Origin of the sequence: Bradyrhizobium sp. NBAIM14 (assembly GCF_020193895.1) — a bacterium.
GTDB lineage: Bacteria > Pseudomonadota > Alphaproteobacteria > Rhizobiales > Xanthobacteraceae > Bradyrhizobium > Bradyrhizobium yuanmingense.
Genome location: NZ_JADYVQ010000004.1, coordinates 1 through 55,614 on the forward strand (window position 1 = coordinate 1; position 55,614 = coordinate 55,614).

At 65.2% G+C, this 55,614-nt stretch carries 52 protein-coding genes, 1 tRNA gene and 1 pseudogene; 30 read left to right on the plus strand and 24 right to left on the minus strand.

Annotated features, from left to right (window positions below; all coding sequences use genetic code 11):
• Nucleotides 1-130, minus strand: a pseudogene (locus tag I6F28_RS11760) (invasion associated locus B family protein); the annotation flags it as partial.
• 258 nt (nucleotides 131-388) lie between these two features.
• Here I6F28_RS11760 and I6F28_RS11765 point away from each other — a divergent pair.
• The 3 genes from I6F28_RS11765 to I6F28_RS11775 all read left to right on the plus strand — a co-directional run bounded on the left by I6F28_RS11765 (nucleotide 389) and on the right by I6F28_RS11775 (nucleotide 5,051).
• Nucleotides 389-2,233, plus strand: a complete 1,845-nt coding sequence (locus I6F28_RS11765) for an extracellular solute-binding protein (protein ID WP_225140151.1) — start codon at nucleotides 389-391, stop codon at nucleotides 2,231-2,233.
• A gap of 4 nt (nucleotides 2,234-2,237) precedes the next feature.
• Nucleotides 2,238-3,740: a class I adenylate-forming enzyme family protein gene (locus I6F28_RS11770; RefSeq protein ID WP_074447962.1), complete on the plus strand. Its 1,503-nt coding sequence runs from the start codon at nucleotides 2,238-2,240 to the stop codon at nucleotides 3,738-3,740.
• An 87-nt stretch (nucleotides 3,741-3,827) separates the two neighbouring features.
• On the plus strand, nucleotides 3,828-5,051 hold the full coding sequence (locus I6F28_RS11775) for a GGDEF domain-containing protein (protein WP_225139958.1): 1,224 nt from the start codon (nucleotides 3,828-3,830) through the stop codon (nucleotides 5,049-5,051).
• 132 nt (nucleotides 5,052-5,183) lie between these two features.
• Here the strand turns inward: I6F28_RS11775 and mfd are convergent, their stop codons facing one another.
• Together mfd and I6F28_RS11785 are read right to left on the minus strand one after the other, a co-directional pair.
• A complete protein-coding gene (gene mfd / locus I6F28_RS11780; protein WP_225139959.1) occupies nucleotides 5,184-8,702 on the minus strand; it encodes a transcription-repair coupling factor in 3,519 nt (1,172 codons plus the stop codon).
• Entirely contained in the window at nucleotides 8,699-8,989 is a 291-nt protein-coding gene (locus tag I6F28_RS11785; RefSeq protein WP_057029242.1) for an FAD assembly factor SdhE, read from the minus strand. The genes mfd and I6F28_RS11785 overlap by 4 nt, the downstream gene beginning before the upstream one ends.
• 253 nt (nucleotides 8,990-9,242) lie before the next feature.
• On the opposite strand from I6F28_RS11785, the gene recG reads away from it, so the two are divergent.
• Complete coding sequence (gene recG, locus I6F28_RS11790; protein ID WP_225139960.1) at nucleotides 9,243-11,351, plus strand: ATP-dependent DNA helicase RecG; 2,109 nt, start codon at nucleotides 9,243-9,245, stop codon at nucleotides 11,349-11,351.
• Nucleotides 11,352-11,511: 160 nt separating this feature from the next.
• Here the strand turns inward: recG and I6F28_RS11795 are convergent, their stop codons facing one another.
• The 3 genes from I6F28_RS11795 to glmS form a co-directional block, all read right to left on the minus strand.
• The gene (locus tag I6F28_RS11795; protein WP_225139961.1) at nucleotides 11,512-12,369 is read right to left on the minus strand and encodes an NAD(P)-dependent oxidoreductase; all 858 of its coding nucleotides are present in this window, start codon (nucleotides 12,367-12,369) and stop codon (nucleotides 11,512-11,514) included.
• A 103-nt stretch (nucleotides 12,370-12,472) separates the two neighbouring features.
• Entirely contained in the window at nucleotides 12,473-13,243 is a 771-nt protein-coding gene (locus I6F28_RS11800; RefSeq protein ID WP_036012517.1) for a DUF502 domain-containing protein, read from the minus strand.
• Nucleotides 13,244-13,326: 83 nt separating this feature from the next.
• Nucleotides 13,327-15,153 (minus strand): glutamine--fructose-6-phosphate transaminase (isomerizing), encoded by a 1,827-nt coding sequence (gene glmS, locus I6F28_RS11805; protein ID WP_225139962.1) that lies wholly within the window; start codon nucleotides 15,151-15,153, stop codon nucleotides 13,327-13,329.
• A gap of 220 nt (nucleotides 15,154-15,373) precedes the next feature.
• Between glmS and I6F28_RS11810 the strand changes: the two genes are divergently transcribed.
• Nucleotides 15,374-15,592, plus strand: a complete 219-nt coding sequence (locus I6F28_RS11810) for a hypothetical protein (RefSeq protein WP_036012532.1) — start codon at nucleotides 15,374-15,376, stop codon at nucleotides 15,590-15,592.
• A 6-nt stretch (nucleotides 15,593-15,598) separates the two neighbouring features.
• Here I6F28_RS11810 and glmU read toward each other — a convergent pair whose 3' ends face one another.
• Nucleotides 15,599-16,954: a bifunctional UDP-N-acetylglucosamine diphosphorylase/glucosamine-1-phosphate N-acetyltransferase GlmU gene (gene glmU, locus I6F28_RS11815; RefSeq protein ID WP_225139963.1), complete on the minus strand. Its 1,356-nt coding sequence runs from the start codon at nucleotides 16,952-16,954 to the stop codon at nucleotides 15,599-15,601.
• A gap of 174 nt (nucleotides 16,955-17,128) precedes the next feature.
• On the opposite strand from glmU, the gene I6F28_RS11820 reads away from it, so the two are divergent.
• The 3 genes from I6F28_RS11820 to I6F28_RS11830 all read left to right on the plus strand — a co-directional run bounded on the left by I6F28_RS11820 (nucleotide 17,129) and on the right by I6F28_RS11830 (nucleotide 19,355).
• Nucleotides 17,129-18,508, plus strand: coding sequence for a hypothetical protein (locus I6F28_RS11820; RefSeq protein ID WP_225139964.1), 1,380 nt, complete (start codon nucleotides 17,129-17,131; stop codon nucleotides 18,506-18,508).
• Between the two features lie 133 nt (nucleotides 18,509-18,641).
• Entirely contained in the window at nucleotides 18,642-19,082 is a 441-nt protein-coding gene (locus I6F28_RS11825; protein ID WP_036012541.1) for an MgtC/SapB family protein, read from the plus strand.
• A 117-nt stretch (nucleotides 19,083-19,199) separates the two neighbouring features.
• Complete coding sequence (locus I6F28_RS11830) at nucleotides 19,200-19,355, plus strand: hypothetical protein (RefSeq protein WP_157786023.1); 156 nt, start codon at nucleotides 19,200-19,202, stop codon at nucleotides 19,353-19,355.
• Nucleotides 19,356-19,411: 56 nt separating this feature from the next.
• Here I6F28_RS11830 and I6F28_RS37475 read toward each other — a convergent pair whose 3' ends face one another.
• Complete coding sequence (locus tag I6F28_RS37475) at nucleotides 19,412-19,534, minus strand: hypothetical protein (protein ID WP_276573423.1); 123 nt, start codon at nucleotides 19,532-19,534, stop codon at nucleotides 19,412-19,414.
• Between the two features lie 141 nt (nucleotides 19,535-19,675).
• On the opposite strand from I6F28_RS37475, the gene I6F28_RS11835 reads away from it, so the two are divergent.
• Complete coding sequence (locus tag I6F28_RS11835; RefSeq protein WP_036012544.1) at nucleotides 19,676-20,056, plus strand: hypothetical protein; 381 nt, start codon at nucleotides 19,676-19,678, stop codon at nucleotides 20,054-20,056.
• On the opposite strand, the gene I6F28_RS11840 is transcribed toward I6F28_RS11835, so the two are convergent.
• Entirely contained in the window at nucleotides 20,016-21,575 is a 1,560-nt protein-coding gene (locus tag I6F28_RS11840; RefSeq protein ID WP_225139965.1) for a glycoside hydrolase family 17 protein, read from the minus strand. The two genes, I6F28_RS11835 and I6F28_RS11840, sit on opposite strands and share 41 nt — an antisense overlap.
• A gap of 327 nt (nucleotides 21,576-21,902) precedes the next feature.
• On the opposite strand from I6F28_RS11840, the gene I6F28_RS11845 reads away from it, so the two are divergent.
• The 8 genes from I6F28_RS11845 to I6F28_RS11880 all read left to right on the plus strand — a co-directional run bounded on the left by I6F28_RS11845 (nucleotide 21,903) and on the right by I6F28_RS11880 (nucleotide 30,124).
• Nucleotides 21,903-22,490 carry a hypothetical protein gene (locus tag I6F28_RS11845; protein WP_036012549.1) on the plus strand — a complete coding sequence of 196 codons (588 nt, stop codon included), beginning with the start codon at nucleotides 21,903-21,905 and terminating at the stop codon, nucleotides 22,488-22,490.
• Nucleotides 22,491-22,721: 231 nt separating this feature from the next.
• Nucleotides 22,722-25,385 (plus strand): glycosyltransferase, encoded by a 2,664-nt coding sequence (locus I6F28_RS11850; protein WP_109143693.1) that lies wholly within the window; start codon nucleotides 22,722-22,724, stop codon nucleotides 25,383-25,385.
• Between the two features lie 315 nt (nucleotides 25,386-25,700).
• Nucleotides 25,701-25,776, plus strand: a tRNA-Lys gene (locus I6F28_RS11855).
• A gap of 1,189 nt (nucleotides 25,777-26,965) precedes the next feature.
• Nucleotides 26,966-27,313, plus strand: a complete 348-nt coding sequence (locus I6F28_RS11860; RefSeq protein WP_036012559.1) for a response regulator — start codon at nucleotides 26,966-26,968, stop codon at nucleotides 27,311-27,313.
• A gap of 116 nt (nucleotides 27,314-27,429) precedes the next feature.
• Nucleotides 27,430-27,621: a hypothetical protein gene (locus I6F28_RS11865; RefSeq protein WP_225112455.1), complete on the plus strand. Its 192-nt coding sequence runs from the start codon at nucleotides 27,430-27,432 to the stop codon at nucleotides 27,619-27,621.
• Nucleotides 27,622-29,068: 1,447 nt separating this feature from the next.
• Entirely contained in the window at nucleotides 29,069-29,263 is a 195-nt protein-coding gene (locus tag I6F28_RS11870; protein ID WP_225139966.1) for a hypothetical protein, read from the plus strand.
• Nucleotides 29,264-29,470: 207 nt separating this feature from the next.
• Nucleotides 29,471-29,629, plus strand: a complete 159-nt coding sequence (locus tag I6F28_RS11875) for a hypothetical protein (protein ID WP_164936882.1) — start codon at nucleotides 29,471-29,473, stop codon at nucleotides 29,627-29,629.
• 324 nt (nucleotides 29,630-29,953) lie between these two features.
• Nucleotides 29,954-30,124, plus strand: a complete 171-nt coding sequence (locus tag I6F28_RS11880; protein ID WP_225139967.1) for a hypothetical protein — start codon at nucleotides 29,954-29,956, stop codon at nucleotides 30,122-30,124.
• Between the two features lie 13 nt (nucleotides 30,125-30,137).
• Here I6F28_RS11880 and I6F28_RS11885 read toward each other — a convergent pair whose 3' ends face one another.
• Together I6F28_RS11885 and I6F28_RS11890 are read right to left on the minus strand one after the other, a co-directional pair.
• Entirely contained in the window at nucleotides 30,138-30,809 is a 672-nt protein-coding gene (locus I6F28_RS11885; RefSeq protein WP_036012564.1) for a hypothetical protein, read from the minus strand.
• A gap of 1,275 nt (nucleotides 30,810-32,084) precedes the next feature.
• The gene (locus I6F28_RS11890; RefSeq protein WP_225140152.1) at nucleotides 32,085-35,183 is read right to left on the minus strand and encodes a DEAD/DEAH box helicase; all 3,099 of its coding nucleotides are present in this window, start codon (nucleotides 35,181-35,183) and stop codon (nucleotides 32,085-32,087) included.
• A 539-nt stretch (nucleotides 35,184-35,722) separates the two neighbouring features.
• Between I6F28_RS11890 and I6F28_RS11895 the strand changes: the two genes are divergently transcribed.
• Nucleotides 35,723-35,968, plus strand: coding sequence for a hypothetical protein (locus I6F28_RS11895; protein ID WP_420887872.1), 246 nt, complete (start codon nucleotides 35,723-35,725; stop codon nucleotides 35,966-35,968).
• 4 nt (nucleotides 35,969-35,972) lie between these two features.
• On the opposite strand, the gene I6F28_RS11900 is transcribed toward I6F28_RS11895, so the two are convergent.
• Nucleotides 35,973-36,365, minus strand: coding sequence for an NUDIX hydrolase (locus I6F28_RS11900; RefSeq protein WP_157286040.1), 393 nt, complete (start codon nucleotides 36,363-36,365; stop codon nucleotides 35,973-35,975).
• A 145-nt stretch (nucleotides 36,366-36,510) separates the two neighbouring features.
• On the minus strand, nucleotides 36,511-37,590 hold the full coding sequence (locus I6F28_RS11905; protein ID WP_370141315.1) for an AI-2E family transporter: 1,080 nt from the start codon (nucleotides 37,588-37,590) through the stop codon (nucleotides 36,511-36,513).
• 226 nt (nucleotides 37,591-37,816) lie between these two features.
• Here I6F28_RS11905 and I6F28_RS11910 point away from each other — a divergent pair, with 226 nt between their 5' ends.
• Together I6F28_RS11910 and I6F28_RS11915 are read left to right on the plus strand one after the other, a co-directional pair.
• On the plus strand, nucleotides 37,817-38,044 hold the full coding sequence (locus I6F28_RS11910) for a hypothetical protein (RefSeq protein WP_225139968.1): 228 nt from the start codon (nucleotides 37,817-37,819) through the stop codon (nucleotides 38,042-38,044).
• A gap of 102 nt (nucleotides 38,045-38,146) precedes the next feature.
• Nucleotides 38,147-38,449 (plus strand): hypothetical protein, encoded by a 303-nt coding sequence (locus I6F28_RS11915; protein ID WP_027575377.1) that lies wholly within the window; start codon nucleotides 38,147-38,149, stop codon nucleotides 38,447-38,449.
• A 24-nt stretch (nucleotides 38,450-38,473) separates the two neighbouring features.
• On the opposite strand, the gene I6F28_RS11920 is transcribed toward I6F28_RS11915, so the two are convergent.
• On the minus strand, nucleotides 38,474-38,920 hold the full coding sequence (locus tag I6F28_RS11920) for a hypothetical protein (protein ID WP_225139969.1): 447 nt from the start codon (nucleotides 38,918-38,920) through the stop codon (nucleotides 38,474-38,476).
• Nucleotides 38,921-39,046: 126 nt separating this feature from the next.
• Nucleotides 39,047-39,262, minus strand: coding sequence for a hypothetical protein (locus tag I6F28_RS11925; RefSeq protein WP_036012594.1), 216 nt, complete (start codon nucleotides 39,260-39,262; stop codon nucleotides 39,047-39,049).
• A 657-nt stretch (nucleotides 39,263-39,919) separates the two neighbouring features.
• On the opposite strand from I6F28_RS11925, the gene I6F28_RS11930 reads away from it, so the two are divergent.
• The 3 genes from I6F28_RS11930 (at nucleotide 39,920) to I6F28_RS11940 (ending at nucleotide 41,575) form a co-directional block, all read left to right on the plus strand.
• Nucleotides 39,920-40,507, plus strand: a complete 588-nt coding sequence (locus tag I6F28_RS11930; RefSeq protein WP_036012580.1) for a formyltransferase family protein — start codon at nucleotides 39,920-39,922, stop codon at nucleotides 40,505-40,507.
• A 227-nt stretch (nucleotides 40,508-40,734) separates the two neighbouring features.
• The gene (locus I6F28_RS11935; protein WP_036012597.1) at nucleotides 40,735-41,085 is read left to right on the plus strand and encodes a hypothetical protein; all 351 of its coding nucleotides are present in this window, start codon (nucleotides 40,735-40,737) and stop codon (nucleotides 41,083-41,085) included.
• Entirely contained in the window at nucleotides 41,030-41,575 is a 546-nt protein-coding gene (locus I6F28_RS11940) for a hypothetical protein (protein ID WP_036012583.1), read from the plus strand. Before I6F28_RS11935 ends, I6F28_RS11940 begins: the two co-directional genes overlap by 56 nt.
• 51 nt (nucleotides 41,576-41,626) lie before the next feature.
• On the opposite strand, the gene I6F28_RS11945 is transcribed toward I6F28_RS11940, so the two are convergent.
• Nucleotides 41,627-42,025: a RidA family protein gene (locus tag I6F28_RS11945; protein WP_225139970.1), complete on the minus strand. Its 399-nt coding sequence runs from the start codon at nucleotides 42,023-42,025 to the stop codon at nucleotides 41,627-41,629.
• Between the two features lie 153 nt (nucleotides 42,026-42,178).
• Here I6F28_RS11945 and I6F28_RS11950 point away from each other — a divergent pair, with 153 nt between their 5' ends.
• Nucleotides 42,179-43,054 (plus strand): DMT family transporter, encoded by an 876-nt coding sequence (locus I6F28_RS11950; protein ID WP_225140153.1) that lies wholly within the window; start codon nucleotides 42,179-42,181, stop codon nucleotides 43,052-43,054.
• Between the two features lie 201 nt (nucleotides 43,055-43,255).
• Nucleotides 43,256-44,689 (plus strand): caspase family protein, encoded by a 1,434-nt coding sequence (locus I6F28_RS11955; RefSeq protein WP_057029251.1) that lies wholly within the window; start codon nucleotides 43,256-43,258, stop codon nucleotides 44,687-44,689.
• A gap of 191 nt (nucleotides 44,690-44,880) precedes the next feature.
• On the opposite strand, the gene I6F28_RS11960 is transcribed toward I6F28_RS11955, so the two are convergent.
• Both I6F28_RS11960 and cysK read right to left on the minus strand, forming a co-directional pair.
• Nucleotides 44,881-45,120 (minus strand): BrnA antitoxin family protein, encoded by a 240-nt coding sequence (locus I6F28_RS11960; protein ID WP_036012607.1) that lies wholly within the window; start codon nucleotides 45,118-45,120, stop codon nucleotides 44,881-44,883.
• 3 nt (nucleotides 45,121-45,123) lie between these two features.
• Entirely contained in the window at nucleotides 45,124-46,101 is a 978-nt protein-coding gene (gene cysK, locus I6F28_RS11965) for a cysteine synthase A (protein ID WP_036012610.1), read from the minus strand.
• A 222-nt stretch (nucleotides 46,102-46,323) separates the two neighbouring features.
• Here cysK and I6F28_RS11970 point away from each other — a divergent pair, with 222 nt between their 5' ends.
• Nucleotides 46,324-46,542 carry a hypothetical protein gene (locus I6F28_RS11970; protein ID WP_036028144.1) on the plus strand — a complete coding sequence of 73 codons (219 nt, stop codon included), beginning with the start codon at nucleotides 46,324-46,326 and terminating at the stop codon, nucleotides 46,540-46,542.
• Nucleotides 46,543-46,557: 15 nt separating this feature from the next.
• On the opposite strand, the gene tgt is transcribed toward I6F28_RS11970, so the two are convergent.
• Complete coding sequence (tgt, locus tag I6F28_RS11975; protein ID WP_225139971.1) at nucleotides 46,558-47,703, minus strand: tRNA guanosine(34) transglycosylase Tgt; 1,146 nt, start codon at nucleotides 47,701-47,703, stop codon at nucleotides 46,558-46,560.
• A gap of 191 nt (nucleotides 47,704-47,894) precedes the next feature.
• On the opposite strand from tgt, the gene I6F28_RS11980 reads away from it, so the two are divergent.
• The 4 genes from I6F28_RS11980 (at nucleotide 47,895) to I6F28_RS11995 (ending at nucleotide 52,125) form a co-directional block, all read left to right on the plus strand.
• On the plus strand, nucleotides 47,895-49,103 hold the full coding sequence (locus I6F28_RS11980) for a patatin-like phospholipase family protein (RefSeq protein ID WP_051057135.1): 1,209 nt from the start codon (nucleotides 47,895-47,897) through the stop codon (nucleotides 49,101-49,103).
• Nucleotides 49,104-49,238: 135 nt separating this feature from the next.
• The gene (locus I6F28_RS11985) at nucleotides 49,239-49,985 is read left to right on the plus strand and encodes a TetR/AcrR family transcriptional regulator (RefSeq protein WP_036012628.1); all 747 of its coding nucleotides are present in this window, start codon (nucleotides 49,239-49,241) and stop codon (nucleotides 49,983-49,985) included.
• 253 nt (nucleotides 49,986-50,238) lie between these two features.
• Nucleotides 50,239-50,841, plus strand: a complete 603-nt coding sequence (locus tag I6F28_RS11990; protein ID WP_036012631.1) for a PepSY domain-containing protein — start codon at nucleotides 50,239-50,241, stop codon at nucleotides 50,839-50,841.
• 258 nt (nucleotides 50,842-51,099) lie between these two features.
• Entirely contained in the window at nucleotides 51,100-52,125 is a 1,026-nt protein-coding gene (locus I6F28_RS11995; RefSeq protein ID WP_225139972.1) for an aspartate-semialdehyde dehydrogenase, read from the plus strand.
• Nucleotides 52,126-52,246: 121 nt separating this feature from the next.
• On the opposite strand, the gene queA is transcribed toward I6F28_RS11995, so the two are convergent.
• From queA to coaD, 5 genes are all read right to left on the minus strand, one after another.
• Nucleotides 52,247-53,320: a tRNA preQ1(34) S-adenosylmethionine ribosyltransferase-isomerase QueA gene (gene queA, locus I6F28_RS12000; RefSeq protein ID WP_225139973.1), complete on the minus strand. Its 1,074-nt coding sequence runs from the start codon at nucleotides 53,318-53,320 to the stop codon at nucleotides 52,247-52,249.
• A gap of 144 nt (nucleotides 53,321-53,464) precedes the next feature.
• Entirely contained in the window at nucleotides 53,465-53,929 is a 465-nt protein-coding gene (locus tag I6F28_RS12005) for a peptidylprolyl isomerase (protein WP_225112460.1), read from the minus strand.
• Complete coding sequence (locus I6F28_RS12010) at nucleotides 53,926-54,351, minus strand: UCP034077 family protein (protein ID WP_225112461.1); 426 nt, start codon at nucleotides 54,349-54,351, stop codon at nucleotides 53,926-53,928. Before I6F28_RS12010 ends, I6F28_RS12005 begins: the two co-directional genes overlap by 4 nt.
• 8 nt (nucleotides 54,352-54,359) lie before the next feature.
• On the minus strand, nucleotides 54,360-54,923 hold the full coding sequence (locus I6F28_RS12015; protein ID WP_036012644.1) for a peptidylprolyl isomerase: 564 nt from the start codon (nucleotides 54,921-54,923) through the stop codon (nucleotides 54,360-54,362).
• Nucleotides 54,924-54,962: 39 nt separating this feature from the next.
• Nucleotides 54,963-55,457: a pantetheine-phosphate adenylyltransferase gene (coaD, locus tag I6F28_RS12020; protein ID WP_036012646.1), complete on the minus strand. Its 495-nt coding sequence runs from the start codon at nucleotides 55,455-55,457 to the stop codon at nucleotides 54,963-54,965.
• Nucleotides 55,458-55,614: the final 157 nt, after the last annotated feature.

Here is a 55,614-nt window from a genome sequence, read left to right on the forward strand (position 1 = left end):
CCCCTGCGCCGGGGGCCGGCGCAGGGGTCTGGGCCTCGGCGGCAAACGGAACGGCCAACGCCGTCGCCGTCAACAGGGCGAGAAGTCGCCCGCGCGGCCGGACGGACGCGGCCAAGTAACGGAAATTCATTGCGGAAAACCCTTTCTGAACGGGAAGTGCCCGAACCGCTCCGAAGCGCCGAACCTGGCCGCCTTGGGCGCGGCTCTCTCCCCGTCAATTGAGGCGGATAAGTGACGGGCTCGACGCTCTTGCGCGATTGGGTGCCTTCTTAACGTGGCCGACGAAAAGATCAATGCCGACAAGCGTCTTTGGCCGGTCTGGCGCGAAAGCCCCATCAAATTCCCTGTGATAAGATTCGCCCGACGGTCCTCGAATCACCTTGTGCCGATGTTCATGTTCCAGCGCCTCTTCGAGGGCCCCGGTCTCCGCCCCTATACGCTTGCCCTTGCACTTGCCGGGATGCTGTCAGCGGGCACCGCCGCGGCCGAGGAGGCCCATGCGATCGCCATGCACGGCAAGCCGGCGATGCCCGCCGGCTTCAGCCACATGCCTTACGCCGACCCCGATGCCCCCAAGGGCGGGCGCCTGACCTGGGGCATTCTCGGCACCTTCGACAGCCTCAATCCCTTCATCGTGAGGGGATTGGCGGTGCAGCCGGTCCGCAACTACGTGGTCGAGAGCCTGCTGGCGCGCGGGCAGGACGAGCCGTTCACGCTTTATGGCCTGCTCGCCAGGACCGTCGAAACCAATGACGAGCGAAGCTTCGTCACCTTCCGTCTCGATCCTCGCGCCCGCTTCTCCGACGGCAAGCCGGTCACGGCAGAGGACGTGCTGTTCTCCTGGCAGCTGCTGCGCGACCGCGGCCGCCCCAATCACCGGCAATACTACGGCAAGGTCGCCAAGGTCGAAGCGCCCGACCCCCTCACCGTCCGATTCGACCTGACAGGCGCCAACGACCGCGAGCTGCCGCTGATTCTCGGCCTGATGCCGATCCTGCCGAAGCACGCCATCGACGTCGCGACCTTCGAGGAAACGACGCTGACCGCGCCGATTGGCTCGGGCCCCTATCGCGTCACCGCGGTGAAGCCCGGCGCCAGCATGACACTCACGCGCAATCCCGATTATTGGGGCCGCAACCTCGCCATCAATCGCGGGCTCTACAATTTCGACGAGATCCGGCTCGACTATTTTCGCGAGGCCAACGGGCAGTTCGAGGCGTTCAAGCGCGGCCTCTACGATTTCCGCGTTGAGCACGAGCCGCTGCGCTGGCACGACGGCTACGATTTTCCAGCCGCCAAAAGCGGCGAGGTGATCCGCGACACCGTCAAGCCCGGCCTGCCGCAGCCGTCCGAATTCCTGGTGTTCAACACCCGCCGTCCTGTCTTCGCCGACATCCGCGTGCGGCAGGCTCTGACGCTGCTGCTCGATTTCGAGCTGGTGAACCGCAGCTATTTCTTCGGGCTCTATTCGCGCGTGGCCGGCTATTTCGCCGGCTCGGAGCTATCAGCCTATGGCAAGCCTGCGGATGCGCGCGAGCGTGAGCTGCTCAAACCGTTCGCCGCACGGATTCCGCCCGACATCCTGGACGGCAGCTACCGCCTGCCGGTCACTGACGGATCAGGCCGCGACCGCACCACGCTGCGCGCCGCGCTGAAGCTGCTGTCGCAGGCCGGCTACGATCTCGACGGCACCGTGCTGCGCAATCGCGCGACCAAGAGCCCCTTCACCTTCGAGATCATGGTCACGACGCGCGACCAGGAGCGCATCGCGCTCGCCTTCCAGCGCGACCTCAGACGCGCCGGCATCGAGGCCAGCGTGCGCTCGGTCGATCCCGTGCAATTCGACCAGCGCCGGCTCGCCTACGAGTTCGACATGATCCAGAACCGCTGGGACCAGTCGCTGTCGCCCGGCAACGAGCAGTACTTCTATTGGGGCAGTGCGGCCGCGGACAATCCGGGCACCCGCAACTACATGGGCGCCAGGGATCCCGCCGTCGATGCCATGATCGCCACCCTGCTCGAGGCCCGTGAACATACGGATTTCGTTGCGGCGGTGCGCGCGCTCGACCGCGCTCTGATCGCGGGCTTCTACACAATCCCGCTGTTTAACGTATCGGAGCAATGGATCGCGCGCTGGAATCGGATAGAACGGCCCAAGACCACCTCGCTCTCGGGCTATTTGCCGGAGACCTGGTGGTCGAAGGGGCAGCCGCAAGCTCATCAAGCGAAGTGACGCCGTGAACCAGCCAGCAATATCGCCGACGCTCGACACATTGTTTCAGCGCACGCTGATGCGGCAGCCGCACGCGACCGCCCTGCTCGATCCGCTCAACAAGGCACGCATCACCGGGCACCAGCCGCGGCGGATGAGCTATACCGAGGCCGATACCGCCATCGAGGCGCTGTCGGCGCATTTCGTCGAATCCGGCCTGCCCGCCAATTCCGTGATCGCGATCCAGTTGCCCAACACGGTCGAGTTCGTGCTGACCGTGCTCGCCGCCCATCGCGCCGGCCTCGTCGTCGCCGTGCTGCCGCTGCTCTGGCGCCATGCGGAACTGACCGCAGCGCTCAACCGCACCGCCGCGCGCGCCATCGTTACCATGAGCACGGTCGACGGCGTCAGCTATGCTGATCTCGCCATGCACGCCGCGGCCGAGGCGTTCTCGATCCGGCACGTCTACGGCTTCGGAAGCGACCTGCCCGAAGGCATGGCTTCGCTCGACGACGTCCTGGCACGCCCGCCCGGCACCACGCGCGCCGTGATCCAGGACGGCCGCAAGGCGGCCATGATCTCCTTCGACGTCACGGCGGAGGGCTTCCGTCCGGTGCCGCGGCCGCATTTCAGCCTGATCGCGGGCGGCCTTGCGATGTCGCTCGAAGCCGACATCAAGCAGGGCGCGACCGTGATGGCGGCGTTCACGCCGATGTCGTTCGCAGGGCTCGCCTCCTCGCTCGCGGTGTGGCTGCTCTCGGGCGGCACGATGGCGCTGCATCATCCGTTCGAGAACGATGTGCTGGAGCAGCAGATCAACGAGCACGAATGCGAGGTGCTGATCGCGCCGGCGCAGCTCGCGCTGCGGCTCGGCGATGCCGACCTCGCGGCGCGGATGCCGACTTTGCGCAACGTCATCGGCCTGTGGCGCGCGCCCGAGCAGGTCGCGGCGAGCGATGCCTGGATTGCGCCGCATGCGCCGCTGACCGACGTCTACCTGTTCGGCGAGGCCGGATTGTTCGGCGCCCGCCGCGGCGAGGACGGCATGCCGGTGCCGGTGATGCCGGGGCCGCACGGCGCTCCGCGCGAGCAGTCCGGCTCCTCCATCGCCGGCGAGATCCTGCTGACGCCGAAGGGCACGCTTGGCCTGCGCGGCGCGATGGTGCCGATCGCGGCCTACGCCCCGCCGCAGCCGGTCGGCGAGACGCTGACGGCGCAGCCGCCGCGCGACTATGTCGACACCGGCTATGCCGCGCGGCTCGATCGCCCGAGCGGCGCGATCTGCATCACAGCGCCGCCCTCCGGCATCATGGCGGTCGGCGGCTATCGCTTCCTCTCAAACGACCTGCAGGAATGGGCGCGCCGGCTCGGCCAGGGCGCGCTGCTCACGGCGCTGCCCGACCGCCTCTCCGGCCACCGGCTCGCCGGGCGCGCCCAGGACAATGCCCGCGCCCGCGAGGCGCTCAGCGAGCTCGGGCTTAACCCCCTGATGGTCGAGGCTTTTCGCGACCGCTCCGGGCCTGTCTAGGCGCGGTTTCAGCGCCTGCGTTGACGCAGCATTAAGGCGGCCAAACTAGATTGCGGCGGCAAATTGTTGCGCGATCAGAGTTTTTACATGTCCCAGGCGGGCCCGATCCTGTTTGTGTCCGATGCCGAACGCCCCGCCTTCGTGGCGGCGCTGGACGAGGCCCGGCTCTTTCCCGTCGTCGACACCGACTGGACCAGCGCGCCGCGCGCGGTCGAAGAGGTGCAGCCGGCCGCGGTTCTCGCTGCGGTCCATGCCGGACACGAGCCGCATGTGACGCGGCTTGCTCAGAAGATCGCCGCTCAATCGCCTTACCTGCCCTTCGTGGCGCTGGATGCGGCGGGCACGCTGCCGCACAACGCCCTGCCCTTCTCCTCGCGCGGCGGCAATCCCGACCGGCTGATCGCGCGGCTCCGGGCGGCGCTGCGCGTGCGCACATTGCACGCAACGGTTCTGCGCCGGCTGCCCGAAGTGAAAATCGCGCTGCCGCAGGGCGATCCCGCACGCGATGCCACCGTGCTCCTGATCGGCCGCGGCGCGGCTTACCCTGCGCTCTCCGTCGCGTTCGGCGAGCGCGTCGGCGTGGTCGGTGCGCTCTCGATCGAGGCGGCCGCGAAACACCTCAACACCCGCGATCTCGACGGCGTCGTGCTCGCTGAAGGTTTTACCGCGCGCGTGACCGATGCGTTTCTGACCGTGCTCGCCGAGGACACCCGCTTCCGCAGCCTGCCCGTGGTCGTCACCGCCCACCAGCTCACCCAGAGCTACGACCTGCCCAATCTCGAGCTGATCGCGGGCGAGCCGGCGAGGATCGCGGCCAACGCATTGCCCTTGATCCGCCAGCACGCCATGGAAGCGCAGCTGAGCCGCACCTTGCGCTCGATCGATGCCGGCGGCTGGCTCGATCCGCGCAGCGGCCTGCTCACGGTGGAAGCCTTCGCCCGCGATTTCGCCAAGGCGGTCGAGCAGACGCTGGCGCGCGGCGGCGGCCTTTCGGTCGCCCGCTTCGCCTTCGATCCCAACAATCCCCGCGCCCAGCTCGACGCCGCGCGTATCTTGAGCCGCCTGATGCGGCAGATGGATTTCGGCGCCGCGCAGAAGGACGGCTCAGTCATCGTCGTGTTCGCCGAGACCGACTTTCGCACCGCGCACATGATTGCGCGCCGCCTGTCGGCGGTGATGCGCCACACCTCCAATGGCAAGCACGAGATGCGCAGCGATCCCGTGGTCAGCGTGGACTCGCTGTCGCCGTCGGATACGGCAAGGTCCTTGCTGGCGCGGCTGTCGGCGGACGCGTCAAGGGCGGCGTCTTAGCTTTCTCGCGGGCTGTCGCAATAACCACCGTCATTGCGAGCGCAGCGAAGCAATCCAGAATCCCTCCGAGGAAAGACTCTGGATTGCTTCGTCGCAAGGGCTCCTCGCAATGACGCGGTGAGGCCGGTGCCTCTACGCCGCCTTCTTGCTCTCGGCGAGCTGCGCCAGCTGCCGCATGATCTCCGTGGTGCCGGCAAGACGCTCTTCCGGGGTCTCCCAGTCCTGCAGGAACACAACCTTCATGTCGGGCCGCACCTTGGCGGCCTGGCCGTAGCTGCGGATGAAGCTCACGAGGCGCTCGGGATGGGCGAAGGAATTGTCGCGGAAGACGATGACGGCGCCCTTCGGGCCGGCGTCGATCTTCTCGACATTGGCCCGGCGGCAGAACGCCTTGATCGCGGCGACCTTGAACAGATAGCGCACCTCGTCCGGCAGCACGCCGAAGCGGTCGCGCATCTCGGCGCCGAAATTCTCGATCTCCTCCTCGGTGTCGAGATCGGCCAGGCGCCGGTACAGCGACAGCCGCACCGAGAGGTCGCTGACATAGTCCTCCGGAATCAGCACGGGCATGCCGATGGTGATCTGGGGCGACCAGCGATCGGCGGCGGGCTCGGAGACGCCGGCCTTGAGGTTGACGATCGCCTCCTCCAGCATCGACTGATAGAGCTCGAAGCCGACCTCCTTGATGTGGCCGGACTGCTCCTCGCCGAGCAAATTGCCGGCGCCGCGGATGTCGAGGTCGTGGGAGGCGAGCTGGAAGCCGGCGCCCAGCGTCTCCAGCGACTGCAGCACGGTGAGCCGGCGCTCGGCCTGCGCCGTGATCTTCTGCTGCGCCGGCAGCGTGAACAGCGCATAGGCCCGCAGCTTGGAGCGGCCGACGCGGCCGCGCAGCTGGTAGAGCTGGGCAAGGCCGAACATATCGGCGCGATGCACGATCAACGTGTTGGCGTTGGGGATGTCGAGGCCGGACTCGACTATGGTGGTCGACAACAGAACGTCGAACTTGCCGTCGTAGAACGCGGTCATGATGTCCTCGATCACGGCCGGCGGCATCTGGCCATGCGCGACCGCGACCTTCATCTCGGGCACGTTCTTGTCGAGGAAGTCCTTGACCTCGGCGAGATCGTCGATGCGCGGCACCACGTAGAACGCCTGGCCGCCACGATAGCGCTCGCGCAGGAGCGCTTCGCGGATCATCAGGGGATCGTGCGGGGCGACGAAGGTTCGCACCGCGAGACGGTCGACCGGGGGCGATGCGATGATCGAGAGCTCGCGGACGCCGGTCAGTGCCAATTGGAGCGTGCGCGGGATCGGGGTCGCCGACAGCGTCAGCACGTGCACCTCGGCGCGCAGCGCCTTCAACCGCTCCTTGTGGCTGACGCCGAAATGCTGCTCCTCGTCGACGATGAGCAGGCCAAGGTCGCGGAATTTGATCGCCTTGCCGAGCAACGCGTGGGTGCCGACGACGATGTCGACCGAGCCGTCGGCGATACCCTTCTTGACCTCGTTGAGCTGCTTGGTCGGGATCAGGCGCGAGGCCTGCGCGACATTGACCGGGAAGCCTTTGAAGCGCTCGCTGAAGGTCCGGTAGTGCTGACGCGCCAACAGCGTGGTCGGCACCACGACCGCGACCTGCTTGCCGTCGAGCGCCACGGCGAAGGCGGCGCGCAGCGCCACCTCGGTCTTGCCGAAGCCGACGTCGCCGCAGATCAGGCGATCCATCGGGCGGCCCTTTTCGAGATCCTTCAGCGTGGACTCGATCGCGCCCAGCTGGTCCTCGGTCTCGTCATAGGGGAAGCGTGCGCAGAACTCGTCGTAGACGCCCTGCTGCACCGGCAGCTTCGGCGCTTCGTGCAGCATGCGTTCGGCCGCGATCTTGATCAGCTCGCCCGCGATCTCGCGGATGCGGTTCTTCAGTTTTGCTTTTCGGGTCTGCCAGCCCGAGCCACCAAGGCGGTCGAGCTCGACCGTGGTTTGATCAGAGCCGTAACGCGATAAGAGCTCGATGTTCTCGACCGGCAGGAACAGCTTGGTCTCGGCGGCATAATGCAGCTCGAGGCAGTCATGCGGCGCGCCGGCGACGTCCAGCGTCTGCAGGCCGATGAACCGGCCGATGCCGTGATCGACGTGGACGACGATGTCGCCGGCGGTGAGGCTCGTCACCTCCGAGATGAAATTGTCTAGCTTGCGACTGGCCTTGCGCGGCCGCACCAGGCGATCGCCGAGGATGTCCTGCTCGCTGATGACGGCGATCTCGTCGGTCTCGAAGCCGCTCTCGAGGCCGAGCACGGCGAGCATAGTCTCGTTGCGCGGCGTCGCCTGCACCGTCCGCCATGAGTTGACGCTGGTGGTGTGGGCGAGCTTGTGGTCGCGCAGCATCGAGGTCATGCGGTCGCGCGAGCCCTCCGTCCACAGCGCGATCACGACCTTCTTGCGCTGCGCCTGCAGCGCCATGACGTGGCTGACCACGGACTCGAACACGTTGACATTGCTGTCGTTGCGCTCCGGCGCGAAGTCGCGGCCCTTGCGCGCGTCGGCATCGACTACGCCGGTGCCATCGGTCGGCACCGAGAACGGCGTCAGCCGCGCCAGCGGGATCGCGCCGAGGCGCTTGGTCCATTCCTCCTCGGTCAGGTACAGCCGGTCGGGCGGCAGCGGCTTGTAGATCGCGCCGCCGCCGGGATGCTCCATCGCCTCGCGGCGGGCCTCGTAATAGTCGAGGATCTGCTTGAAGCGCTCGCGCACGGCGTCCTCGGCCTGCGGCTCGATCGCGATCGGAGCGCCTTGCAGATAGTCGAACAGCGTATCCATCCGGTCCTGGAACAACGGCAGCCAGTGCTCCATGCCGGGATGGCGGCGGCCCTCGCTGACGGCCTCGTACAGCGCATCGTCGCGCTCGGGCGCGCCGAACTCGGCGACATAGCCCATGCGGAATCTGCGGATGGTGTCGGTGACGAGCTGAAACTCGGAGACCGGCACGAGGTCGAGCGAACGCATGTCGAGCAGCGTGCGCTGGGTCTCCGCGTCGAAGGAGCGGATCGATTCCAGGCTGTCCCCGAAGAAGTCGAACCGCACCGGCTGCTCGAGGCCGGCCGGAAACAGATCCAAAATGCCGCCGCGCACGGCGTATTCGCCGGGCTCGCGCACGGTGGAGGAGCGGTTGTAGCCGTTGTGCTCGAGCCAGGCGACGACGGTGTCCATCGGCACGACGTTGCCCGGCGCGACCGACAGCGCCTGCGCCGCGACCAGCTCGCGCGCGGGCACGCGCTGCACCACCGCGTTCACCGTGGTCAGCACGATCAGCGGCTTGTCGCTGCCGGTGAGCGAGGCCAGCCGCGCCAGCGTGGTCAGGCGCTGGGCGAGAACGCCGCCATGCGGCGAGACGCGGTCATAGGGTTGGCAGTCCCAGGCCGGGAAGGTCAGCACCGGCAGATCGGGCGCGAAGAACCTAAGTGCGCGTTCGAGCGACTGCATGCGCCCGCCATCGCGGCAGACCACGGCGAGGCTGACCGCCGGCTTCTTCGGCCGCGCCGCGATGGCACGGGCGAGATCGGAGACGACGAGGCCTTCGGCACCTTCCGCGACATTGGCGAGCGTCAGCGCGCGGCCGGGCGCGAGCAGCTCGGCCGGAGATTTCATCCCCTGCTTCATGCGTTGTCGTCCGCGATCGGGAACGCCTTGATGCGGGCAAACAGCGCGCCGGTGACGTCGGCCGGCAGCACCTTGTCACCGGTGATGGCGGCATAGAGATCGGGATCGTTGACCTCGAGCAAGGTCTCGAGCTGGCTCAGCTCGTCGTCGGACAGATTGCCGATCTCGGCATCCGCGAAGCGGCCGAGGATCAGGTCCATCTCGCGCGTGCCGCGGTGCCAGCAGCGGAACAGAAGCCGCTTGCGGCGGTCATCCAGCCCGCTGCTCGATCGTGTCGTTCCCGTCATGTCTCAAATCCAGTCAAACGCAGAAAGCCCGGACGTGCCGGGCGGGGGTGATATAGCCACTTGGACCCCCGGTGTCAGCCCTTTGTTGCGGGAGGTCGTCCCTCCAATCCGTCATGGCCGGGCATAGCCGTCTGAAGGACGGCGTCGCTTCCGCTCGCCTATGTCCCGGCCATCCACGTCGCGCGGAAAAAAAGCCGTGGATGCCCGGCATAAAGCCGGGCATGACGGCGAGGAACGATCTTAGATTCCCCGAATGCGCCCCAGCCTGCTCAATCCACTGTTTGCTCCCGTGACCAGCCTGTCCGGCGTCGGTCCGAAGCAGGACAAGCTGTTGCAGTACCTGCTCAGCCGCAGCGAGACGCCGCGGCTAATCGATCTGCTCTTGCATCTGCCGAGCCAGGTGATCGACCGCCGGGCCCGGCCGAAGATCCGCGACGCGGCAATTGGAACCATGGTGACGCTGGAGGTCACCGTCGATCGTCACCGCCCGCCGCCGCCGCGCAGTTCGCGCGCGCCGTATCTGGTCTACGCCAGCGACGATACCGGCGACGTGGTGCTGACCTTCTTCCGCGCCAAGCCGGGCTTTGTCGAGAAGCTCTTGCCGGTCGGCGAGAAGCGCTTCGTCTCCGGCACGCTGCAAATGTACGACGGCATCCCGCAGATCGTGCATCCCGATCGCGTGCTCGACGAGGAGGCGATCTCGAAGCTGTCAGGGATCGACCCGGTCTATCCGCTGACGGAAGGGCTCGCGCTCGGCTCGCTCCGCCGCGCGATCGCGCAGGCGCTGCAAAAGCTTCCCGCGCTGCCGGAATGGATCAGCCCGGAGGTGCTGCGCCGATGTGACTTCCCGCCGATCGCGGAGGCGCTCAATCGCGTGCACCAGCCGGTCGAGCTGACCGACATCTTGCCCGACCGGCCGTTCTGGTCGCGCCTCGCCTTCGACGAGCTCTTGGCCGGCCAGCTCGCGCTCGCCCTGATCCGCGCGCAGCTGCGCCGTCCTGCGGGCGTGCGCAATGCCGGCGACGGGCATCTGCGCAACAAGATCATCGATGCCCTTCCTTACGCGCTCACACCGTCACAGCGCAACGCTGCGGCGGCGATTGCCGAAGACCTCAAGCAGCCGCTGCGCATGCTGCGCCTGCTGCAAGGTGACGTCGGCTCCGGCAAGACCGTGGTGGCGCTGCTCGCGGCCGCCGCGGTCGCCGAGGTCGGCAAGCAGGCCGCGTTGATGGCCCCGACCGAGATCCTGGCGCGCCAGCACATCAAGACCATCGCTCCGCTCGCCGAGCGCGCGGGATTGCGGGTCGCGATCCTCACCGGCCGCGAGAAGGGCAAGGAGCGGCGCGAGATCATCACTGAGCTCGCCGAGGGCGGGATCGACCTGCTCGTCGGCACCCATGCGCTGATCCAGGACGATGTCGTGTTCAGGGATCTCGCGCTCGCCATCGTCGACGAGCAGCACCGTTTCGGCGTGCGCGAGCGCCTCGCGCTGACGTCCAAGGGCGAGGCTGTCGACGTGCTGGTGCTGAGCGCAACGCCGATCCCGCGCACGCTGGTGCTGACCTATTTCGGCGATATGGACATCTCCGAGCTGCGCGAAAAGCCGGCCGGCCGCCAGCCCATCGATACCCGCGCCGTGCCGATGAGCCGCATCGGCGAGGTCATGGAAGGCGTCGGCCGTGCGCTCGAAGCCGGCAAGCTGGTCTACTGGATCTGCCCGCTGGTCGAGGAGTCCGAGGCTGAGGGCACCGAGCATCTCACCAACGCCACCAAGCGTTTCGAGACCCTGCAAAAGCGCTTCGGCGATCGCGTCGGCCTCGTCCACGGCCAGATGAAGGGCACCGAGAAGGACCGCGTCATGGCCCAGTTCGCCGCGCACGACATCGGCCTGCTGGTCGCGACCACCGTGGTCGAGGTCGGCGTCGACGTTCCGGCCGCCACCATCATGGTGATCGAGAACGCCGAGCGTTTCGGTCTTGCCCAGCTCCACCAGCTCCGCGGCCGCATCGGGCGCGGCTCCGAAGCATCGACCTGCATCCTGCTCTATGGCGAGCCGCTCGGCGAGATGTCGAAGGCGCGGCTGAAAGTGATCCGCGAGACCACCGACGGCTTCCGCATCGCCGAGGAAGACCTGAAGCTGCGCGGCGAAGGCGACGTGCTGGGCGTGCGCCAGAGCGGCCTGCCCGGCTACCGCATCGCGCGCCCGGAGGTGCATGGCCAGTTGATCGCCCAGGCAAGAGACGAGGCGCTGCGAATCCTCAAGGAGGATCCGAAGCTGAAGGGCGAACGCGGCGAAGCGCTGCGGTGCCTGCTGTATCTCTATGAGCGCGACGAGGCGATTCCGCTGATCGGAGCGGGCTAACTTTGAGGCAGTGCCGCAAGATTCGTGACAGACGCAAAGGCACCGGAACCTCCACGTCATTGCGAGCGCAGCGAAGCAATCCAGAATCTTCCCGCGGAGGCAGCCTGGATTGCTTCGCTGCGCTCGCAATGACGTGTTGAGAGAGCGAGAATGCGCGCGATCAGGCCTTCTTCCGCGCGATGCTCGCCGCGAAGGTCTTCATCAATCCCGCATCCACAGCCTCCCCCTTCGCATCCTCCGCCAGATGCTCGAACCACCGCGCAAAGCCCTCGTAGATCTGGCTGGCCGGATGATCGGGCCCGAGGAATCCTGAAATCTCCCGCATCTCGGCGACCCAGCGATAGGCCTTCGGGATCATGTCGGGCAGCGCGACTTCGAGCCGCGCCAAGATGGCGGGCTGGCTCAGCGCGAGCTCGTCGCGCAGTGCATCGGCCGCGCCCGCCTTCGTGGCTGCGATCACCATCGCCGATCCGATGCCGGCGAGGCCCTTGACGATGCCGGCATAGGACATTTTCAACGCCGAGGCCGCGCCGACCGGGCCTTCGACGATCCGCACGTCGAGGCCGAGATCCCCAAGCACGGCAACGTCCTTGGCATGCTCGCCCGACATGTAGAAGGCCGGGCTCTTGCCACCTGGCTGCGGCGGAAAGCCGATGATGCCGGCATCGACGAACGGCGCCTGCGCCGACCCGATGATCTCCTCAATTCTTTGCACGGTATCGACATTGACGGCGTTGCAATCGACCACGACCGGCTTCTTCTCGCGCCTGACGATCAGCGCGGCCAGCCGTTCGGCCAGCGCGACGGCTTCGCCCGGCGGCACGATCGAGAGGATGATGTCGGCGTCCGCGATCGCATCGTCCTCGGCGCCGACCATTCCGGCGTCCGCGGCGCGTTTGCGCGTCGCCTCGCTCCGCCCCTTGAGCGACGTCAGCACGCGCGCACCGTTCTCGCTGAGGCGCCGGGCCACGGCGCTGCCCATGGCGCCGGGGGCGAGGATCGCAATGGTTTTGGACATCGTGCACTCCAGGTCGAATTCCGAGCGGCAGGTTCGGTCGACCTGAGACTAACAGAGGACGAATGCGCCCGCGTGAACGCGACCATCCCGCGGCGGAATGGCCCTACTCCGCCTTCGCAGGCTCGGGCCGGAGCGTGGAGGCATTGGCAATCCGCGCAGCATTCGCCATGCCCGCAAGCGCGGCCGCCTTCTTCGGATCGGGCGACGAGCCCGGCTGCACCACGCCGGCCGACATGATCAGCGTCGCGGCGTCCTCGGCGGTGAGATCGACCTCGATGATCTTGCTTTTGGGGACATAGAAGAAGAAGCCCGTGGTCGGGTTCGGCGAGCACGGCAGGAACACCGACACGTGCTCCTCCTGCCCCGGCAGGCTGCGCGAGATGTCCTCGTTCGGCGACTGCGAGATCAGCACGATCGACCACATGCCCGGCGAAGGAAACTCGACCAGGCCCACTTTCCGGAAGCTCGAGCCCTTGCCCGAGAACAGCGTCTCGAACACCTGCTTCAGGCCGCGATAGATCGCGCGCACCGCCGGGATCCGGCCGAGAAAGGTCTCGCCGACATCGACCAGCGTGCGGCCGATCAGATTGGCCGCGAGGAAGCCGACCAGCGTCAGCGTGAAGAATGCGACAATCAGTCCCCAGCCGGGAATGACGTAGGGAAGATAGGTTTCCGGCCGGTAGGCCAGCGGCACGAACGGCCGCACCACGCCGTCGACCCAGGTAACGAACCACCAGACCAGATAGAGGGTGATCGCGATCGGCCCCGTCACCACGAGGCCGGTCAGGAAATAATTGCGGAAACGGCCCATCAGGCCGGTATGCGGTTCCGGAACGGGATCAAGAGGCGCAGGCGCGTCGTCGCGGGGGGTCATTCGGGTTCCAGGTCGGTCGCTACCACAAGCTAGGGTCTTCTAGCAGGTTTTGGAAGAGAGCGGCCGATCGATATCCAGATTGCCTATTCCACGGTCACCGATTTTGCGAGGTTGCGCGGCTGGTCGACGTCGGTCCCCATCACGACGGCCGTGTGATAGGCGAGCAGCTGCACCGGGACAGCATAGACCATCGGCGTGAAGGCTGCTGCCATATCGGGCATGACGATGGTGACGAGGGACTCGACCGTCGCCTCCGCCGCGCCCTTGGCATCGGTCATCAGAATGATGTTGCCGCCGCGCGCGGCGACCTCCTGCATGTTGGAGACGGTCTTCTCGAACACGCGGTCGTGGGGTGCGATGACGACGACCGGCATGGTCTCGTCGATCAGCGCGATGGGGCCGTGCTTGAGCTCGCCGGCGGCATAGCCCTCGGCGTGGATGTAGGAGATCTCCTTCAGCTTGAGCGCGCCTTCGAGCGCCAGCGGGAAGCTGGTGCCGCGGCCGAGATAGAGCACGTCGCGCGACTTGGCGATCCGGTGCGCCAGCTTCTCGATCTGGAGCTCGCTCGTGAGCGCATCGGCCATCAGGCGCGGAACCTCGACGAGCCCGTGGACCAGCTTGGTCTCGTCCTCGTCCGACAATTCGCCGCGCGCCTTGCCGGCCGCGATCGCAAGGTTTGCCAGCACCATGAGCTGGCAGGTGAACGCCTTGGTCGAGGCGACGCCGATCTCGGGTCCCGCCAGCGTCTGCAGCACCGTCTCGCTCTCGCGCGCGATCGTCGAGGTCGGCACGTTGACGACCGCGATCGTGTGCACGCCCTCGGCCTTGGCATAGCGCAGCGCCGCCAGCGTGTCGGCGGTCTCGCCCGACTGCGAGATGAAGATGGCGAGGTCGCCCTTGCGCAAGGGGGCCTCGCGGTAGCGGAATTCGGAGGCGACGTCGACCTCGACCGGCAGGCGCGCAAAGCGCTCGAACCAGTATTTGGCGACGAACCCGGCATAGCTCGCTGTGCCGCAAGCGGTGATGTTGATGCGCTGGATGTTCTTGAAATCGAACGGCAGCTTGACCGGTAGCGCGACGCGCTCGGTCGCCATATCGACGTAGCGCGCCAGCGTGTGGCCGACCACCTCGGGCTGCTCATGGATCTCCTTGGCCATGAAGTGACGGTAATTGGCCTTGTCGACCAGCGAGGTCGAGGCGGCGTGCCTGATCTTGTCGCGCTGGACGGCATGGCCGTCCTTGTCGAAGATCGCGGCGCTCTTGCGGGTCAGCACCGCCCAGTCGCCGTCCTCGAGATAGCTGATCGTGTCGGTGAACGGGCCGAGCGCAATGGCGTCCGAGCCGAGATACATCTCGCCGTCGCCGTAGCCGATCGCCAGCGGCGGGCCGTTGCGGGCGCCGATCATGAGGTCGTTGTCGCCGGCGAAGATGAAGCCGAGCGCGAAGGCGCCGCGCAGGCGCGCCAGCGTCAGCTTCACCGCTTCCACGGGCTTATTGCCGCGCGTGAGCAAATCGTCGACGAGATGCAGCACGATCTCGGTGTCGGTCTCGGTGTGGAACACCGTGCCCTTCTTTTCGAGCTCCTCGCGCAGCTCGCGGAAATTCTCGATGATGCCGTTGTGGACCACGGCGACGCGCTCGGTCGCGTGCGGGTGGGCGTTGTTGACGGTCGGCTTGCCGTGGGTGGCCCAGCGCGTGTGACCGATGCCGGTGGTACCCTTGAGCGGCTCAGCCTCCAGCCGCTTCTCCAGATTGTTCAGCTTTCCCTCGGCGCGGCGGCGCTCCAGGTGCTTGCCTTCGAGCGTGGCCACGCCCGCGGAATCGTAGCCGCGATATTCGAGGCGTTTGAGCGAATCCACCAATTGCTCTGCAACCGGCTCGCGCCCGAGAATGCCGACAATCCCGCACATGCGGATCACTATCCCCCAAATCGTCGAAAATCGCCTAAACGACACGCCCGGTTTTTAGCGAAAATCGCAGGGAACCAGATACTCAATAATTATTGCTGATTGAGTCAGCACGGGCCCGCGACCGCTGCGTCGTCTGCGTCGAATTGGCCGGCCTTAAACCGCGCCAGTTAACTCATTGTCAATACATTTGGCCAACGATTCGGGTCAGGAGAACCAGGCCATGAAAGGCTCATCCGACCGCAAGGGTCTGTCGTCGATGTATCTGCGCGCCAGCGAGACCACGGGCACGCACCTTGCGCATTGGCCGCCGCCGCTGCGCGGCAAAGAGAACAAGCCCCTCTTCATCAAGCATCCCGAAGGCGAGCCGGTGAAGCGCGCCAAGCCGCGCGGCTGGCGCCTGACCCGCGCGATCTTCTCCGAATTCGCCGACGAAGAATAGCGCCGCTCACGTCTCCGGCTTCTTGCCGCCGGTCTTCATCTCGCGATAGCGCGCCGCGCCGCCTTCCCGGATGGTCTGCGGGCTCCGCTCCAGCGCCATCGCGTCGTCGGGTACGTCCTTCGTGATCACCGAGCCCGAGCCGATATAGGCACCATTGCCGATCGTCACCGGGGCGACCAGCGAGGAGTTGGTGCCGACGAAGGCGCCCTTTCCGATCACCGTCTTGTGCTTCTTGAAGCCATCGTAGTTGCAGGTGATGGTGCCGGCGCCGATGTTGGAATTCGCGCCGACCGTGGCGTCGCCGATATAGGAGAGATGGTTGACCTTGACGCCGGCCTCCAGCGTCGCCGCCTTGGTCTCCACGAAATTGCCGATGCGCGCGCCGTCGCCGAGCGAGGTGCCGGGACGCAGCCGCGCATAGGGTCCGATCGAGACCTTCTTGCCGAGCGTCGTCTCGACGATGTGCGAGAACGAGTGGATCACCGCGCCGTCCGCGATCGACACGCCGGGGCCGATCACCACGAACGGCTCGATCGTCACGTCCTTGCCGAACACGGTGTCAGTGGACAGATACACCGTCTCCGGCGCGATCAGCGTGACGCCGGCCTCCATCGCCGCCTTGCGCAAACGCGCCTGCATTACGGCTTCGGCCTCGGCGAGCTGCGCCTTGGTGTTGATGCCGCGCACCTCGTCTTCGCTGGTTTCGATCACCACCGACTCCCATCCCTGCCTGCGGACGATTTCGACCGCATCCGTCAGATAATATTCGCCCTTGGAATTGGCATTGCCGATCTGCCCGAGAATGTCGAGCGCACGGCGGCCGTCGATCGCCATCACGCCGGCGTTGCACAGATCGATCTTGCGCTCGTCCGCGCTGGCATCGGCCTGCTCGCGGATCGCAACCAGGCGGTCGCCCTCGACGATGAAGCGGCCGTAGCCGGTCGGGTCGGCGGCGCGAAAGCCGAGCGCGGCAATGGCTGCGCCGCGGGCGAGCGGCGCGCGCAGCCGCGCAAAGGTCTCGGCCGAGATCAGCGGCGTGTCGCCGAACGCGATGAGGAGATCGTCGGCGCCGCTCGCGATCGCCTCGCGCGCCGCCAGTACCGCATGCGCGGTGCCGAGCCGCTCGGCCTGCACGAAGGTCAGCGCGTCGGGGCGGATGCGCTTGGCTTCATCCGCGACTGCCTGATGATCGGGGCCGATCACCACCGCGAGCGAGGTGCCGGTTCCCTTGGGTGCGGCGGCGAGCACGTGCGCGAGCAGACTCCGGTGCGCGACCGGATGCAGCACCTTCGGCAGGCTCGATCGCATGCGCGTGCCTTCGCCGGCGGCGAGCACGATCGTGAGGCTGGAACGGGCGGTCATCGAAATCCTGACAGCTATGGCCGAATCAAGTTGGCGCGGACGGGCGGCAACGCCCTCGGAAGCTATCGCCTTGCTACCCCCGCAAACGCCCGGAATTCAAGTGCGGCGCGCTTTTCCTGTTAATGTTCCCTGATTGATTCGGGGAAGCCGGACGGGGCTGGGCGCTTAACATTCATGGCAAAGGATTCCGACCCACTGGCGGACGCTTTCTCCACCAAGGAGACCGGCGGGCTGTTCTCCGGACTTTTGGCCGAGGAAAGCGCCTTCGACGGGCGCTTGATGTGGCGGCTGGGCTCGTGGGGCGTGGCGGCCGTCGGCGCCGTCGTCATTGCCGTGATGGTCAACCAGGCCCAGCTCGGCTGGCGGCGCGACCAGGTTGCGTCCGCCGATCTCGTGCGCCAGGCCGACCGGCTGCAGCTGCTGACCAAGGAGAGCCAGAACGAAGCGCGCCGGCTCGCCGCCGCGATCGAGACGCTGAACAGCGACCGCGACCGGCTGTATTCGCGCGTCACCGTGCTGGAGCAAGGGCTCGATTCCGTCACCGGCGCCATTGCCAAGCAAGCGGCCGCGCCGCCGCCGGGCGCGAAGCCGCAGGACGCAGCACCCGCGGCTCCCAATGTCGCGCCGGTTGCTTCGACGCCGACGGCGACGAGCGAGAAGCCGCGCAGCGAAGCCGCCAAGGATGCTCAGAAGGATTCGCCAAAGGATGCTCAGAAGGAAACGTTGAAGGAGCCGCCGAGCCCGCCGCCGCAGACCGCGGCCGCCGCCTCGCTCGTGCAACAGAATCCGGCCATGACTTCGGCGCTGCCGACCATTCCGCTGGTGCCCGCCAAGTCGCTCATGGCGCCACCTGACCCGGCCGCATCGAAACTGATTCAACCTGAGACAGCCGAGCAGAAGGCCGAGCCGGCGCCCGCCGCAGCCGAAATCGTGGCGGCAGCAACCAAGCCGCCAGAGCCAGCCGAGAGCGAATCCCCTGCCATCGCCGTTCAGCAGACGCGCTTTGCGATCGATCTCGGCGGCGCCAACTCGATCGACGGCCTGCGCGCGCTCTGGCGCGGCGTGACCAAGTCCAACCCGGAGATCGCAGCGCTGCGGCCGATCATCATGATCAAGGAAGGCAACACCGGCCTCGGCATGCAGCTCCGCCTGGGCGCCGGCCCCCTGGTCAATGCCGCCGCCGCCGCAAAATTCTGCGCGGGTCTCGCCGAGAGCAATCGTCACTGCGAGACCACCGTGTTCGATGGCCAGCGCCTGTCGATGCGTGGCGGTCCGGACAAGGTACAAGACAAGGCGCAAGAGAAGACTCAGGACAGAGTCCCGGACAAGGGTTCGGAGACGAGCCAGGACGCTGGCCCTCCAGCTGAAACGGCCCCTGTGTCGAGCGCGAAGCCCGAAAAGCCGCAACGCCGCCGCAGCTACTCCTCAAAACGCACCAAGCGCGACGAGCCCGCCCCCGCTCCCGCCGCGCAGCCGGCGCCAGCACCGGCGAAACCGGAGGCGGCAGCGTCGTCCGCGGGATCGACGCTGTCGTCGTTCTTCAGGCGGCAATGACGCCTCGGTCCCGGCGCGCACGCAGCCAGCATGCGACCAACGGACGCTTGGACCTCGGCCGCGCTTGGCAGCAAGTTCGCAGGTCCATGTCCGACGTGCGCGAAGCGTCGCCCCTCCAGAAACGCGGGTCTTGATGAACGAACTGGATGATGTGCTGAGACTGCTCGTCGCGGCGGCTACGGGCCTCGTGATCGGCATCGACCGCGACATGAACGACAAGCCGGTGGGCATGCGCACCCTGGCGCTGGTGGCCTTGGGCTCTGCGCTGATCTCGATTTCCGTGATCGAGTTTCAGAATTTGCGCGACCACCCGGATGCAGTCTCGAGGGTGGTCCAAGGCATTGTTACCGGCGTGCTGAGCGGCGTCGGCTTCATCGGTGCGGGCGTCATCCTGCACGACGTCAAGGCCAAGACGGTTCATGGCCTCACTACCGCGGCGACTGTCTGGATCGCTGCCGGTCTTGGCATCGCCTGCGCGCTGGGCGCCTGGCTGCTGGTGGGCGCCGCCATCGCAGTCACGTTATTCGTGCTGTTCGCGCTCAGCTGGCTCGAACGTCGCCTGGGGTTGAAGTAAGTCTGGTAGGCGCACATGGCCGGTGAGCGGCTTCATGCCTCCGCCCAAGTACCAAATGATACGAACGAGACCAACCTGACACGGCACACTCCGCACCGGACTTGATTCGGAGCGGAGATGACGGACGCGAACTTTCTGCGGGAGCAACTCGCGTTGATCCGCGAACTGGCCGAGCTGGCCGATCCCCACATCAGGAAGCGACTGCTCGCCTTGGCGGAAAAATACGAGCGCCGGCTGGCGGAGCAGAGCCGGAACACGCAAGGTCGCAGCTGATCGTCCTTGATCGCCCTTGGCGCAGGCGATGACCTATTCCATGCGCGCCTTCTCCTTCAGATCGCGGATGCGCATCTCCCCTCGTCCTTGGACTGGACGATGTCCGACCAATCCTCGACCCGCGCCTCCTTGCTCAGCCTCTTGAGCTCGCTCAGCTGCTCCTGCGTCGGCTTGTCCATGCCTCACTCCTAGGCGGTGTTGGCAACACAATGTTGAGAACCAGCGGGAGGCTCGCGTGTTCCTGGAGAGTGCCCGGGCGGATCAACAGAAACCTCGCCTGCCCTGTTGCCTGGCCGCGCCTTCCCGACCATATTGCGGCCATGACAAAGAAGCCCTTCCGCCTCACGCCCTACCAGGTGCAGTTCCTGCTCGTGGTCGGATTCGTCACCGTCGGCTGCGCGCTCTACGTGCGCTATCTCGCGATCGAATTTTCGCAGGTCGCGCTCGCCTGCGACGCCGGGCTTCAGACCCTGGTCTGCAAGTCGCGCTCGGTCTCGACCGTGCTGTTCAAGAATTCGGTGTTCGGCATCGTGGCGCTGGTGGTTGCGACGCTGAACCTGATGCGGCCGTCGATCGTGCTGCTGACCGTCGGCCTCATCGCCGCCGGCCTCGGCATCGTGCTCTACAATGTCGTGCTGTCGGGCCTTGCGATCGGCCTGCTTATTCTTGGCTTTGCTCGGCCCGCGCCCGCCACAGCGTGAGCGCGAACAACAGATAGATCGCGCAGGTCCATAGCGACTGCCAATTGTCGCGACCTTCGTTGAACAGCACGTACACGGCGGACAGCGCCAGCACCCCCGCGAACACCGCTTCGGCGATCGGACGCTGGCCGATCTGCGGCCGGTTCAGCATCAGAAGCGCAAACGGCACCACAGCCATCGTCAGCGCGGCGTAAGGAAAATCCTTGTAACGCGGATCGAACACGAAGCCGAGCGCGGTCGCGGAAGCGATCACCGCGGTCACCGCCAGCGTCAGGCCGAGCACCGCCGTGAGCTTCGACCATTTCCGGCCCTCGCGCGGGCCGAGCAGGTCGAGGAAGGTCGGCAGGCTGCGGCCGATCACCATCGCCTGCGCGCAGAAAATCGGCGACAGGATGCCGGCCAGCAGCAACGCGCCCCAGAGCAGCCAGCCGCCGATCCCGTAGCTCTCGTAGTACATCTTGTCGGCGCCGATCCCGAGCAGGATTCCGGCGGTCGTCGCCGAGATGCCGACGCCGAGCCAGGCCGGGAAACGCGGTGTCCACGGCCGGCGGCGCAGCGTGATCAGCGCGACAGCGAACACCAGCACGGAAAGCCCCATTCCGGCGCCCATGTACCATTTCCAGTACGGGAAATTGCTGATCGGCTGTCCCGGCGGATATTTCAGGCTCCTGCGCACCGAGTCGTAGAGGCCCCAATAGCCGCCGACGGTGCCTTCCAGCCTGCGCTTCCAGGGCTGGTCGTAGGACTCGATGAGATTGACGCGGAACTTCTGCGCCTTCGCAAGGCCGAGGATTTCCGAGACGACGCGCGCCTGATTGGTGCGCGAGGGCAGTGCGCCGTCGCGCATGCGGCCCGCGCTCGGCCAGCCGGTTTCGCCGATCAGGATCTCCTTGCCGGGAAACGCCACCGCCATGCGCTCGCGGATCTGTTCGACATGGGCGGCAGCGAACTTCGCCCTGATCGGGAAATCCTCCCAATAGGGCAGGATATGAATCGTGACGAAGTCGACGGCGTCATACACCTCGCGGTTCTTCAGCCAATATTCCCACACATCGGCATAGGTCACGGGCACGCCGACCTGGGTCTTAACCAGGCGGATGAGAGCGACGAGGTCCGCCGTCGTCATCTCACCGCGCAGCAGCACCTCGTTGCCGACGATGACGGAGGTGATGACGTCAGGGAATTGCTTGATGAGGCGAATGGCGAGCCCGGCCTGCTCGTAGTTCTTGGTGCGGTTGCTCGAGAGCCAGATGCCCTGCAGCACCTTCATCCCGCCGACCTTGGCGGCGATCGCCGGCACCTGGTCGAGCCCGTTCTCCAGCGAATAGGTGCGGACGCAGTCGGTGATCTCCTTGAGCTGGCGCAGGTCCTGTTCGATCTGGTCGGCATCGATATGGGTCCATGCGTCCAGCGGCGACTGCTCGCCGCGGAACGGCGCGTAGGAGACGCATTGAACCTTGTCGGCGGGATCGATCGGGGCGCGCGCGAGCGTGATCGGCGTGGCAAGCCACCACCACACGGCAGCGATCGCACCCAGTGAGACGAGCAGAAGCGCCAGTGGCGTACGAAGAGAAATCGGTTCCGTCCTCCGCGAAGGGCCGTCGATTACCTTCTCGCACGCCGTCTGCCAAGGGGGCACGTCCGGTGGATCCCTTGCGCCCCCAAGGAATTTACCTGCGCCGGTTCACCGGGATCTAGGATCGTGACTTTGCTGGACAAAATTCGAAATACAGGTCATGGACTCCGAAAGACTTTTCCGCCGCATTGGAGACCCATTTGGACGCCATCAGCTAGCGCGTCCGCGGGGCTCCTGACGCGGACGGCCAGCGGATACATTGGGGAATTCATGCGGCAACGGGTGTTCGAGTCACGAAATGCGGTCCTGCGGCAGTTCGCCGCCACCTTGGCCGTCTCCTGCCTGCTCGTTCTGACCGGTGCTGGCGGCGCCTCCGCCCAGAGCGGTCCGCCGGGCCCCGAACAGGGCAAGGCGGCAGCCCAGCCCGCCGACGCCGCCAAGGACGCCGCCCAGAATCAGCGCCGCACCGACGAGTTCGCGGAAGCCGCCCAGGTCATCAACGGCCCGGCCGGCAATCCCGAATGCGTCTGGCTCGGCCGGCGCGTGGTGCGGCTGATGTGGCGGGACGACCTCGATACCGCATTCCGTCATCTCGACCTCTACGACCGCTTCGGCTGTCCCGGCGGCCACATCCAGGCCGCGTTCCGCTGCCTGACCCGTTTCGGCGGCCAGATCGACCCCAAGGTGGCCGAAACTCTGGATAGCCGCGTGCACGCGTGCTGGATCAACCCGGCCGCCCAGCCGCAGCAGGCGGCGGCCGCGGCCGCTCAGCCGGCAGCGCCGGCCGCCAATGCGCAGCCGCAGCCCGCCGCGAGCCCCTCGCCTGCGGCAAGCCCGTCCCCGACGCCGGCGAAATAGCCCAAGCCAAAATCGCTCCGGTCGTTTCAGCTGCCGTTCAGGAACGACCGGCCATAGAGACGGTTGGCACTGCCGCGCGTCGTTCGAAAAGGCCATGCCCTCATAAGGACATGAGGCCATGACAGTTGTGAAACCGCGCGGCAGAGATATGCTCCCTTTGCCGCGGACTTGGTCGGATCTCGGGGTCGGATCCGCTTCCCTGCCACCTCAGCCCCTATTGGTTTAGCCGCGATGCGCGTTGTCGCCGCCGTTCTGTTGCTCGTGTCTGCGCTCCACGCAGGCAGTTGGGGAGTCCTGCGCGACAGGGAACCTGCGCCGGACTTCAAGGGCCTGGTGCCGAGCCTGTCCTATACGCCGTTCGAACCGGGCCATGTCGTCGACCTCAAGGTCGACCCCGACAAGATTCGCGCGGACTTGAAGAAGCTCTCGACCCTCACGCGAGCGATCCGGTCCTACACCGCGACGGAAGGCAGCGAGCTGGTGCCGCCGATCGCGGCCGAGTTCGGCCTCAAGGTCACGGTCGGCGCGTGGATCGACAAGGACGAGGATCGCAACGAGCGGGAGATCAAGGCCGCCATCGAGCTCGCCCGCAAGAACAGCAACGTGATCGGCATCGTGGTCGGCAACGAGGTGATCTACCGCGGCGAGATGAAGGTCGAGGACCTCATCAGCAAGATCAAGAAGGTCAAGAGCGCGGTCCGTGTTCCCGTGACGACGGGCGAGATCTGGAACATCTGGCGCGATTTTCCGGACCTCGCCTCCAGCGTCGACTTCATCGCCGCGCACGTGCTGCCCTATTGGGAAAACTTCCGTTCGGATCAGGCCGTCGACCAGGCCGTGGACCGCTACGACCTCCTGCGCAATCAGTTCCCGGGCAAGCGCATCGTGATCGCCGAGTTCGGCTGGCCGAGCGCAGGCTATAATTTGCGCAACGCAGATCCAGGTCCGTTCCAGCAGGCGCTGACCTTGCGCAACTTCGTCACCCGCGCCGAAGCGCTCGGCATGGACTACAACATCGTCGAAGCCCTCGATCGGCCCTGGAAATTCTTCGAAGGCGGCGTCGGTCCGTATTGGGGCGTCCTCAATGCCAGCGGCGAGCCGAAATTCGCCTGGACCGGCCCGGTCGAGAACCCCGACTATTGGAAGCTGATGGGTATCGCGCTGCTGGTCGGCGTGCTGCTGTCGTTACCGATCCTGCGGATCGAGAAGGCGACCGCGAGGCAAGCCTTCCTGCTGTCGGCGACCGCCAACGGCGTCGGCGCCTGGGCCGCGACCGTGTTCGCCTATTGGAACGGCCACTACTTCCTGTTCGGCTCCGCTTTCGCGCTGACGCTCGGCATGATCCTCCTTGTTCCGCTGGTCCTCATCGCGATGGCGCGCATCGACGAGATCGCCGCGGTTGCCTTCGGCCGGCCGCCGCAGCGCCTGATCGCCAAGAACAAGCCGGTCGAGAACGTGCCCGAGGATTACTGCCCCAAGGTCTCGATCCATATCCCCGCTTATTTCGAGCCCGTCGAGATGCTGAAGCAGACGCTGGATGCGCTGTCGCGGCTGAACTACCCGAACTACGAATGCGTGGTCATCATCAACAACACGCCGGATCCCGCCTTCTGGCAGCCGATCCAGGACCATTGCCGCGCGCTCGGTGAACGCTTCAAGTTCATCAACGCCGAGAAGGTGCAGGGCTTCAAAGCCGGCGCGCTGCGGATTGCGATGGACCGCACCGCGGCGGATGCCGAGATCATCGGCATCCTCGATGCCGACTATGTCGTCGAGCCCGATTGGCTGAAGGACCTCGTGCCTGCTTTTGCCGACCCGCGCGTCGGCCTCGTGCAGGCGCCGCAGGAGCACCGCGACGGCGATCTGTCGATCATGCACTACATCATGAACGGCGAATATGCCGGCTTCTTCGACATCGGCATGGTCCAGCGCAACGAGGCCAACGCCATCATCGTGCACGGCACGATGTGCCTGATCCGCCGCGCCGCGATGGACATGGCCGGCGGCTGGTCGAGCGACACGATCTGCGAGGACTCAGATCTCGGCCTTGCCATCCAAGAGCTCGGCTGGACCACCCACTACACGAATACCCGCTACGGCGCAGGCCTCCTGCCGGACACCTACGAGGCCTTCAAGAAGCAACGGCACCGCTGGGCCTATGGCGGCCTGCAGATCGTCAAGAAGCACTGGCGCCGCTTCCTGCCCGGCGCAAGCCGGCTGACGCCCGACCAGAAGCGCGAATATGGCCTCGGCTGGCTGAACTGGCTGGGCGCCGAAAGCCTCGGCGTGGTCGTGGCGCTGCTCAACCTCATCTGGGTGCCGATCGTCGCCTTCGCCGACATCGCCATTCCCGACAAGATCCTGACGCTGCCGATTGTCGGCGCCTTCATCGTCTCGCTGGTGCACTTCCTGTCGATGTACCGCGCCCGCGTCGCCATCAAGCCCGGCCAGATGCTGGGCGCCATGATCGCGGCGATGAGCGTGCAATGGACGGTGTCGCGCGCGGTGGCGCAGGGCCTGATCACCGAGCACATCGCCTTCGCCCGCACCTCCAAAGGCGGCCTGTCCCGCATGTCGATCGAGTTCCAGGCGTTCTGGGAAGCCGTGATCGGCACCCTGCTCCTGGTCGGCGCCGGCGTGCTGATCGCCACCAACAGCTACAAGCAGATCACCGAGATCTACATCTTCGCCGGCGTCTTGGTGCTGCAGAGCCTGCCGTTCCTCGCCGCCGTCGCCATCGCCATCCTCGAGCTCAGCCGCATCAACTCGTTCCAGTTCTGGCGCGACAGCGCGATCCGCACCGCCGAGCTGATCGGCCTGCGCCCGGTCGCGCTGCCCCACCCGACCGGCACGCCGCAGCCGGTGCCGAGCGAGGTCCGGCGGGAGACGAACTGATCCTGCTCCACGCCGGTCTTCGGCCTCGTGCCTGGAATCACGTGGTCTCCGGCGTGGATGACCGGCCGCCAATCGAGGTGAGAATTTTGGCCTAAGCGACGGATAGCCCAGGCAAATCCCCGCTCCTGCCGCGATCTTCGGCAACCACCCGCACTATTGACCTCCGCAGCCACTCCCCCTACACAGCGCGGGCCGAAGGCATGATCCGGAAACAGCCGGTTTTCCCCGCGACGCGATCTCTAGGCGAAGCGGCAAGACATGCCTCTCGAATGTCCGAACACGATGGCGATCTCTTCGAGCCATCAGCGGCCATGGGAGCGCGTAGCTCAGCCGGTAGAGCACGTGACTTTTAATCACGGGGTCCTGGGTTCGAGCCCCAGCGCGCTCACCAAGCTAATCAAGCACCTAGAGCCAAAATTCAGCCCTTCGAGTTGAGGGGATTTTTGGGGCCTGCACACAGTGTGCACACTCGCCGGGTGCAGCCATGACCGCCATCGATATTGTCGGCTGGGTTCTCTTGGCAGTGGTTATGGTGCTAACCCTAGGCTTTGCGAAGAAGCCGCCAACGTGAGCCGTGCCATTCACAGCGGGTTCATACGTGCTGAGGCACGCTGCGCCCCATGGAGATTCTCAGATGATCGTTTCCGTGCTCGCCGCAGCATTACTTATGGGCCCGCCCGTGCCGGGGCTGGTTCAGCCACCCATCCAGCAGGTCCAGTATGGTGTGCAAAGACACCCGCCTCCATGCGGCCACGGTTGGGACCTGAGCGCCCGAGACGGCATGTGTTATCCGAACGGAGCCCTCCCTCCTCAAGAACAAGCTGCGCGGCAGTACTATCATCGCGGCGGCGGAGGTTACGGTGGAGGCTACGGTAGACATCCCGTCCGATGCGGCCACGGCGCCGACGTCGATATTCGAGACGGTCGGTGCTACCCCAACGGCACGGTGCCGCCACAGTTTCAGCAGGGCCGGCAGGGATATTACGGTTATGGCGACTATTATCACCGCCCAAGGCGCCATTACTATTAAGCTATCAAAGGCCCGCCAGCGCGAACCGGCGGGCTCCTGTCACAAGCCTGTGGCATGTCCGTTGCACAGTCGAAGCCAACTGGGATTTCAGCGCTCAGTTTGAGAATGACACGCTGCCGGGACATGTATTTCGAGCCCGGCAGCGTTCGATTTCGAGACTCGTGAGACAACCGCTATGGCATGAGCAGAATCAAGCGCACGGGCACATTTCCGGAGCCTGCTGCTTCGCCTCCTCCGGATCATCGTCCTCAGCGTCGCTGTCGTCCTGCTCCATGTCGGTGAAATAGTCGCCTCGCATGCTCTTGGTTCATTGCCCGATCCAGGCTCCCGGCCCTGGGTTCGAGCCCAGCGCGCTCACCAATAAAATCAAGTAGCAAAAATCGAAATGCCGTCCGGCTCAGCAGGTGGGCAGGAACAAAGGTCACCCGTTCCAGCTTGAGTCTCGCTGGCTCGTCGGCCGAGTTGGCGGAGGCGGCGCCGACCAGCCGGCACTATGTTTTCTGCGCATGGGTCCTCATGTCGTGGACGAAGAGCGCGACTGGAGGGAGACTTGCGGGTTCTTGTAGCCGAAGACGAAGACCTGATCCGGGACGTGGTGGTCGACATCCTGGAGACTCACGGGCACGAGGTGATGGAAGCTGATAGCGGCGAGCGCGCGCTCGAGCTCTGTGCCGAAGCCACACCCGATCTCTTGTTCACCGACATCAGGTTGGCAGGCTCCCTGACGGGCTGGGATGTCGCCATCCAGTGCAGGCAATCCAATCCGCGCATGCCTGTGATCTACGCCACCGGCTACACGCACGCCGCTCCGCGTCCGGTGTCCGGCAGCATCATGCTCCAGAAGCCGTTCGGGCTTGAACGCCTCTTGGAAGCGATGCAGTCGCTCGCGGGCGATTAGCTGCAGCCAGCCGCGGTCAATGCTCCGCAGACTGACAATTGTCAGTCGTTCGACTCCACGCAGGAACGAAGGGCCTTCCGCACGCTTTGGCAGGAATGCCAAATGTCTCGCCCGGGATGGTCAGGCCGCTGCGGCTCGCTCTGCTGTATGGGCACCTGATCGCGCGGGGCACGCGGCTGTATCATCCGGGCGGCTCGCAGCCGGTGTGCAGCCTGTCATTTGCCAAGCAAATGGTCGAGGCGGGTTTGCTCTGCGCAAATGGCGAGAGCTTCGAGCTGACGCAGGAAGGCCGGAGCTTCGCCGGTTGATGCGCACATCATTGGCTTCCCCACGAACTCAACAACCGCTGGCGCGTGACCACGGTCGTGAAGTCAAGCGAGGCGTTCCAAGCAGCCCCCCGCCGGATCTGACAATCTACGGTGACAGTGCACTCAACTGTGAACGAAAACTCGACCAATTGCCACTTTTTCCCGAAACGATTCACATATGCGAATGAAGCTACAAAGAAGAATGCCGCTTCCTGAGAGGTGCTGGGCAAATCGGGAGCATGCTTCATTGACTGACGAGGTTCCGTCGCAAAGCCGATTTTTCATTCGCATGGGCGGCAAGGGTTGGATGGTCTACGATCGAGAACGCAGGGGCCCAGCACTGATCGGGACCGATATGGCGGCCAATCTGACCAAGGAGCGAGCTGAACAATTGCTACTTCTGCTGATGCCCTCACGCGCGGAGAGGTCGCGTGCGGCGAACGATGGTGGTCCGCCAGCGTGAACCGGTAGGCCCCAATGGTTGCGGCCTCCTTTCTCGGGCGCCGCATTCGAACGTGTTCACCGGCCGCCGTTCGCGTTGCCGTCGGGGCTGGTTCTGGCCTAGACCTCGAAATTTTAATGCTGGACGGTATCTTTTGAGACACCCAGCTCGAATGTTTGAGCAGACGATATCACCCGGCGTGCCACGCTGAGTGGTGCGTCGGGCGGCCTCGGTGTGTCCGCAGCCAGCCCCGGGACGCCCGGGGCCGTTCCTTTGGATTCACGTTTGTTGATGCAGGAACGTCCCTCCAGGACGAACATGTCGTTACCGGGGCTGGCAAGTTTCATCTCGGATCTATCGTAACCCGGTAGGGCCGCTGTTCCAGGGCGGCGGCCCTTGTTCTGAAGCGTGAACCGGGGGCCGCGCCTAGCGCCTCTTTGGCCGATCGGTTTCTGCTGATCGCGATTTAGGGTTGCCACCCTTGCGAATTGTCGGGGGCGGCTTGCCCGCGTGACTATGCCTCTCTTGCATTTGCTCGGCTGCGACTACGCGCGAGCGCAGATCTTCCAATGCGGAAAGCCCAGAAGCAAGCTCATCGAAACGCTGCTTCAGAACAGCGGTGTGATCGAAAGTGCCCATGTACCCCCTCCGTCAACGAGCCGACCGAAAAGTGGGAAAATCATGCAATCGAGGAATGCAGAGGCATGGAGTCAGTTCCTTTGAAGAGTGCTGCGCCGTTGTCGCAGTTCGTGCGATGCGACTCGGCTCCTCCATCCGCGAACGCTCAGAGGCAGGCGTAACGGCCACGATCGCAAATCGCGCCTAGCGCCAATGACGGCCCCGACCGTGGGGGGCTTTTGGGGTGTGAGGCCGGGGCCGCTGGAGGTGCTTGGACCTTTGGGGAAGGCCAAAGCCACCGAAGACTAGGAAAAATCGGCAATCGCTTCTGCTCGCTTTCGCACATTGCTTGTACGTTTTGTTTGCGCAGAACGAAGCCAATTGCCAATGAAGGACTATCTGGCGCAGATCGAGAAACTTGGCAAAGATGCGGCCGAACGCGCCCTGATCCGCGACTTGGCTACCGATCCGGCCAAGCGCGAAGTGTTCGACAGGCTCGCAAGCCACCTCACGGTCCTTGCTGACCAAGTGGAAATGGCGATGGTTGAGCGGAAGGCCGGGACCGACCCGTCATGGCCTTAGAAGCACGTCGCGGATCCGGTGCCCGATCCGCGCAGACATGGCCCAGTGATTTTGTGGCTCCAGGCTTCGTAGCCGCATTGGTGGTCGACATGCTGAGCGGAGCTGCGGAGATGCTGATGCACCGCCAATCCAGATCAGCATGGGAACGTTTCGATCGGCACTGAGTCCTACAGGCGCAATCCATCCCGTTTCCTCGTGGATCGAACGATGGAAAAAGCACTCGCCTATGCCATCTCGGCGGCCCTTGTGGGCTTCGGTCTTTTGATCTTTTTCGCCGGTCTGTCTTCCAGCTCGCCCGCCTTATGGACGATCGTCGCGCTGGTCCCGATCACGATCGGGATCGTGAGCGCCTTTGGTCCTGTGTGACTTGATGTGGAAACCAGGGCTTTAGGTCAGCCCGTCTGTATTTTCCGAATCGGCAACCCGTGTTCGCTCTCTCGGAGCTTCCAACCGCTGGTGACGCGCGTGAGCCATTTCGTCTCGATGCTTCTGCTTGCGACGGCCCTGGTCCTGACGTTGTGCTTCGGAGTGGCGGCCTGGCGCCTCTCGGCAGACAAAGAGGCCGACATCACCGCCACGATTTCCCATCAGGAATACGGTTGGAGGCCAAGGCCCAGCAACTGAAACTTTGACAAACCCGCTGACATCGCGCCGGAAACGTGTAGGATTCCCCAAAACCGGAGGGACGGCATGTTTGAAATCAACGGTTTCGACACGGCGGGCGTCGTCAATCTCAAGCGGTCCTCACTCGCCGCGGCCCTCAAAAAGGCCAGGGAGCTGGTCGAGGACGGATGCTGGGACGTTCGGGTCGTTGATCCCACAGGCCGGGTCTATACCTCGTTCAAGGAGGAAGCGGCCTAGCCAGAACGCGTCCTCAGCTCTCCGGCGCCGCCACCGCAGCCGGCGCGGTCAGCGGAGCCCCTCCGATCGACACCGGCCCTAGAGGCCCCAGGGGCTTGGGCTCACGCACCAGCCGCTTGCGCATCGCGGCGGATAGTCCGTAGCGCGCATTCGCTCTGCGAACGGACGATGTCACGTCCGACATCATCACATTCTGCAGCGAGTCGACCTTGGCGATCAGCGTGGACAGCTGCGAGGAGATCTTCTTCACGTCGACCCGCTCGTCCGTGATGCTCTGCCGCAGCGACAGCAGCAAGAGTGAATCCTGCTGCAGCAAGGCTGCATTCTGCTGCAGCGTCTGGTTGTTCTCATGCAGCGAAGCGGTGTGCTGCTGCTGGGCCGACTGGATCTCCTTCAGGGCGGTGACGACCGGATCCGGTTTCGGTGCCGGTGCCTCCTGCCGCGGCAGCAGTTCGGCGAGGCTGGCAACATTCAATGACGGCATGCCGGAGGGCGACGTATAGATGGCCGCCGCGCCGTTGATGGCGAGGGCACACACCGCCAGCGGCAGGATCGTCTTGCGGCGGGGCGTGATTGGCGGCGTTTCAGCTTCCGGGCCTGCGGGTTCCTGCGCGCCTGCAGCGTCTGCAAGGGCGACGGCGTCGAGCTCTTCGGCGAAGCTTGGCGTTTCGAAGGACGTGGTCATTTGCACTGACCCCCATGGAGCGAGCAACAGGAAGCCGCCCCCTGGAACGCCCTCGCGACGATCCGCTTACGCAGCACCCATACACAACTGCCTAAAATTGTCGGCTTTCTGGATTAATTCCGCGTTAGCGGCGCGGCCGGCGGACGGGCCGGCGCCCCCGGCCGATTACGGATCCGGCGCAAGCTCCTCGCCGCGCATCCGGCAACAGCCATGCCAGCAACGGATTTTCCGAAGTTGGCATAATGCCACTGTTTTGCCCGACAAATCAACGGCCAAGTGACGGCGCCTCCGGCACGGACTCGGCACGATAGGCCTGATTCGGGTCGTGGACCACGCTTGCTTGGGCCACCTCGGCCGCGATGGACGCGCCGAATGCAGAACGCCTTATCGCACAAGCACATAGCTACTGTGCATGGGGTTGTTTTCGCACTTTCCGATTTACCCCTCGTCCAGCAGCTCGAACAGCTCGTGCGTCCGCTCAAACCGCGAGCGCCACATGTGCTTTGGTAGAGCGCGATGCACCGAGTCGACCTGTTCCCCCGTCGCTCGCAGATTACAAACCTGGTCCTATCGGGCTCGTAACGCGTTTGGGCGACACAGTCGTTCGTCGCTCGACCCGGGCCTTGGCATCCAGCACCTTGTCTCCAGCTCGTGCGGCTCGCGGCCGACTGATCTGGTCCGAAAGGCTCGAACCTCTCCCTGACAGACTATTTGAACCAACACTGGCGTTTCCTTGAGCCTGTGTTGCCGGTCGGAATCTTCTTTGGGAGAACGCCGAACCAGCGGCCTTTTGATCTTCATTGCTCGTGCCGCTGCCAATTGCGCCGATCGGCAGGCCATTTTGAGCGCGACCAGCCCCGGCATTTCTCGCGGCCTGAGCTGCCGCCCGCGACCTCGCAGGCGTGGCGGGCTGGACGTTCGAATTGGTCGCTTCGCTGTTGGTGCCCAGATCTCCGCCGGGCGCGATGTCCTTCGTCCCCATCCCTGGGGGTGCTGAGGGACCTGCATTGCCCGCACTCGTCCCCATTCCAGAAGGCGCCGAGCCGCCAGCGCTACCCTGCCCCGTTCCCATGCCCGCTCCGGCGGAGCCGGCATTTGCGCCGCCCGCTTGCACCAGGGCCAACAGACATGAGCCTGCGACAATCGTGGCAATCACTGGACGAATGGCATGTGACATCGGACGATCTCCTTCGCCACGCCCAAATTAACTATAATGGTGGAGCAGGGTTTCCGCTACGAATTCGCAGTTGCGAGCGCTGACGAACGCGCAAGCCCCTACCCCTCGTCCAGCAGCTCGAACAGTTCCTCTACCCGCTCGAACGGCGCATCGCGCATCGGGCTGTGATAGACGACGCGGTCGCCGTCGCGTTGCAGTGACTTGCCTCGCGACTTGCGCAGGCGTCCGGGCAGGAACGTCGCGGCCGCAGCTTCAGGCCCGACGTCGAGGCGGATGATGCCGCGTCGCTTGCATTCGATCCTGAGCTTGGCCGCGGCGAAGAAGTCGCGCGCGAGCTTTGGCAAGGGTCCGAAGCGGCGGGAGGTTTCCTCCTCGAGGTCGTCGAGATCGTCCTCGTCGTTGCATCGTGCGGCGCGGGCATAGAGCTCGAGCCGCACCGGCTCGGACTGCACATAGCTCTCGGGCAGCATGTCCCCGACCGGCAGGTTGAGGTCGGGCACCCACAGCTGCTCGTCGCTCTTCTCCGAGGCCATTTTCAGCAGGTGGCTGTAGAGCACCGGCCCGAACACCTGGACGTGGCCGGATTGCTGCTCCGAGAACAAATCGCCCGCGCCGCGCAGATCCAGGTCGCGCTCGCTGATGGCAAAGCCCGCGCCCGGCCGGCTGAACTCCTCGAGCACGGCGAGGCGCTTCTCGGATTGTCCGGACTCCGTCTCGGTGAGCAGATGCGCGAAGGCGCGGATGCCGCCGCGGCCGACGCGTCCGCGCAGCTGGTGCAATTGAGCGAGGCCGAATTTTTCCGGCCAGCACACCACGATGGTGTTGGCGCGGGGAATGTCGAGACCGCTCTCCACGATGTTGGTCGCGAGCAGGACGTCGGCATGGCCTTCGACGAAGCTCATCATGCGGTCGTCGATCTCGTCGGCCGCCAACCTGCCGTGCAGGCAGACGATGCGCAGGTCCGGCGCCACGGCCCGCACCCGCGCCAGCATGGGATCGAGATCCTGGATGCGCGGGCAGATCAGGAAGCTTTGGCCGTGGCGGCGCTGCTCGCGCAGCAGCGCCGAGGCGATCGCCGCATCCGACAGCGGCGCGATCCGGGTCGCGACCGGAAGCCGGTGCACCGGGGGCGAGGCGATCACGCTGAGATCGCGGAAGCCGGCGAGACCGGCGGCCAGCGTACGCGGGATTGGCGTCGCGCTCATCATCAGCACATGCACGTTCTTGGCGAGCCCCGCGAGCTTTGCCTTTTCCGCAGCGCCAAAATGCTGCTCCTCGTCGACGATGACGAGGCCGAGATCGTCGAACCTGACGTCCTTGCCGGTGAGCGCCTGCGTGCCGATCACAACCTTGATCCGGCCGCTGCGCAGGCCCTCCTTGGTCTCCCGCAGTGCCGCGCCCGAAGTGGCGCGCGAGAGGTTGCCGACCTCGATGCCGAACGGGGCAAATCGCTTCTGGAACGTCGCGACGTGCTGGCGGGCCAGCACCGTCGTCGGCACCGCGACCGCCACCTGCTTGCCTGACAGCACCACCGCGGCTGCGGCGCGCAGCGCGACCTCGGTCTTGCCGAAGCCGACATCGCCGCAGATCACCCGATCCATCGGATGGCCGGATGCGAGATCATCCAGCACGTCCCGGATCGCCTGGGCCTGGTCGATCGTCGTGAAGTAAGGAAAACGCGCGACGAACTTCTCGTAGGCCGATCCCGGCGGCACCAGCTTTTCGCCGCGCCGCCGCCGGCGCTGGCTGATGTGCTTGGCGAGCGCCTTGCCGGCGATCTGGATCTCGCGCTCGGCCTCGCTGCGGCGCGCCCACCACGTGCTGCCGTCCGCCTTATCGAGCGAAAGCCTGCCGAGCTCGGCGGCGTAAGGCCACATCAAGGCGAGATCGGGCGGCGGCACCAGCACCGCATTGTCGCCGGCGAACTTCAGGCGGATCATCTCGCGCATCGCGCCCCCGCCGGTGTTGACGGTCTGCAGGCCGTCGAGCACGGCAAGGCCGCGCTGGAGATGAACGACCACCGTGCCCTGCTCCGGCGCATCGGCATGGTCGAAGGCCGCGCTCCAGGCGCGCGCCATCGGCTGCGGATGATGCGCGCGGCTGCCGAGCACGTCGGACGCCGTCACCACGACCAGAGGCTTCTTCGCCGGCACGACGAAACCGGCATCGAGATCGGCGAGCAGCGCTGCCTCGCCGCCCCGCCCGCGCGCGGCCTCCTCCCAGTCTTCGCAGCGCTCCGCCTTGACGCCGCTCATCCGCTCCATCACGCGCAGATCGTCCTCGTGCGCGGCAACGAGGATCAGCCGCGACCCGGCCCGGCGCGTCTCCTCGACGAAGCCACGCAACGCCTTCCGGGAGGATGTCAGCTTCGAAAATTCCGGGATGGCCTGGAACGGTGCCGTCCGCGGCAGCACCTTGATGCCCTTGGAGAGCCGCCTCCAATCGCTGCGCCCGAGATATTCGCGCTCCCGCTCGCTGCGGGGCGCGGCCTCCTCGATCGTATCGAGCCATCCGTCGGCATGCGACGGCACGCCGGCATCGGCGATCCATCTGGCGCCCGCGCAATAATCGAACAGGCTGGCGCGCTTGCCGCCTTTGCCGGCAAGGCCGAGCCGCTCCGACATGGGATCGACGAGCAGCTCCCTGGTCTCGAAGATGATCCTATGCTCATGCGGGTCGAAGGCCACGATCCGTTTGATCGTGTGCTGCGAATGCTCGATCCGGAACGGCCCCAGCGCGCCCGCCGGGAATATCTCGAAGGTCTGGCCGTGGAACAGCGCCCCGCCCGGATAATCCGGCTCATCGTCAAGATCGTAACCGAGGGATTGCAGGCGGGACTCCAGCTCCTGCTCGGAGAACGTGCCGCCCACCTTCAAGCTCAGGCTCAGGCGCGACAGGCTGGCCGGCGGCGGCATCCGCTCCATCACCGCTTCGGCCGTCGATACCAGAAACACCGGCTTCTTGGACTTCGCAAGGCGCCTCAGCACGGAGGCTCTGCGCCCCGCGAGCTCGTGCGAGGGCTCCAGTTGATCGAACGGCAAGGTATTCAAGCGCGGAAACACCAGCACCTCGCAGGCGGGGTCGAGCGCGTGAATGACGCTGCCGAGCCGCTCCGCCCTGTTCTCGCTCTCGGCGAGAAACACGATGCCGCTGCGTCCGGACTGCTTCCATTGTCCAAGCAGATGAAGGGCCATCATGCCGAGAGGCGACGAAGACGAGATCGTGGCGCGCTGCGATCCTTTGCTCTTCTTCGGCGGCTTCTTGGCCACCCTTGCCTTCGTGGAAAGCCTCACTTGGACCCGTTTCTGCTCTTGAACCGCCGCAAACTGAATGCGAGCCGCCTTGCCCCTCGAATCGGCAGCTCGGCGCCATGCATATGGGATTTGCCCTGCGAACGCACCCCTCCTCGATAACGTTCGAGGCGGCGGCGCGATCCCTTTCGATCTGCTCTTGGCTGTGAGAATGGAGGCACGAAAAAGCCCCAGCGCTTGGAGCCACGCTGGGGCGTTTCGTTCGAAATGAATCGGTTAAGCAATGACGTCTTCATAGCAGCGGTTTCGCCGCGCGCTTGTGAACTGGTTCACACGTCTTGTTGGCTCGGCGATATCTGACGGCATCCAGCCAAGCCGGCATTCAAGCTTTCTTCAGACATTTCGGATCAGCTGACGATCCATTTCAAAGTGATTGTCATCCGCGCATGAGTTCGGTCCAGGTTCAGTGCACGCGGTGCAAGAACGTGTTTCGCGATCGCGCCGGCCGGTTGCAGGACGGCTATTCCAGGCAATGTCCGAGCTGCGAAGTCGTGCTGTTCTTCGCCGAGGACTCGCAGCATCCCTTCATCAAGCGGGCGATGCGCAGTGCGCGCCAGGCCCGCAAGGAGATGCGGGAGCTCCAGGCCGCGAAGCTCGCCGCACCCGAGCCGGAGGTGGCGCAATCGAGGAGGTTTGCTGGCAGGACGCGATCGGCGGCGCGGGAGGACTAGCGGCTCAGCTTCGCCGCCGCTTGCGCGGAAACAGGCGGTCGCGGATGTAGCGCGAGGTCGCCGTCAGGCGGATGCCGCGGGGCTTGTGCCAGGCGGCGCGGTCGATCTCCTTCTTGTCGCCGATCGCCAGCCTGCCCTTGGCGGACTTGGCGATGAAGATCGCGTCGCTCATCTTGCGGCCGGAGCGCTTGTTCCTCGCCTTCACTTCCTTCCAGAGGCTGATCCTGCCGAGCTTCAGCTTGGGCAATTCCTCCTTGATCTCCCGCCGCAGGCAGTCCTTCTCCGACTCGCGCGCACGCTTGCGGCCGCCCGGAAACATCCACAGGCCGTCCGACCGGCGTCTGACCAACAATACCTTGCCGCGCCTGGCGGCAACCAGCTTGGAAGACTTTGCCATTGCTGCCGTTGTCGAAAACAGAATCGACCCAATGGTAACTTGTCTAGTCAAACAGACAAGTTAGCGACGCAGCTTGATCACAGGCCGAACCGTACCCGATCCCGGTGCGCCATGGCGGGCAGTCCGCGCGCTGGCGGGCGCGAGATCAACCCTTCCCCGCCTCCGCCCGGTCCTCGGTCCTGATCCAGGCCATCATCATTTCCCAGGCCACCGACAGGATGATCGGTCCGATGAACAGTCCGACGATGCCGTGGGCCAGCGTACCGCCGATCACGCCGACGAAGATCACGATGGTCGGGGTGGTCAGGCCACGGCCCATGACCAGCGGCTTCAGCATGGTGTCGATGAAGCCGACCAGGACGAAGAACACGGTGAGCAGCAGCGCGGTGGTGACGTCCTTAGCGGTCCAGATCCAGATGATCACTGGCAGCAGCACCAGGAAAGCACCGATCTGCACGATCGAGAGCAGCAGCACGATGAAGGCAAGAAGGCCCGCGCTCGGCACCGAGGCGAGCTTGAAGCCGATTCCGGCGAGCAGCGCCTGGACGATCGCCACGCCAATGACGCCCTGCGCCACGGCGCGGATGGTCGCACCGGCGAGCGAGAGGAAATGCTCGCTTTGCTCCGGCACGATGCGAAACAGGAAGTTGCGGCCGGCCGCGACCAGGCGCGGCCCATGCGGAAACAGGAAGCCGGCCACGAACACGGAGACGAGAAACTGGAGCGTGCCAAGGCCGGCGTCGCCCGCGAGCGAGAGCAGCGGGCCGGCCAGCGGCTGAAGATACGGCGCCACCTCGCGCACCGCCGTCCGAACGTTGTTGTAGGCCTGATCCCAGAGCTCGTAGAGCCAGGGGCCGACCAGCGGCCAGGACTTAAGCTGCTCCGGAGCCGATTGGAGCACGAGGTCGCCGGTGCCGAGCTGGTGCGCCAGCTCACGCACGCCGTCCACCGCGCTGATGCCGAGCCAGGTCGCCGGGCCGATGACGATACCCAGCGTGATCAGGGTCAGGATTATTGCTGCGGTTTTGGGTCGGCCGCCCAGGATCTTGGCGACCCAGCTGAATGCCGGATAGAACGCGACCGCCAGCACGCCGCTCCAGGCCAGGATCGGCACGAATGGGCGGATGATCAGGAAGGTCCAGATGATCAGCAGGGCGAGCAGGCCGAGGCGGATCACGAGCTGGATGACGTCCTCGCCCGTCAGCAACTGACGGAGGCTTTTCACGGGCACAGCTTTCCTTGCGGCATGAACGCAACTTCCGCGCTTGCGGGCTCAGCCGTTATTGCCAGCAACGTATCTGGCGTCAAGACGACCGGCTGCCGGATACCGCATCGCCCGTCCCAACCCGGCTTGGCTAACGCGGGTTAACCGGATTTCCCCGCGCCGGTTTACGCCGCTGCAAATGCTGGTGACTACCGTTCTTCGTAGTCACCGAAACGCATTCTGGGCCATGGCCAACAGCATCTGGACGACCGAAGAATTCACCTGCACCGGTTGCGGCATGAACTACACCGCGACCAGAGAGGAGCACAGCGAGGCTCACAGCGGCAGCTTCAAATGCGGCATCTGCAGCGGCATCGTGCATGCCTGGTCCGGCAAGCACCACTTCTTCGGCTGGCAGGCCGTGAAGACGAGGCCACCGGTGTTCGGGCGGCGCTGGGCCGGCGTCGAATGGTAAGCCGCCTGCGGTGACGCCGGATCCGCCGAATTGCGCCGGCGCCGTTTGCACTCCGTTCACCGATCGCGGCTAGATCAGGACGGATCCTCCGCTTCGAACGCCATGGCCGACCTCAACGCCGTCCTGACCAGGCTCAACGACCGTCTGCTTCGTCTCGAGGGCGAGCTGTTCGTGCTGCGCTCGCTGGCGCGCGCGACATTGACCGCGGGCGACGACCATGCCGCGCGCATGCGCAAGCTGGTCGAGGCCGCAAAAGTCGCGCTCGACGACGAGGCCAAGCGCCCTCTCGACAAGCCGACCCGAAAATATGTCGATGCCGCAACCGCACTGGTAGAGGAGCTGCTGGTCGAACCCACCCCGGCGCGGCCGCTGTTCACGGTGATCGACGGCGGCCGGCGCGACTGAGCGCCCGCCTCAGCACGGCGATGACTACCGCCCATACATGCCCGGCGCACGTGCCCCGTGCGGGTAGCACTGTCCCTGCGAGTAATTGTAATCATAGCCGTCCGGACAGAGCCCGCCGCGTCGTCCGTAATATTGAGGGCGACCGTAAGCGCCGGGCGCGTGCGCACGATTCGGGTAGCACTCGCCTGTCGAGTAATTATAGTCGTAACCGTGCGGGCACAGGCCACCACGGCGCCCATAGCCCGAGCCGTGGCCCCCGGTGTAGACACCCGGCGCGTGACGGTCGTTGGGATAGCAGCGGCCGTTCGAGTGGTTGTAATCGTAGCCGTGTGGACATTGCCCGCCCGGACCGCCCCTGAACTGAACCTGCTCCACCATGGGCGCTGTCGGCGCCGCAGGCACGGTTGCAAACGCAAGCAGGCCGGCCAGCGCAAGTTCGATCATGACGATTCCTTCAAAACACGGGGACAAGCCTATCAGGATTCGCGTCCCACGAAACGACGTGGCAATTGACGCATGGCTGGCCTGAACCCCGCATGAACCGGGCTCGGACTGCGACAATGCGTCAACGCCAGGCATCGCGCACGATGCCGACGTCTAGATCGTGGACTTATCCGACTTGAGCCGGCTGAGCCCCGCCTCGATGATCGCGATCTCCTCGTCGATCTGACCGATCGGCAGGCTGAAATCATAGCCGGACCGGCTCTTCAGATCGACCGCGAGCCGCTGCCTGTGCATCATCAGCTCGTCCAATCCACGGCGGTTCTTCAGACGCACATAGGCGTCGACGATCTGCTCGATCGCGTTCGGCATGAGATCTGTCCCGGCGAAAAGGCCCGGCGGCGCGCCCACGCCGGCGGACGATTTCGGTGTCGCGGTACGCAATACAAATCCGCGACGGATTCGTCGATACGCCAAGCTGGTTGAGATCGTGTTACCGTTCGATGATTTCGTCAGTCGTGGGCATGAAAGGCCGCCGGCGGCCAAAAGCCGGGGTCGAAAACGGATGCGGGTTTGATTTGAAATGTCACCAGCCCCGGTTGGCGCACCCTTATCAGCCAATCCGAGTCAGCCAATCCGAGGCATCTCTGTTAAGAACGAAACACAGGAACCCGCTACAGGCTCTCGTCCACGACGCAGGGCCCCAGGCAACGGTAGGCGTCCGAGATCGGCGCCACCTGATGGCGCAACGCCGGTCGGGACCGCCGGGTAAGGCCCGCCAGCTTGGGCCGAAGTGGCCGCCAGCAGTGTCGCGACAGCGAAAAACCCGACGCTGCGCATTGCCTTCGCTCCCAAGCCGATGTCATGCCCGCTTGGAAGGCGCCGGACGGCTCGACGGCGCAATCCCGGCGTTCGCGCAAGCGGCGCCCGGCGCATTGTTGATAACCCACGCAAACGCTGCGCGGGTGGTGACAGGGCATGCGGACGTGTTATCGGGGGTGACGCAGTTGCGAGACGGATCGGACACCCATGCGAATTACCCTCGTCGGCTCCCGCCATTTTGGCGTGACCACCCTGAACATGCTCCGGGAGCATAGCGTCTCGGTCGTCCGGGTCGTGGTGGCGGACGCCGACGACCGCCTCGCCGCGGCGGCCAAGGCGGCGGGCATCGAGGTGCAGGTGCAAGCCAATCCCAAGCTGGTGGTGGCCTCCGAGATCGCCCCGGACACCGATCTGATCATCACCGCGCACAGCCATGCCAGGATCGGCAAGGATGCGCTCGCCGCCGCTAGGCTCGGCGGGATCGGCTATCATCCCTCGCTGCTGCCGCGCCACCGCGGCAAGGCCGCGGTGGAATGGACCATCAAGGAAGGCGACCCCATCGCTGGCGGCACGATCTACCATCTCGCCGACCGCATGGATGCCGGCGCGATCGCCGCCCAGGACTGGTGCTTCGTCAAGAAGGGCGAGACCGCACGAGAGCTTTGGGAGCGCGCGCTGGCGCCGCTCGGGCTCAAGCTGCTGGCCGACGTGATCGATTACGCCAAGGTCCACAAGGCGCTACCCGCCAAAGTCCAGGACGAGCAGTTCGCGACCTCCGCGCCGAGCCTCTCCTGAGCCAAGACCCTCTGAGCCGAAGTCTCCTGGAGCAAGCTCTTTCCGAGTCGTCCTGACGTTTACCCTTAACGTGCGGCGCCCTTGATTCTGCTTCGGAAATTGGAGCCAAAAGCGCAAATAAACCATTGTTCCCAAAGGAACAATTTTCGCTTTGGCATCGCAACAAATTTCCGTCACATTTCGTCCGAATAAGCGTCAACAACTCAGACACATTCAAGGACGAATTCATGCGTTTTGGTCGCATTGCGGTGTTCTGTGCCGCCCCAGTTCTCGCTGGCACCCTCGCCGCCCCCGCCTTCGCCCAGAATCCCTATGACGGCAATTGGCAAGTCACCATCGTGACCAAGAGCGGTTCGTGCGAGCCGACCGCAAGCTCGATGCTGACGGTTGCCGGCGGCAAGATCACCGCGCCCGGCGCTAACGTTTCCGGCACCATCGGCAGCGGGGGACTTGTGAAAGTTTCGATCAATGGTGCATATGCCAACGGTCAACTCAGCGGCAACGCCGGATCGGGGAAGTGGAATGGAGCATCTGCAGGCATACCGTGCAGCGGGCGGTGGGAAGCATCGCGCCAATAAACCAATTGAGGCTCGCGCCCGGAACCGGCGGCTGCTGATCGCGGCCGCCGTTTTGTTTGGGGCTGGGATCGCCGCGACCGAAAGCAGTGCCCAGTCCGGCCCGTTCGCCCCGCTGGCGGGCAGCTGGAGCGGCGGTGGCACGGTCACGCTGGATGACGGCTCGACCGAGCGGATCCGCTGCCGGGCCAAATACGCTCCGATCGGACCGACCATGGAGATGTCGCTGACCTGCGCCAGCGATGCCTACAAATTCAACCTCGGCGCCAACGTGAAGGCCGAAGGCGGCGCCATTGCAGGCAGTTGGTCCGAGACCAGCCGCAACATCTCCGGTTCGCTCCAGGGCCGCGGCAGCGGCGGAAGCTACGAGCTGGTGGCCTCCACCGCGGGCTTCAACGCCAACATCTCTCTCAAGACGTCCGGCAACAAGCAGAACGTCACGATGCGCGCGGACAGTCAGTTCCGCGGCGCGCACATCTCGATGTCGAAATAAGACGCTAGCTCACGCGACAATCGATCCGGCGCCCGCGCCGGATCGATTTTTTTATGGGCCGGGCACAAACGCCGTGACCTCGATCTCGACCTTGGCACGCTCGTCCACGAGGCCTCCGATATAGAGCAGCGTCGAGGGTGGAAAATTGCGGCCGAGCGTTTCCTTCCAGGCCGCGCCAATGCCGGCACCTGCCGCTTCGTACTCGGCGCGGCTGGTCAGGTACCAGGTCAGGCGGACGATGTGCTCGGGGCCGGCACCGGCCTCGCCCAGCAGCTTGACGATCCGCTTCAGCGCCGTCGCGACCTGGGCTGCCATGTCCGGATCGTAACTGCCGGCCTCGTCGCCCCCGGTTTGGCCGGCGAGTACCACCCACCGGCCCGGCCCCTCGGTCGCGACGCCGTGGGAAAAGCCGCGCGGTTTTTTCCACTCGGCCGGCTGCAAGATGCGCATGGGCAATGTCTCCCGATCTTTGTCGTTGTTCGCTGATGCCTTAGCATGCCGCCCGGCATCGCTGCATCCGCAGATTTGGCCGTTGCAAACGGCGGCAATGTCGCCGATACCGGCCGCCCCTCCTTGGTCCATCCCTTTCCGTATCCGCCGCAGATGAGCACCACACCGTCGAAAATGATGGCTGCACTGTGGATGGCCGGCTGGCTGTCGCTGATGCTGATCATGGCAGTGGCCGGGCGCGAGACCACGCGCGAGCTGAATGTTTTTCAGATCATGGAAATGAGGTCGCTCGCCGGCTTCGTCTTGCTCTCACCGATTATCTACCGCGCCGGCGGCTGGAAGGTACTCAAGACATCGCGCCTGCCGCAGCATGTCGGCCGCAATTTGGTGCACTATGTTGCCCAACTCGGCTGGTTCTTCGCACTGACACTGATCCCGATCGGCCAGGTGGTGGCAATCGAGTTCACCATGCCGATCTGGACGGCCGTCCTCGCGGCGAGCTTCCTGTCCGAGCGGATGACGCCATGGAAGATCGCCGCCATCGTGCTCGGCCTCGTCGGCGTTATCGTCATTGTCCGCCCCTCAACCGGGGAGATCAATCCGGGGCAGCTCATCGCGCTTGGCGCCGCCATGGGATTTGGCGTCGCGATGGCGCTGGTCAAATCGCTGACCCGCACCGAGAGTGCGCTCTCGATCCTGTTCTGGATGCTGGTGGTGCAGTCGGTTGCGGGCTTCATTCCGACGCTGTTGGTCTGGACGTGGCCGTCGCTCTATGTCTGGGGCTGGGTCGGCGTGATCGCCGTCTGCGGCACGTTCTCACATTATTGCCTGGCCAGTGCGATGCGCTACGCTGACGCGACGGTCGTGGTTCCGATGGACTTCCTGCGGGTTCCACTGACTGCAAGTGCCGGTTGGCTGTTGTATTCCGAGCGGCTCGACGCCTGGACCGTGCTCGGCGCCGCGCTGATCCTGTTCGGCAATTTACTCAATTTGAAGCCCGCTTCGTCGGTTCCCGCCCGGGCCAGGTGAACCTGGCGCCGTCTCGCGCGACAAAACCAAGTGGCCGTGTGATTTGGATCACGTTGGAGCGACACTCCATCGTGCACATTCGGCCACACAGCAGCGGGTTGAACGCAACGGACTGCCGTTTTGGTGGCGCGAAGTCGGGCACTTCGTGTAGGTTCGTGGCCGATTTGTTGCTGCCTGCAATTCGATTCTGGGGATTTCAGAATGCGCTATCTCACCCTCCTCGCTTCGCTGATGTGCATGGCGCTGTCGATCAGTGCCGCCAAGGCTGACCGCCGCGTCGCCTTCGTCGTCGGCAACGGCTCCTACAAGAACGTCGCGCAATTGCCGAACCCGCCGATCGACGCCAAGGCGATGGCGGCCACGCTGCGCAATGTCGGCTTCGAGGTGATCGAAGGCTCCAATCTCAGCCGCGACCAGATGACCGAGAAGCTGCTTGATTTCGGCCGCAAGGCGCAAGGCTCCGATATCGCGCTGTTCTATTATGCCGGCCACGGCATCGCCGTCAGCGGCACCAATTACCTGCTGCCCGTCGATGCCGACATCAAGTCGGAGATGGACGTCAAGCTGGGCGCCGCCATCAACATCGACCTGACGCTCGAGCAGACCATGGGCGATGCCAAGGTCAAGCTCGTCTTCCTCGACGCCTGCCGGGACAATCCGTTCGCCGCGAAGATCAAGTCGAATTCGGCGACCCGCAGCGTCAACGTCCAGAGCGGCCTCGCCGAGATGAAGTCCGGCGAAGGCACGCTGATCGCGTTCGCCACCGGCCCGGGCCAGACCGCACTCGACGGCCAGGAAGGCAACAACAGCCCGTTCACGCGGGCGTTGATTGACAACATCACCAAGCCCGGCGTCGAGATCCAGCAGGCCATGACGTCGGTGCGCGCTCAGGTCAATGAAGAGACCCGCAAGGGCCAGCTGCCCTGGGGCCACACCAACCTGACCGGCTCCGTCTATCTCAATCAGGCGCCGACCACCCAGGTCGCCGCTGCGGCCCCGACCGCGACCGGCATTGTGCCGGCGGCGACCGGAAGCTCGGACGGTGTCGAGCTCGAATACTGGCGCTCGGTTAAGGAGTCCAACAAGGCCGAGGAGCTCAATGCCTACCTCACCGCTTACCCGAACGGCCAGTTCAAGGCGCTGGCGCTGGCGCGGCTAGCGGCGATCAAGAGCGGCCCCTCGACCGCGACCCGCACGCTCAATGCCGGCGTCGATCCCGCCACCTTCACGGATGAGGCTACCCAAGTGACCGAGGACCAAATCGGTCTCGACAAGAACAAGCGTCGCGACGTGCAGCGTCGACTCACGGCGCTCGGCTTCGACACCAACCAGACCGGCGTCTTCAACGACGAAACGCGGTCCGTGCTCAAGCGCTGGCAGACTGCGCGCGGCTATCCCTCGTCGGGTTATCTCAACAAGAACCAGCACAAGGCCCTGCTCTCGGAAATCGTGGCTGCCCCGGCAACGGCGAGCGACGGCAGCCAGAAGCCGGCTCGGCGCGCCGCCACCGCCCCGGCTCAGAGCAGCGCGCCGGCACCGGCTCCCCAGCCACGCAGCAATCCCGGCGATGCTGCCGGTGCGGCCTTCGTCGGTGGCGTCGTCGGCGGCATGATGGGCGGCATGTTCCGCCGCTGAGAGCGAGACGGATCCCAGACGACAGAAGCCCGGCTCGCGCCGGGCTTTTTCGTTTGTGATCCTCATGGTGAGGAGGCGCGAAGCGCCGTCTCGAACCATGAAGGCGCGCCTCGACCAGCGGGGCCTTCATCCTTCGAGACGCTTGCTTCGCAAGCTCCTCAGGATGAGGAGCTACAGCCCATCCGCGAAGTCTACTTCCCTGCCACCTTGCGCAGCGCCTCGTTGATGCGATCCTGCCAGCCAGGACCGCCCTCCTGGAAGAACTCCAGCACGTCCTGGTCGATGCGCAGCGTGACCTGCTCCTTGATGCCGGGCACGGCGTTTTGCTTGGGCGGCGCCGTGGCGACCTTGGCCGTCACCTTCTTGAACGCCGCCTCGGCCTCGGTCCTGGCATCGCCCAGCGTGCGCGGCCGTCTCGGTTGATCCGCCATGTCCTAGATTCCCTCAAACAGAGCCGTCGAAAGATACCGCTCGGAGAAGGACGGCACGATCGCCAGGATGGTCTTTCCGGAAGCTTCCGGCCGCTTGCCGATCTCGAGTGCGGCGGCGATCGCGGCGCCCGAGGAGATGCCGCCCGGAATGCCCTCATGCCGCGCCAGCGCGCGCGAGGTCTCGATCGCCGTGGTCGAGTTGATCTTCACGATCTCATCGATCACGGAGCGGTCGAGGATGTCAGGGACGAAGCCGGCACCAATGCCTTGGATCTTGTGCGGAGTATGCTGTCCCCCCGAGAGCACCGGGCTCTCCTCCGGCTCGACCGCGACCACACGCAAGCCCGGCTTGCGCGGCTTGAGTACCTGGCCGACGCCGGTGATCGTGCCGCCGGTGCCGACGCCGGCCACGAAGAAGTCGATGCTGCCGCCGGTGTCGTTCCAGATCTCCTCCGCGGTGGTGCGGCGGTGCACCTCCGGATTGGCGAGGTTCTTGAACTGCTGCGGCATCACCGAATTCGGCGTCGTCTTCAAGAGCTCCTCGGCGGCCGCGATGGCGCCCTTCATGCCCTGCGCCGCCGGCGTCAGCACCAGCTCCGCGCCGAGAAAGGCCAGCATCTTGCGTCGCTCGATCGACATCGATTCCGGCATCACCAGCTTGAGCCGGTAGCCGCGGGAGGCCGCGACGAAGGCGAGCGCAATGCCGGTATTGCCGGAGGTCGGCTCGATCAGCACGGTGTCCGGCTTGACGATGCCCGCCTTCTCCATCGCGATGATCATGGCCGCGCCGATGCGGTCCTTCACGCTCGCGGCAGGATTGAAATATTCTAGTTTTGCCAAAATGGTCGCGTTCACGTCGTGCATGCCGGGCAGCCGGCGCAAGCGTACGATGGGCGTGTTGCCGAAGGCATCGACGATCGAGTCATAGATCCGGCCACGGCCGGGTTGGTGCGCTGCACCCGTGTTGGACGATACGTCCATGATGAACTCCCTGTGGCGACGATCTGCACGTCTGTCGCGGCCCTGCGCAGTTACGGACAGCTTGCGGCGACACGCAAGCGGCTATGCAGCACATGTTAAATACGCTGCATCGCAAAATCGCGTGAGCTTTAATTAGCAGAAAACCAACGCATTTGTGTTGCGACCTCGTCAACTGATTCTGCTTATGTTAGACTTAGGTCTCAAAGCAGGGAGGTCACCACGATGTCAGCGGTTGCTGAAGTGATGTCGACCGTAGCGCTAAGGCGTGATCCGCGTTGCAGCGAGTTGCCGACCTGTCCCGTCTGCGCCGACTCCATGGTCGCCGCTGAAGCATCTGCCTACGTCTCGGACCACATCATCAGCTACCTCTGGACTTGCGACAATTGCGGCTACGGCTTCGTGACCAAGCATGCCGTGAAGCGGCGGCTCGTGTGCAACTGAGTTTGGACTGTTGAGCTAGCGCGGGGCGATATCGCCCCTCGCCCAGTCCGCGCGCGTACGCTGATAGAACTCCTCGAAATTTCCTTGCGCGATCGCGTCCCTGATGCCCTGCATCAGGGACTGGTAGTACGCGACATTGATCTCGGACAGCAGCATCGCGCCCAGCGTCTCGCCGGCCTTGACGAGATGATGCAGATAGGCGCGCGCGCAGTTCCGCGTCGACGGCCATGAGCTCTCTTCATCGAGCGGGCGTGGATCGTCGGCATGGCGCGCGTTGCGCAAATTGACCTGGCCGTAGCGCGTGAAGGCGACGCCGTGCCGGCCGTTGCGGGTCGGCATCACGCAGTCGAACATGTCGATGCCGCGCTTCACCGCTTCGAGGATGTCGTCGGGCGTGCCGACGCCCATCAGATAGCGTGGCCGCTGCTTCGGCAGCAGCGGCGCGGTCTCGTCGATCATCGCCAGCATGACCGCCTGCGGTTCGCCGACGGCGAGCCCGCCGATCGCATAGCCATGGAAGCCGATCCCGACCAGACCTTGCGCGCTCGCATGGCGCAGCTCGGGCACGTCGCCGCCCTGCACGATGCCGAACAGCATGTGGCCATCCGGGGCGCTCGCGAAGGCGCGCTTGCTTCTCTCCGCCCAGCGCAGCGACAATTGCATCGCGCGCTCGATGTCGGCGCGCTCGGCAGGCAACCGTACGCATTCATCCATCTGCATGGCGATGTCGGAGCCGAGCAAACGCTGCACCTCGATCGACCGCTCCGGCGACAGCTCGACCTTGGCGCCGTCGATGTGCGAGCGGAACGTGACGGCGTGCTCGCTGACTTTGCGCAAATCCGCCAGCGACATCACCTGGAAGCCGCCGGAATCGGTCAACATCGGTCCGTTCCAGCCTGTGAACGTCTGCAGGCCGCCGAGCGCCGCGATCCGCTCGGCGCTTGGACGCAGCATCAGATGGTAGGTGTTGCCGAGCACGATGTCGGCGCCGGCATCGCGCACCTCGCGCCAGTGCATGCCCTTCATGGCACCGGCGGTGCCGACCGGCATGAAGGCCGGGGTCCGCACCACGCCATGCGGGGTGGTCAGGCGCCCGGTGCGCGCCGCCCCGTCGGTGGCGAGCAACTCAAAGTGATTGGGAAGGTCATTGTCGGGATTCATGGCGGTGCTTATTGCGTGTCGGAGCAGGCTGATCAACCCGCCGACCGCGCTCGGGCCGGTTTGTGCATCAGACTGGACAACGACCCACACAAGGATCGTGTGCCCGCACCCTTGTCAAACGAAACGATACAGTGTAGTTTTTGTCTGGGGGCTGGAACGAGATGCCGCGGCGAACTTGCCGGCGGCGGTAGATGCGTGATCGCCAGCCACCGACAATGCCGTACCCTTCGTGTTCGACCGACGCATCCGTCTCCTCGCGTGACCGGATCAGGCAGACTGGCGTGGGCCTGATCGGATCGGTGGTCCTGATCTGCAGCCTGGCGCTCGGCGCCTGCACCGCCCTGCCCCGCACGCCCTACACGGCCGCTGAAGCCAGCGCCTCGCGCGTGCTGGATATCGACGGCCTCCGGCGCTACGCCGACGAGCCGGTCACCAAGTTCAGCTTCGATAAAGACAACAGCACTGCGACGAGAACCTATCTGGCGCTGTCCGGCGGCGGCGCTGACGGCGCCTATGGCGTCGGCGTGCTCAACGGCTGGACCGCGGCCCGAACCCGCCCCACCTTCTCGGTCGTCTCGGGCGTCAGCACCGGCGGCCTGATCGCGCCGTTCGCGTTTCTCGGACCGCAATATGACGACACGCTGAAGGAGGTCTACACCAGCGGCATCGCGGAGAGCCTCCTGAACGATCCCAGCATCATGCGCGTGCTGTTCGGATCCGGCCTGTTTGGCAACACCAGGCTGCGCGAGCTCGTCGCACGCTATGTCGGGCCCGAGATCATGGCACAGGTCGCGCGCGAGCACGCCAAGGGCCGCAGGCTGCTCGTGGTGACGACCGACCTCGACACGCAGCGCACCGCGATCTGGGACATGGGCAAGATTGCCGCGGTCGGAACGCCCGAGGCGCTCAAGCTGTTTCGCGACGTGATGGCGGCCTCCGCCAGCATTCCCCTGGTGTTTCCGCCCATCATGATCGATGCCGAAGGCGGGGGCCGCAAGTTTCAGGAGATGCATGTCGATGGCGGCGTGACCGCGCCGGTGCTGACCTTGCCCGAAGCTCTGCTGTTCCAGAGTGGCCGTCTGCCCGGCAATGCGAAGGTGGACATCTACATCCTCGTCAACAAGAAGATCGAACGCAACTTCGAGCTCGTCTCCAACGGCACCATCGACGTCGCCTCGCGCAGCCTGTCGGCGATCACCCAATCGCAGACGCGCTCGATCATCTTCTCGACCTACGATTTCGCCAAGCGCAACCGGCTGGGCTTCCATCTCTCCTACATCGCGCGCGACTATCCTGCGCCGCCGTCGGAAGGGTTCGACACAACCTATATGCGGGCGCTCTACCAGTACGGATACGAGAAGGCTGCATCCGGCCAGGCCTGGACCTCGACGCTGCCGTGATCCCTCGTGACGGAACGAGGCAATACCGAAACCGTTGACGATATGGCCAATTCGGCCAGATTCGCGATGACGCCTCCGCTCCTGCGCGATATAGAGCGAATGACCGATATCACGACCGCGCAGGAATCATTGGGCATGGGATTGACTGCGACCAGGACAAGACCGGCAGCGCCACGGCGCGAGGTGCCGAAATCGCGTGGTGGCCGGCCGACGAAGACCGCTGCGATCGAGCGCGATCTGCGGCTGATCGAGGTCGCCACCCGCCTGTTCCTTGATCGCGGCTTTGATGCGACCTCGCTCGATGCGGTCGCGGAAGCTGCGCGGGTCAGCAAGCCCACCGTCTATTCCCGCTATGGCGACAAGCGCGGTCTGTTCGCGGCCGTGCTGAGGCGCGAGATCGAGCGCTGGCTTGCGCCGCTGTCGGCGGCGGCGGAGACGCAGCTCTCCAGCGCCTCGAACATCCCGGTCGAGCAGCGGCTGGTCGAGATCGGACGCGAGATGCTGACCTTCACCTGCGGCCCGGATGCCGTCGCCTTTAGCCGCATGATGACGGCACAGGCCATCAACTTCCCCGACGTCGCCAAGCTCGGCAAGGAGGAAGGCTGGCTGAAGGCCGTCGCCACCACGGCGCGCTTCTTCGACCATCTGGTGGCGCAAGGCGCGCTCGATGTCGACGACACCACCATCGCAGCCGAGGTGTTCCTCGACGTCGTCGTCGGCCACACCCATCGTATGGCGACGTTCGGAACGGCGCTGGAGCTGAAGGCTGCCGAGAAGCGCATGCGCGCGGCGATCAAGCTGTTCCTGGCCGGCGCGCTGGGACCTGCCGACCGCGTCCAGGACACCTCGAAACTCGCGCCACGGCGCCGCTCCTCCCGCTGACAATTCCGTGAGCTTGCGTGCTTTCCCCAGGGGGCGACGATGCGGCGTCATTGACCGAAATAAAACGATACGGTATGGTTTCATTAAAGTCGGTTCGGGCCGCTTTTTTCACCAGCCCCAAAGAGGTCCGGACCCGCTTCGATCGCCGCGGCGGGTACAGCCTGCCGCGGCGCTCCGCGGCCGGCCGATGCCCAAGGCCGGCCGCGAATTCTTTACGATCATCCGGCACACTCGCTGGCCGAGGGTTTCGAGCATGACGACTGCCCAACGATGGACCTCGCACCTGCTTGCGATCGCATTGCCCGCGCTGCTCATCGCCGCACCGGCACAGGCCATCGTGACCGCGAGCACGCCGACCGCGCTTCACAGCGACACAGATGGTGATGCCGAAGCGGACCGCCAGGCAGTCAGCCGCGAAATAGAGCGGTTCCGCAGCTCCTCGATCACGATCAGCCAGGCCATGGCGATTGCCGAAGCCCGCCATGCCGGCGCCACCACCGCCGATGTGAGCTTCGATGGCGGCTCGGGCGTGCCGGTCTACCGCGTGAAGACCCTGCACAACGACCGGATCTGGCGCCACACCATCAATGCTTCGACCGGCGAACTGGTCGGCGGGGAAGCCGCCCTACCCCTCACCGAGCTCGACCGCGAGGACCGCAGCAACCTCGCAGCGCTGGGTGCGATCAGGCACCGCCTCTCCGATGCCGTACGCGTCGCCGAGCGCGCCGCCGCAGGCAAGGCCATCAGCGGCGGGCTGGTCCGCGAGCGCGGCCGGCTGAACTTCTCGATCGTCGTCGTCAGCGGCGACGACCTCAAGGAGGTCACCCTGGAGCCGCCTGGCGCCAAGGGGAAATAGCGGGTGCCAAATAGCGGCAGGCTGCCCCCGGCGTCGGCCGGGCCGAAAAGCCATTGACGGCCGCAAGACTCTCCCGCATAAGTCGCCGCCATGTTCACGACCACCAAACGCACGACCAAAACCACCACGGCCGAAGGGGCCCGGGGAGGCGTGCGCGCGTAGGTCGTCGACTTAAACGCATCAGCTCTACGGCAAGCCCCGCCCTCGATGGTCCGGGGCTTTTTTGTTGTCTAAATTCTCAATGCAACGGAGGACAAAGTGAGTAACGATCCCGTCGTCGCGATTGTCGGCGTCACCGGTGCGGTGGGCGCCGAATTCATCGCCACCATGGACAAGCACGGCTTTCGCGTCGGCAAGCTCAAGGCACTGGCGAGCGCCCGCTCGGCCGGCAAGACGGTGTCGTTCCGCGGGCAGAGCGTGGCCATCGAGGAGTTGACCGAGCGCTCCTTCGACGGCGTCGACATCGCGCTGTTCTCCGCCGGCGGCAGCATCTCCAGGAAGTATGCACCGATCGCGGTGAAGGCCGGCGCCGTCGTGGTCGACAATTCCTCGGCCTTCCGCATGGACCCAAACGTGCCGCTGGTGATCCCCGAGATCAACGCGAGCCGCATCCGCGACCACAAGGGCATCATCGCCAACCCGAACTGCGCCGCGATCACCGCGCTGGTGCCGCTGTGGCCGATCCACCAGCAGAACCGCATCAAGCGCGTGATCATCTCGACCTATCAGGCGGCCAGCGGCGCCGGCGCCGCCGCGATGGAGGAGCTCGTCGAATCCACCCGCGCCAACCTCAACGGGCAGGTCTATACGCCGAAGGTGATGCCACACCCCTACGCCTTCAACCTGTTCAACCACAACACCGCCATCGACCCCGAGACCGGCTACAACGACGAAGAGACCAAGGTCATCAAGGAGACCCGCAAGATCTTCGAGGACGACAGCATCGCCGTCGGCGTCACCTGCGTGCGCGTGCCGGTGCTGCGCGCCCATTGCGAAGCCATCACCTTCGAATGCGAGAAGCCGATCAGCGAGGACCAGGTCCGTGCCATCATGGCGCGCGCGCCCGGCGTCAAGGTGGTCGACGACCGCGCCAAGAACTACTTCCCGATGCCGATCGACGCCTCGGGCCAGGACGACGTTCTGGTCGGCCGCATCCGCAAGGATCTCAGCGACCCCTCAGGCCATTCGATCTCGATGTTCGTGGCAGCCGATCAGCTGCTCAAGGGCGCGGCGCTGAACGCCGTGCAGATCGCCGAGCTGTTGCCGCAGAAGGTGATGGCGTAACGGGAGGTGCGTAGGGTGGGTTAGCCTAGCGGATGCGCGAAGCGCGGCCGCTGGGCGTAACCCACCTCTTTCATATCCGCGGAAACAGAAGCGGTGGATTACGCCTGACGGCTAATCCACCCTACGGGACCGCTCGAAACAGCAAACACGCATCGCCATACGAATAGAACCGGTATCCGCTCGCGATCGCGTGCGCATAGGCCTGCTTCATCGTCGCGAGCCCGGAGAAGGCCGACACCAGCATGAACAGCGTCGACTTCGGCAAATGGAAATTCGTCATCAGAATATCGACTGCGCGGAAGCGATAGCCGGGCGTGATGAAGATCGACGTCTCGGCGGCGAATGGCTGGATCGTGCCGTCCTCGCGCGCTGCGCTTTCGAGCAGCCGCAATGACGTTGTGCCGACGGCAACGATACGGCCGCCGGTCTTCCGCGCGGCGTTGAGCCGCTCCGCCGTTGCGGCCGAGATCGTGCCCCACTCGGCGTGCATCTTGTGGGCTTCGGTGTCGTCGACCTTCACCGGCAGGAACGTCCCTGCCCCGACATGCAGCGTCACGCGGTTGAGGCCGACGCCGCGGTCGCGCAGCGCCTGCTCCAGCGCGGGCGTGAAATGCAGCCCCGCGGTCGGCGCTGCAACTGCGCCTTCATTCGCCGCGAACATGGTCTGGTAATCAGCGAGGTCCTGATCGTCTGGCGTGCGCTTGGAGGCGATGTAGGGTGGCAGCGGCGGACTGCCGAGATCGGCGATGGCCTGGTCCAGCGCCGGGCCGTGGAACGAGAACGACAGCGTCACCTCGCCCTCGGTGCCCTTGGCCTCGACCTCGGCGTCGAGATGGCCGAGCAGGCAGACCTTGCCTTCGTTGCCGAAGCGGATGCGGTCGCCGGGGGCGAGCTTCTTGGCCGGCTTCACCAGCGCCTGCCAGCGCGAGCCGTCGAGACGCTTGATCAGTGTCGCCTCGATCTTCGGCTCTGTGTCTCGGCCGATGCGGCGACCCTTCAATTGCGCCGCAATCACCTTGGTGTCGTTGACGACGAGTTGGTCGCCCGGCCTCAGCCATTGCGGCAGGTCGGAAATGATCTGATCGCGCAGCGCGCCATTCTCGACGACCAGCATCCTCGCGGAATCGCGCGGGCTCGCCGGGCGCAGCGCGATGCGCTCGGGCGGCAGATCGAAATCGAAGAGATCGGTGCGCATGAGCAGGCTTGGCACGACACAGCCAGACCCTCATGGTGAGGAGGCGCTTAGCGCCGTCTCGAACCATGAAGGCCGGGTTGCAGCAGTGGGGCCTTCATCCTTCGAGACGCGCGTTCCGCGCTCCTCAGGATGAGGATCGAGTGACTATTCCTTGTCTGCGGCCATCCGCGCCTTGACGATCTTGTCGGGGTTCTGCACCGGCTCGCCGCGCTTGATCTTGTCGACGTTCTCCATGCCCTCGGTGACCTTGCCCCACACCGTGTACTGGTTGTCGAGGAAGCGGGCGTCGTCGAAGCAGATGAAGAACTGGCTGTCGCCGGAATCGGGATTGGCGGCGCGGGCCATCGAGGCGGTGCCGCGCACATGCGGCTCCTTGTTGAACTCGGCCCTCAGCTTCTTGCCGGAGCCGCCGGTGCCGGTGCCGTGCGGGCAGCCGGTCTGCGCCATGAAGCCCTCGATCACGCGGTGAAATACGATGCCGTCGTAGAAGCCCTCACGGACCAGCTCCTTGATACGCGCGACATGGCCGGGCGCGAGGTCGGGGCGCATCTCGATGGTGACGGGGCCCTGCGTGGTCTCGAGGATCAGGGTGTTTTCGGTGACGCTCATGCTCGTCTCTCTTGCGTTGGGGGTGAAGTCTTGTCGGGTGACGTCTTGCGGCTGCGGAACTGGATCGCGAATGGACGTCCCGCGGCGGCGCCGGCCATTGCATCGGTAAATGGCACCGGCGTGCAGCGTTGCAACGCCTCCATCACCGCGATCCGGTATTGCAGCCGGTCGTTGTCAGAGGCCTCCGCGGATTCATAGGTAATCCTCGGATGGCCCAGAATGTTTCCGGCCCGGTTAAAGCTCACCAGGACGGTGATGTCGAGTGGGCGGGCCCTCGCCGGCGACGGCGGTCTCCAGCAGGTGCGCAGGTGCCGGAAGATGTCCTGGATCGTGTCGACCTGGGCGGCCTCCACGGCCGCAAGGGAGGTGGCGAGCAACAGCACCGCGGCAACCAGCAGGAGCCTGCCACCGCGGCGCGCCATGGCCGCGCCTATTTGATGTCTGAGGCGACCTGCACCTTCACCATCTTGTCGGGATCGGTGACGGAGCCGCCGGGCGAGCCGGGGGGCGCCTTCTTCAGCTTGTCGACGACGTCCATGCCCTGCACCACCTCGCCGATCACGGTGTACTGGCCGTCGAGGCTGCCGCCGTCGGCGAACATGATGAAGAACTGCGAGTTGGCGCTGTCGACGCTGTCGCCGCGCCGGGCCATGCCGACGATGCCGCGGGCAAAATGCACCTTGGAGAATTCCTGCTTCAGGTTCGGGTATTTCGAGCCGCCGGTGCCGTTGCCGTTCTGGCCGTCGCCGGTCTGCGCCATGAAGCCGTCCATGACGCGGTGGAACGGCACGTTGTTGTAGAAGCCTTCGCGCGCCAGCTGCTTGATGCGTTCGGCATGCTGGGGCGCGATGTCGGTCCTGAGCTTGATGACGATGCGGCCCTTGGTGCTGTCGATGACGATGGCGTTGGCCTTGTCGAGATTTGCCGGCAATTGCTGCGCCACCGCCGGCGCCGCGAACAGAAGCGCGGCAAGAACTGCGAGAATTCGGATCATGACAACTCCGGATCAGAGAGAAGAGGAAGCGCGCCGTTTTCAGGCGAATTTGGCCTTGAGCTGTGCCGCGACCTGCGGCGGGACGAAGGCCGAGACGTCCCCGCCCATGCCGGCGATCTGGCGCACCAAAGTGGCGGTGATCGGGCGGACCATGGGAGAGGCCGGCAGGAAGACCGTATGCACCTCCGGCGCCATGGCCTCGTTCATGCCGGCGAGCTGCATCTCGTAATCGAGGTCGGTGCCGTCGCGCAGGCCCCGGATCATGATGGTCGCGCCGTGCTTGCGCGCCGCGGTCACCGACAGATCGTCGAACGTCGTCGCCTCCAGCACGCAGCCGGCCTGCGCCGCAATCGGACCGCAGACCTCCTCGAGCATCTTGAGGCGCTCCTCGGTCGAGAACAGCGGCTTCTTGCCGGGATGCACCCCGATCGCGACCACGAGCCTGTCGCACAAGGAAACGCTGTGCCGGACCACGTCCAGATGGCCGTTGGTGATGGGGTCGAAGGAACCTGGGTAGAAGGCGATGCGCGGCATGGCCCCGTCCTACCGCGCCCCGCCCGGGCCGGCAAGCCGGGCAGGTTCCTAGCCCGTTTCCGGTCCAGCCCCTCCGAAAATGTCCCGTTGGGCGTCAGCGGCAGCCGGTTTGTTTCGTCCTCGGGCGGCCACGAAACAAAACGGAGCGCGAACGAAA

What these genes read in the sequence shown, in the direction of transcription:
- I6F28_RS12015 (WP_036012644.1), bottom strand. Translation starts at nt 54,923, where the DNA reads ATGATCCGAATTCTCGCAGTTCTTGCCGCGCTTCTGTTCGCGGCGCCG.
- I6F28_RS11870 (WP_225139966.1), top strand. Translation starts at nt 29,069, where the DNA reads ATGAAGGACTATCTGGCGCAGATCGAGAAACTTGGCAAAGATGCGGCC.
- I6F28_RS11960 (WP_036012607.1), bottom strand. Translation starts at nt 45,120, where the DNA reads ATGGCGGATCAACCGAGACGGCCGCGCACGCTGGGCGATGCCAGGACC.
- I6F28_RS11765 (WP_225140151.1), top strand. Translation starts at nt 389, where the DNA reads ATGTTCATGTTCCAGCGCCTCTTCGAGGGCCCCGGTCTCCGCCCCTAT.
- I6F28_RS11955 (WP_057029251.1), top strand. Translation starts at nt 43,256, where the DNA reads ATGCGCTATCTCACCCTCCTCGCTTCGCTGATGTGCATGGCGCTGTCG.
- I6F28_RS11830 (WP_157786023.1), top strand. Translation starts at nt 19,200, where the DNA reads ATGACGGACGCGAACTTTCTGCGGGAGCAACTCGCGTTGATCCGCGAA.
- I6F28_RS11910 (WP_225139968.1), top strand. Translation starts at nt 37,817, where the DNA reads ATGGCCAACAGCATCTGGACGACCGAAGAATTCACCTGCACCGGTTGC.
- I6F28_RS11810 (WP_036012532.1), top strand. Translation starts at nt 15,374, where the DNA reads ATGAAAGGCTCATCCGACCGCAAGGGTCTGTCGTCGATGTATCTGCGC.
- tgt (WP_225139971.1), bottom strand. Translation starts at nt 47,703, where the DNA reads ATGAATCCCGACAATGACCTTCCCAATCACTTTGAGTTGCTCGCCACC.
- I6F28_RS11880 (WP_225139967.1), top strand. Translation starts at nt 29,954, where the DNA reads ATGTTTGAAATCAACGGTTTCGACACGGCGGGCGTCGTCAATCTCAAG.
- I6F28_RS11945 (WP_225139970.1), bottom strand. Translation starts at nt 42,025, where the DNA reads ATGCGCATCTTGCAGCCGGCCGAGTGGAAAAAACCGCGCGGCTTTTCC.
- I6F28_RS11925 (WP_036012594.1), bottom strand. Translation starts at nt 39,262, where the DNA reads ATGCCGAACGCGATCGAGCAGATCGTCGACGCCTATGTGCGTCTGAAG.
- I6F28_RS11940 (WP_036012583.1), top strand. Translation starts at nt 41,030, where the DNA reads ATGGAGCATCTGCAGGCATACCGTGCAGCGGGCGGTGGGAAGCATCGC.
- I6F28_RS11850 (WP_109143693.1), top strand. Translation starts at nt 22,722, where the DNA reads ATGCGCGTTGTCGCCGCCGTTCTGTTGCTCGTGTCTGCGCTCCACGCA.
- I6F28_RS11890 (WP_225140152.1), bottom strand. Translation starts at nt 35,183, where the DNA reads ATGATGGCCCTTCATCTGCTTGGACAATGGAAGCAGTCCGGACGCAGC.
- I6F28_RS11985 (WP_036012628.1), top strand. Translation starts at nt 49,239, where the DNA reads ATGGGATTGACTGCGACCAGGACAAGACCGGCAGCGCCACGGCGCGAG.
- cysK (WP_036012610.1), bottom strand. Translation starts at nt 46,101, where the DNA reads ATGGACGTATCGTCCAACACGGGTGCAGCGCACCAACCCGGCCGTGGC.
- I6F28_RS11990 (WP_036012631.1), top strand. Translation starts at nt 50,239, where the DNA reads ATGACGACTGCCCAACGATGGACCTCGCACCTGCTTGCGATCGCATTG.
- I6F28_RS11845 (WP_036012549.1), top strand. Translation starts at nt 21,903, where the DNA reads ATGCGGCAACGGGTGTTCGAGTCACGAAATGCGGTCCTGCGGCAGTTC.
- I6F28_RS11820 (WP_225139964.1), top strand. Translation starts at nt 17,129, where the DNA reads ATGGCAAAGGATTCCGACCCACTGGCGGACGCTTTCTCCACCAAGGAG.
- I6F28_RS12005 (WP_225112460.1), bottom strand. Translation starts at nt 53,929, where the DNA reads ATGAGCGTCACCGAAAACACCCTGATCCTCGAGACCACGCAGGGCCCC.
- I6F28_RS37475 (WP_276573423.1), bottom strand. Translation starts at nt 19,534, where the DNA reads ATGGACAAGCCGACGCAGGAGCAGCTGAGCGAGCTCAAGAGGCTGAGC.
- I6F28_RS11775 (WP_225139958.1), top strand. Translation starts at nt 3,828, where the DNA reads ATGTCCCAGGCGGGCCCGATCCTGTTTGTGTCCGATGCCGAACGCCCC.
- glmU (WP_225139963.1), bottom strand. Translation starts at nt 16,954, where the DNA reads ATGACCGCCCGTTCCAGCCTCACGATCGTGCTCGCCGCCGGCGAAGGC.
- I6F28_RS11950 (WP_225140153.1), top strand. Translation starts at nt 42,179, where the DNA reads ATGAGCACCACACCGTCGAAAATGATGGCTGCACTGTGGATGGCCGGC.
- I6F28_RS11980 (WP_051057135.1), top strand. Translation starts at nt 47,895, where the DNA reads ATGCGTGATCGCCAGCCACCGACAATGCCGTACCCTTCGTGTTCGACC.
- I6F28_RS11885 (WP_036012564.1), bottom strand. Translation starts at nt 30,809, where the DNA reads ATGACCACGTCCTTCGAAACGCCAAGCTTCGCCGAAGAGCTCGACGCC.
- I6F28_RS11800 (WP_036012517.1), bottom strand. Translation starts at nt 13,243, where the DNA reads ATGACCCCCCGCGACGACGCGCCTGCGCCTCTTGATCCCGTTCCGGAA.
- I6F28_RS11835 (WP_036012544.1), top strand. Translation starts at nt 19,676, where the DNA reads ATGACAAAGAAGCCCTTCCGCCTCACGCCCTACCAGGTGCAGTTCCTG.
- I6F28_RS11785 (WP_057029242.1), bottom strand. Translation starts at nt 8,989, where the DNA reads ATGACGGGAACGACACGATCGAGCAGCGGGCTGGATGACCGCCGCAAG.
- I6F28_RS11795 (WP_225139961.1), bottom strand. Translation starts at nt 12,369, where the DNA reads ATGTCCAAAACCATTGCGATCCTCGCCCCCGGCGCCATGGGCAGCGCC.
- I6F28_RS11930 (WP_036012580.1), top strand. Translation starts at nt 39,920, where the DNA reads ATGCGAATTACCCTCGTCGGCTCCCGCCATTTTGGCGTGACCACCCTG.
- recG (WP_225139960.1), top strand. Translation starts at nt 9,243, where the DNA reads ATGCGCCCCAGCCTGCTCAATCCACTGTTTGCTCCCGTGACCAGCCTG.
- I6F28_RS11875 (WP_164936882.1), top strand. Translation starts at nt 29,471, where the DNA reads ATGGAAAAAGCACTCGCCTATGCCATCTCGGCGGCCCTTGTGGGCTTC.
- I6F28_RS12010 (WP_225112461.1), bottom strand. Translation starts at nt 54,351, where the DNA reads ATGGCGCGCCGCGGTGGCAGGCTCCTGCTGGTTGCCGCGGTGCTGTTG.
- I6F28_RS11970 (WP_036028144.1), top strand. Translation starts at nt 46,324, where the DNA reads ATGTCAGCGGTTGCTGAAGTGATGTCGACCGTAGCGCTAAGGCGTGAT.
- coaD (WP_036012646.1), bottom strand. Translation starts at nt 55,457, where the DNA reads ATGCCGCGCATCGCCTTCTACCCAGGTTCCTTCGACCCCATCACCAAC.
- glmS (WP_225139962.1), bottom strand. Translation starts at nt 15,153, where the DNA reads ATGTGCGGGATTGTCGGCATTCTCGGGCGCGAGCCGGTTGCAGAGCAA.
- queA (WP_225139973.1), bottom strand. Translation starts at nt 53,320, where the DNA reads ATGCGCACCGATCTCTTCGATTTCGATCTGCCGCCCGAGCGCATCGCG.
- I6F28_RS11900 (WP_157286040.1), bottom strand. Translation starts at nt 36,365, where the DNA reads ATGGCAAAGTCTTCCAAGCTGGTTGCCGCCAGGCGCGGCAAGGTATTG.
- I6F28_RS11935 (WP_036012597.1), top strand. Translation starts at nt 40,735, where the DNA reads ATGCGTTTTGGTCGCATTGCGGTGTTCTGTGCCGCCCCAGTTCTCGCT.
- I6F28_RS11825 (WP_036012541.1), top strand. Translation starts at nt 18,642, where the DNA reads ATGAACGAACTGGATGATGTGCTGAGACTGCTCGTCGCGGCGGCTACG.
- I6F28_RS11865 (WP_225112455.1), top strand. Translation starts at nt 27,430, where the DNA reads ATGGTCAGGCCGCTGCGGCTCGCTCTGCTGTATGGGCACCTGATCGCG.
- mfd (WP_225139959.1), bottom strand. Translation starts at nt 8,702, where the DNA reads ATGAAGCAGGGGATGAAATCTCCGGCCGAGCTGCTCGCGCCCGGCCGC.
- I6F28_RS11915 (WP_027575377.1), top strand. Translation starts at nt 38,147, where the DNA reads ATGGCCGACCTCAACGCCGTCCTGACCAGGCTCAACGACCGTCTGCTT.